Below are 57,671 nucleotides of genomic sequence, written 5' to 3'. Positions count from 1 at the left end.
GCGCTGTAGCGGTTGAAGCCGGTCGATACCGTCTGCGGGCCGGCGATGCAGGCGATGTCGCGATGACCGAGCGAAACCAGATGCGTGAGCAGCCGGCCAATGCCGTCGTCTTCGTCGTGCACGACCGAGGAAAAGCGCGGATCGTCGGTGCGGCGGCTGACGGTCACGACCGGAAGACCGTCCGCCAAGCGCGACACCAGCTTGTCGCTCCGCAGCACGCTCGCAAGGATTAGCCCGTCGACACCGCGCGCGCGCATGGTCTCGAGCACTTTGACCTGACGCCGCATATCGCTGTCGGTATTGGCAAGCATTGCGACATATCCGGACTGGGCGAGCCCGTCCTCGATCCCGCGAATGATCGGCGGGAACACCGCGTCGGTGATGTCGGGCACCACCACACCGATGGTGCGCGAGCGGTTGGTCTTCAGCGAATAGGCGGCGAGGTTCTGGCGGTATCCGAGCCGCTTGCTGGCCTTGCGGATCTTCTCGATCAATGTTGGTGCGACCGGATGTCCGCTGTCCGGATTGAGGGCGCGCGAGACGGTTGAGACATGAACTCCGACTTCGCGCGCCAGATCTTTCAGCCCGACGCGCGCTTTCTTTTGGGTTTTCAACGGAGACCTCCGATCGCGCGCGCCCCGCTCTGTGCGGTATCGTGCCGCCGGGTTGGTCCTGCCGACAAGGGATCTGCCGACAAGGGATAAGCCGCCCTCATCGCTACTTCGACGCATCCGTGAAGGGGAAGATCAGGTCGCCCGACTTGAATTCCGGCGGATAGACCACCACCTGCCGGGACCAGTCGGTGAACTGGCTCATGTCGTTGCCGGAGATGCCCTTGAACTGGATGCAGATGATCCGCGGCTCCTTCCATTCGCCATCGGGGCCGAAAGAGATGGGACCGATCACCGTGTCGAAGGTATTGGCGGCGATATATTTCGCGAGAACGTCGTCGTTCAGGGATTTCGTTTCTGTGACGGCCCTGGCGAGGATCTGGCCCGCGGCATAGGCATAGGGCGGATAGGTATAGCCAAGCGGATCAAGGCCGAGATCCTTGGCCTGTTTCTGATACTCGGCCATCATTTCCTTGGTCCCGGCGAATTGCAGGCTTGGCGCCGGAATGTAGAATTCGTTGCTGATATATCCATTGATCATGGGGCCGAGCTGCTGCTTGATCCCGGTCACAAGCAGTCCGAGCATCGCGCCACCGATGACCTTCGGCCTGAACTGGATCTCGTTCGCCGTGCGGATGATGCCCGCGGTGTCGATCGGCAGCGTGGCGCCGAACACGATATCCGGATTGGTAGCTGCCATGGCGCGCACGATCGAGGTGAACTCCGTGGTGGACGGCGGATAGGTGCGGTCGAACACGATTTCCATGCCGTGTTTCTTGGCGTTTGCGCGGGCGCCGTCGAGCGCGTTGCGCGAATACTCGACATCGGCGCCGATCAGCGCAACCCGCGTCGGCTTGGGCTTTTGCTGAGCGGCGAGGTCGAACACGCATTTGGAATAATTTCCGGTGTCGGGGCCTTGCGAATTCATCGAGAAATAGCGCGGATACTTGAATTCCTTGTTCGCGCCGAGACCAAAAATTCCGATGGTGGTGCGGTTGGCCTGGATGATCGCGGGCATCGCCGCGGCGATCACGTTGGTGCTATAGGGCCCGATGAGGAGATCGACCTTGTCGACGCTCATGAGCTTTGCGTAGATGCCGGGCGCGTTGGCCGGACTGCCCTGATCGTCGTAATAGACGAATTCGACCGGACGGCCGAGCAAGCCGCCTTTGGCGTTTACGTCCTTGCGCCAAATTTCAAGCCCCGCGAGAACTTGTTTGCCGGCGGGAGACGTCGGGCCGGTGACGCTGATGCTGAAGCCGATACGCAATGGATCGGCTGCATGGGCCGCCTGGAGGCCGAAGCCGAGCGCGATTGCGGTTGAAAGGCTCGCCGCCAGGGCCCTAAAGCCGCGGCAAAATCCGTAATTCATGATTTCCTCCCGATTGGCCTGGTCCGCTGCTTCTTGTCGTGCCGTGTATCCGGCCTTGCAGTCACCCTATCGCGCATGGCAAAAATTGGCAATCGTTTGCCGCAATGCTAGCAAATGCAAAAATTGGCGGTGCCGGAATGTGCGCTGTGCCCGCGCGCAACCACGGCGGTCAGGGAGAAGATGATATGTTCAAGGCCTCGGCCGGCGTCATGCTGCCCACATCCATCATCGGATCCCTGCCGCGGCCGACTTGGTATACGGCCACGCTCGGTTCGACGCCGTTCCTCGAAGCCATGGTGAATTCGCGCTATCGCGAGCAATATGAGGACGCCGTGTCCTGCCACTTGCGCGCGCAGGAGACTGCCGGGCTCGACATCGTCACCGATGGCGATGCCCATTACGACGAGCAGGTCGGCGGAATGAGCTGGCAGAGCTATCCGCTCACACACATGTCGGGCTTTTCGAAGGAAGCGATACCGTCCGTCTACAAGGTCGGTGCAGTCGCCTATCCGCGCGGACATATCCTGCACGACTTTCTCGAAGCGCGTGTATTTCCGAAGATCGTCGGACCGGTCGGCCGCGGCAACCTGCAATATGCGCCGATGTGGAAGGTGGCGCAGCGCATGACCACCCGTCCGGTCAAGTTCGGCACCATCCTGCCGGAACTGCTCGCAGCTTCCTGCGAGGACGACCACTACAAAGACCCGATCGAACGCACCTGGGCGCTCAGCGAAGCGATCAACGAGGAACTCCACGACCTTGCCGATGCCGGTTGTCCGGTCGTGCAGATGGAGGAGCCGCAAATCCACATGGTTCCGGTGCGCGGCAAGGCGTTCGGCAAGCTCGACGTTGGCGATCTCGTCAAGATCTTCAACAATACGGTCAAGGGGCTCCGCGACAAGACCGAAGTCTGGTGCCACACCTGCTGGGGCAACCCGTCGCAGCAGCGCATCTTCAAGGAGCCGCAAAGTTACCAGCCGACGCTGGAGGCGCTGAACCAAATCGAAGCCGATGCGCTGACCTTCGAGACATGCTCGTCCGGCCCCGGCGATCTGAAAGCGATCGGCGAGATCATCAAGGACAAGAAGGTGGTGATCGGCGTCATCGACCATCACACTTTGCAGATCGAGCGGCCCGACGAGGTCGCAGCCCTGATCCGCGAGGCGCTGAAGCACATCCCCGCAGAACGGCTGATCATCTCGTCGGACTGCGGCATGGGCCGCGAGGGTATGGGCCGCCGGCACGCCGCCTACAAAATGGTTTCGATGGTGCTCGGTACCAACATCGTACGCCGGGAACTCGGGTTGCCGGAAGCGGAGTGCCTCGCCGCCGAAGGGCGCTATTCGCTGACGATGGCGGAGCGCTGAAGGGATCCGCGTAAGGGTTTTGTCCTTTTAAGGAATTTCCTTTGGCTGTTGTCGCCTTGGCGCAGCTAACCAAGGATCAGGCATAGCTGTCTGACCGGGTTTTTCCAGAAATTGGCCGCGTTCACACAAATCCACCTCTAAGCCATCGGTTCGGAGGTGCGAACGCAACCCGGTCACGAGACATAAAAGTTCGCCGACAGTTTGGTCCCGAAGACATGGCCGCCCGGCCGCACGACCGCAGCCGCGCCTTGGTGCTGCGTAAACCGGTGCAACAGCATCCGGCCGGTATCGGTTCCCTGGACAACGCCGTCGATCGATATCGTTTCGGCGTGACGGCATTCGACCAGAGCGGCGTCAACCTAGAGGCGCTGTCCGGCCGTCAGGATAGCAGTTGACTCATTAAATCGACTTAGTAAACTTAGTTTACTAACGCATAAGAGATTGAGATGGCTCCGATGGCAGATGCGCCGCCGCCCGCCGCAGGGACGCCTGATGCGTCGCTGCGCGAATATCTCTCCACCAATTCCGACATCGTCACACGTATTACCAAACCTGTGCGCATTGACGATGTCGGCGCCCTGTCCGCGCAGAGCGACCAGCCGATTGTGTTCGAGAACATCGTTGAGAAGCCCGGTTTTCGCCTCTGCGACATTCTGGTGAAGAACCGCCGTTCACAGGCGCGCGCGCTCGGCGTCAGCGAGGACGATTACTTGCGGACTCTGGCCTTCAGGCTGCGGCAGCCGCCGCGGGGTTTTCGCAATGTGCGGAGCGGGCCGGTCAAGGAGGTGATCCGTACCGGCAGCGACGTGGACTGGCGGGTGCTTCCCATCCCGCGTCATAAGGATGCGGATCAGGCGCCCTACGTGACCGCAATGAATATCATTCGCGATCCCGAAACCGGCTTCTACAATTCCTGTCACGCCGGCACCTATGCGGTGGATGCGCGTCGCGGACTGATCAGTTTCGTCACACCGCATTCGCACATCATCATGAACAAGTATCGCGCGATGGGTAAGGACAAGATGCCCATCGCTTTCGTGTTCGGCATCCCGCCCGCATACGAGATCATGGCGAACTTCTCCGGCCTGCACATGGATATGTGGGGCGAGATGGAAATGGTTGGCACGATCATGAATCGCGACGTCGACATGGTCCCATGCGAAACCATCGATCTCACGGTCCCGGCTCAGGCGGAAATCGTGGTCGAGGGTTATGTCAATCTTGGGCAGAAATTCGAGGTTGGCGAGGTCACGTCGCCCTCGATGTATCATCTGCCGCATCGGGAATTCGTGCCGGACGTCGAGATCACGGCGATGACGATGCGCGGCGACCGGCCGATCTATCGCAACCATCAGACCTGTCCGGATACCGATCACCAGCCGCTGCCGCGGCTGTGTCATGAGGCGGTACTTTATAATCGGCTGACCGAGATCGGTTGCCAGGTAAAGGACATACGCTTTCCCACCTGGGGTGGCGCCTTGTCCTGCATTCTGCAATTCGATTATCCGCGCGAAGGCTTTGTCAACGACGCCCTCATGACGGCGATGGGCGCGCCCTGGCTCAACACCAAAATGGTCGTCGCAATATCGCCGGACACCGACATCAATAATGCTGCCGACGTTTATCACGCGATGGCAAGCCGGGTCGATCCGTCCCGCGACGTGTTCATCGTGCCGCATACGCGCGGTTCACCCTACGATCCCGCCGCCAAGCCGATTGCCGGGCTGGAGCCGTTTCGCACCGTCGGAAAGATCGGAATCGACGCAACGCGCAAGGCGCGTCACGACCTTCATGACTTCGACCGCGCCTGGCCGATCAATTGGGGGAAGGTGCGTTTGGAAGATTTCCTGTAACGAGGAGAGTTGGGATGAACGAACATCTGACGCCGCCGAAGCCGCGCGTGCTCGTGGAGGCCGAGCCCTTTATTCCGTACATGAAGGAGGAGGAGTTTGCCTCCAATCTGCTGCCGGTGCTCGAACCCTACAAGAAGCGCATGGGGTTCCTGCCGAATGCACTCAAACTGTATGCCTATCGGCCGGAGATTGCCGAGACATTATGGCAGCTCAACAGCAAGGTGATGCGTGATCCAAGTTCAACGCTGGATCAATTTCTCAAACGCAAGCTTGCCGCCGTTGCCTGCGCCACCAATGGTTGCGCCTATTGCACGGCACACAGTTGCTCCATGCTCAAGAAATCCCGCGACTCGGATTTCGAAGGCTGGGGTGTCAGCGAGGAGGAATTGCAGGCGCTGCTGTCCGGGGCCTATGAGCCCAAGGACGAGTTCGAGCGGGTTTGCATCGACTATGTGCGCACCGCGTCGGCCGATCCCACGGCGGTGCCCGACGAATTGCTGCAGCGGCTGAAGGCAAATCTGACGCCGCCGCAGATCATCGAACTCGCTTGCGTTGTTGGGTTCTGGAAGTTCTACAACACCGTGCATGACAGTCTTCATATCCCGGTCGAAAGCGAGCTGCTTCAGGATACGGGATATGTCGATGTCTGATCGGCCGGGCCGGCGCAAAATCGGATCTCGCCGGAAGGTTTCGTCAGCACGGCGCGGACGGCCGGGCGTCCGCGCCGGCGGTTTTCTCACGGTAAGCCGGCCAGCCCTGCTGGAACGAGGCTCCGACCAGCGCTTCCGGGCTCTTGTCTACGATCTTCTCACCATTGCATCCCGGATGGATGCAGTGCGCGAACATATCGCGCGCCGCATGATGCTGACCGGCCCGCAATACAGCCTTCTGATGTCCATTGCACAGCAGCGAGCAAAGGGCGGCGTCGGCGTCGGGGCACTTGCACGGCTGCTGCATGTTTCAAGCGCCTTCGTCGCAACCGAAACCCGGCGTCTGGCGCAGGCGGGACTTGTCGAAAAGCGGCCGAACCCGGAAGACGGGCGCGGCGTCATCCTGAACGTGACGCCGGCCGGCATGGCAGCGCTGGAGGAGAACGCGGCGGAGATCTGCGCGATCAACGATGCGTTCTTCGGCGAGCTGGATCGGGCCTCGTTCGAGGCCGTGTCTGCGGCCGTCACAGCGATTGTGGCTGGTTCGCGCAAGGCCATGCAGCGCGTCCGGATGAATGAACTGAAGGCAGATACCGCCTTCCAGGAGGCAGCGGAGTAGCCGGCCGCTCAGCGAGGCTTGAAAAGTCTAAGCTGGGCGGCAATTCGCGCGCATCTTGGCGGACCGGCCAATTGCGACAAAATAAAGCTTGTGAAATATCACAGGTAAGTCACCCTTGGCGCGTCTTTTTGGATGTTGCTGATGGTGTCCTACTTCGTTCGATATCGAGGCGAAGCGTCCGATCCGGCTGAATTTGCCGCGTATTATGCGCAGCATCACGCCAAGATATTGCGTCGTTTTCCCGAAATTGCGTCGCTGACACTGCATCTGCCGGTTGCCTCGAGCGATCCGTTTCCGGTCACGCCGGGCGGTTCGTTCATGCTCGCGCAAATGACCTTCGCCGACGCCGCCAGCCTTGATCGGGCCCTGCGATCCGACGCGCGCCGCGAGGCGCGCGAGGACTTCGCACGCTTTCCACGCTTCGAGGGCGAGGTGACCCACGAAGCGATGCGTCGGCAGGTGATCTTCTGATGAATATGGAGAATGCGCGCCGGGTGCTGCAGCGGGATCCAAACCCGTATCTCTTCCGTCCGCATTCGTTCCGCAGCGTCACCACCCGCAATCGCATCATGCTGTCGCCGATGTGCCAGTATTCTGCGCGCGACGGGCTCGCGAACGACTGGCATTTCGCGCATCTCGCGGCGCGCGCCACGGGCGGCGCGGGTATCGTCTGCGTCGAGGCCACGCATGTCGAGCCGCGCGGCCGTATTACCAGGCATTGCCTTGGCCTCTGGAACGATGAGCAACGCGACCAGCTGGCCGGCATCGCCTCGTTTATCGAGTCGCAGGGCGCCGTCCCGGCCATTCAGATTGGTCATGCTGGCCGCAAAGCGTCGGTGTCGCGTCCGTGGGAGGGAACGCAGCAACTGACGGCGGAGCAGGGCGGTTGGCCGACCATTGCGCCTTCGGCCATTCCTTATGCGGATGGCTTCGCCATTCCCGAAGCCATGTCCGCTGACACGATCTCGGCGGTGGCTGAGATGTTCGCTGCCTCCGCGCGCCGCGCCCGCGAGGCGGGCTTCCGTGTCCTCGAATTGCATGCCGGGCACGGTTACCTGTTCCACCAGTTTTTTTCTGCGGCCAGCAATCACCGCACGGACCGCTATGGTGGATCGCTCGAAAACCGCGTGCGCTTCCTGATCGAAACCATCGATGCCGTCCGGCGCGAATGGCCAGACGATTTGCCGCTGTTCGTGCGTGTGTCCCTGACGGACTGGGTCGACGGCGGCTGGAACCTGGAGGAAAGTCTCGCATTGTGCCGGCTGCTGAAGGCGCGCGGCGACGTCGATCTGGTCGATTGCACCAGCGGCGGCAACGATCGCCAGCAGAACATCTCCATTCATCCGGGCTATCAGGTGCCACTTGCGGAGCGGGTGAAGCACGAGGTGGGTATTGCGACAGGGGCGGTTGGCCTCATTTCCTCACCGGAAATGGCCGAGGAGATCATCGCCAACCAGCGTGCCGACCTTGTGATCCTTGGTCGCGCCCTCCTGTTCAACCCCCACTGGCCGCTGCATGCAGCCAACATACTGAAGGCGCGCAGTGTGGCCTGGCCGGTCCAATACGAACGCGCGAATATCTTCTGACGGCGGAGACGGACTTGTTCGAACAGCAAATCATCAACGGAATTATGCTTGGTTCGATCTACGCCATGGTGGCGGTAGCGCTGACGCTGAGCATTGGTGTTCTGAATTTCCTGAATTTCAGCATTCCCGGTCTTTTCATGATTGGTGGCATGTCGGTTTGGGCACTCACCAATGCCGGATTGCCCTGGCCGGTGGCCGCGGGCGCCGGTCTCGTCATCGTTGCCGCCGCGTCGCTTGTTGTCGAGCGCTTCACATGGCGGTGGATGCGCGGCGCGGAGCACTCCATCCCTCTGGTCAGTTCGATGGCATTCCTGTTGCTGTTCGAGCATCTGGCCGTAGCCTATTACGGCTCGGACATGCGGGTCGTGAATGTCGGTTTTGCCCAGGCCGATATCCGTGTGGCCGGGCTGGTGATCGGCGTGCCGCAACTGATCGGCCTGATCTGCTCGATCATGCTGATCTGGGGACTGTCGCTGCTGCTGAAGAAAACCAAGATCGGCCGCGGCCTGCGCACAATCGCCGAAGACTCCCATACCGCAGTCATTCTCGGTGTCGATATCAACCGCATCGTGCCGATCGTGTTTGTCGTGGCCGGCCTGTTTGCGGCTCTGGCCGGCATTATCTTCGCCCTCAATTATCGACAGGTGCATCCGTTTATGGGTGAAGTGGTCGGCCTGAAGGGCATCTCCGCCATGATTGTCGGCGGCATGGGGAATATCTGGGGTTCGATTGCGGGCGGTTTGATCATCGGCGTCGCCGAGGTGATGGCGATCCGCTATCTGGGATCGGACTTCGTGGACATCGCCGTATACGGACTTCTCCTGCTGATCCTGTTTGTGCGGCCAACCGGCCTGTTCAGTGCAGCGCCGGTGGGACGGAGCGGCATATGAGCGGCTATCTTGAAGGCATTCTGGTCCTGCTCGCCGTCAACGTGGTGTTTGCATATGGCGCCTATCTGCCGCTGTCGGCGGGGCAGCTGAATCTTGGAATGGCCGGCTTTGCGGCGCTGGGGGCCTATTCATCGGCCTATATGAGCAATGTGCTGATGTTCGATCCGCTGCTGGCCATCCCGGTTGGCGGCATCCTGGCCGGGCTGGTGGCGCTGATCGTCGCGGTGCCGATCTTGCGGACCCGCGGCATTTATCTGGCGCTTGCCACCTTCGCGCTTGGGCAGGTGGTGCAGGCCACCATCCTCAATCTCGAAGTCATTGGTGGCGCGGCAGGTTATCCGGTCACGGCCTTTGTGCGCTTGCCGGTGGTGATCATCTTCTCACTCGTTGTCGTGATTTTTGTCTGGCTGCTGTTTGCGACCCGCTTCGGCCTCGCGGTGCGGGCAGTGCATGACGACGAGCGGGTTGCCGATCTCATGGGCATCGAGGTGCGGGGGTTTCAGATCGCCGCTTTTGTTATCGGCTCATGCATTGCTGGGATCGGCGGCGGGCTTTATGCGCACCATTTCAGCTTCATCGAAGCGCAATACTTCAATATCGCGCTGAGCATCACGATCGTCCTGTATGTGCTCCTCGGCGGCACCCAGACTGTTCTTGGGCCACTTGTGGGCGCGGCCGTCTTCACCCTGCTGCCGGAAGTGCTGCGAGCCAGCCAGCATTGGCGCTATGTCATCTTCGCCGCCGGCATCATCGTCCTGATGGCATTGCGCCCGCAGGGAATGATCACCGGCGCGCAAATCCGGCGACTGTTCGACTGGCGAAGTCCGGGGCAAAGAAATCTTGTTGAAAATCGCGAAGGTGGCGCATGAGCGATACCATCCTCACGATCGACAACATCAGTAAGAGTTTCGGCGGGCTTGCCGTCATCCGCAATCTGTCCTTTGGTGTGCGCCGCGGTTCCAAGACAGCGCTCATCGGTCCGAACGGTGCGGGAAAGACCACGGTCTTCAACCTGATCACCGGAGCCTATCCGGTCGATAGCGGTCGCATCGTGATGGATGGGCACGACATCACCCATGTCCTGTCGCGTCGGCGCGTGCATTACGGTTTGGCGCGAAACTTTCAGAATGTGCGTTTGATGCCGCATTTGACGACACTTGAGAATGTGATGGTGGGCCAGCATGCCCGATACGGCGGATGGCGCGGTTCACTGCAGCCGGTCAGCCTATGGCCGGGGAATCGCTGGCGCAAAGAGGCGCGTGATGCGCTGGCGCATGCCGGGCTCGATGCCTATGAGCGCGCATCGGTCGGAAGCCTGCCCTACGGCGTGCAGAAGCGGATTGAGCTTGTGCGTGCGCTGATGGCCGGTCCGCGCCTTCTCTTGCTCGATGAGCCGGCGGCTGGCTTGAACGAGGCGGAAACCGCCGCTTTGAAGACGCATCTCGACGATATTTGCAGGCATACGCAGATCACGTTACTCGTCGTTGAGCACGATATGCAATTTATCGGCGCGCTCTGCGAGGAGGTTGTCGTGATCAGCTTCGGCGAAAAGATAGCCGAAGGCACACCCGAATCCATCCGGCACAACCGCGAGGTTCAGCGCGTCTATCTGGGCGAGCCTGTCAGCACCGCAGCGTCGGCCGCGGAAAGGAGGCGCAGGCATGCTTCTTGAAGTCAAGGATCTGCACGTCCGCTATGGTCGGGTCCATGCCGTGCGCGGCGCCAATCTCGCGCTCGAGCCGGGCATGATCGTTGCCGTGGTCGGCGCGAACGGCGCCGGGAAATCCTCATTGCTGCGTGCGATTCTGGGTGTGGAGCGGGTCGCCGGGGGACGGGTGCGGTTCGACGGCGCCGACATCACGGCATGGCCGACCTGCGAAAGAGTAAAGAACGGCCTCGTTCTTGTGCCGGAGGGACGCCGTATCATCACCACCCTGACTGTGCACGAGAACCTGCTGATGGGCGCGTTCAATCGCCGACTCACAGCGGGCGTGCATCGCGAGATCGACGATATATTCGACCGCTTTCCGAACCTGAAGGCCAGGCGAGACCACCCCGCTTCGGTTCTGTCCGGGGGCGAGCAACAGATGCTGGCGATCGGCCGGGCGCTGCTTGCGGGTCCGAAACTCATGATGCTGGACGAACCCTCACTCGGCTTGAGCCCGCTGCTGTCCAGCGAAGTGTTCGAACATATCGCGTCTCTGAGCGACGATCGGGAGATTGCGATCCTGCTCATCGAGCAGAATACGCAGCGCGCGCTCGAACTCGCCGACCATGCCTATGTCATGGAACTTGGGCGCATCGTCAGTGAAGGCGCGCCCGACAAGCTGTTGTCCGATCACACCCTGATTGATGCCTATCTCGGACCAGGCGTGACACCGGGTGGCTCGGGCAAGGGCGACCAGACAGTGCCGTGTCTGGACACTGCGACCGAAGTGTTTGAGGTGAACCAGCAAAGGAACAGTGCATCATGACCAGAAAGATGATGATGGCGACAGTCGCCGCCGCTTGGCTATCCGCGACGACATTCGGAGCGGCATCACAAGAGCTTCTCCTTGGCTATCTTCCCGCGTCGGGCGGTCCGTTCGCGACCTTCTCACGCACGAATTTTGTCGCGGCCGAAATGGCCGTCGACGAGATCAACGCGGCAGGCGGTATCAACGGCAAGAAACTCCGTATCGTCTCCTTCGACACGGCCGGAAAGCCGGATCAGGCCGTTGTCGGCGTGCGCAAGCTCGCCGATGACGACAAGGTCATGGCGATCATCGGACCGTTCAGTTCAAGCGAGGCACGGGTCGTTTTTCCCGCTGCCGAACGGGCCGGAATCGTGTCTATGTCGATGGCTTCCTCAGCGCCCAACCTCGCAGAGCCATATTCCTATGGGTTCCGCAACACGACGGACGAGGGCTACCTGTTCGCGCGCGTCCTGCGGGCGCTGAAGGAGAAAAACTACCCGATGGCGACCGGTGCCATCGCTTACGCAACCGATGATGTCATCTCGAAGACAATGGGCGAAAAGGTTCTGCCGGCGTTGATGAAGAATGCCGGGGTCGACGTTAAAGGCAGCGTAACCTTTCAAACGCAGGCCTTCGACATGGCGCCGCAAGCGTCGCAACTTGCCGCCCAGAAGACCGACTTGATTGGCATCGGATCGGGACCGGAGCCGGCTGCACGTCTGGCGAAGGAATTGCGCCGGCAGGGTCACAAGGGGCGCCTGGTTGCCGGTTCGACGATTGCCGATCCCGAGCTGCCGAAGCTGATGGGTGAAGCCGGCAACGGGACGGTCATCCCGACCGCCTATTATGCCGATCTGAACGATCGTACCAGGAAGTTCGAGGCCGAATTCCTGCGGCGCGCGAAAGCCGCCGGGATCGACCGTTCGGCCGCGGCCCAGTTCGATGCGGCGACCTACGACATCGTCCTGATGTATGCGGAAGCGATGAAGCGGGCCGGCGTGACCGGGGAGCCCGCCAAGATCGCTGCCGAACGCACCGCAATCCGCGACGAGCTCGCGAAGATGAAGAATTTCCCCGCTTTGGAAGGCCCGATTTCATTCGGAAAGAACGGGGACGCGATCAAGGACGTCTACATCATCGAGATGCAGGATGGAAAATGGAACCTGCTCGCGACCTTCAAGTCCGAGCAGTCATAAGGTAATAGCAGGCCGCCGTCCGGGTGACGGCGGCCTGCTCCGACGGGAGAAAATGAGTGCCGGACGTAGAAAGACTGAATCTCGGGCGCATTCGGCAATTGGTCATTGCCGGATGGACCGGGCGAAATACCGAGGCGGTGGAACAGCATATCCGTGAGCTCGAATCGATCGGTGTCAAGCGGCCGAAGACAACGCCGATCTTTTATCGTGCGGCCGCGGCGCTGCTGACCACGTCGGATGAGATCGAGGTGCTCGGCACGCATTCGAGCGGTGAGGTTGAGTGCGTCCTCTACAATATTGATGGCGAAGTATTTGTCGGTCTCGGCTCCGACCACACGGACCGCAAAGCCGAGGCAATCGGCGTATCGCTGTCCAAGCAGATGTGCGCCAAACCGGTCAGCGCGGATGTCTGGCGCTTCAGCGATGTCGCGCCGCATTGGGACAGCCTGCTGTTGCGTTCCTATGTCAGGGACGGGGGCAAGCGGCGCTTGTATCAGGAGGGCAGCGTAGCGGCGATGCGAACGCCGCAGGAATTGTGCAGAATGTGGTGTGGCGAGAGCGATCTTCCGGACGCAACTGCGATGTTCTGCGGGACGCTCACGGTGCATGGCGATATCGCGAGTGCCGGGACCTTCGAAATGGAGCTCGAGGATCCCGTTCTCGGTCGGAAATTGACGCATGCCTATGCGATCCGGTCCCTGCCGGATGAAGGGTGAGGAGATGACCATGGGTTTTAACAAGGGCCACCAGGAGTTCCACAAGCTTGATTTGTCGGAAGGTTGGCACACGCCGCCGGGATACCCTGCCGGAATCCAGCAAAAGATCATCGCAGGCGAACTCGATGAGGTGCGCAAGCAGGGCAACCGCACCCGTCTGCTGCGCTTCCAGCCCGGTACCTATACGACGGCGCCGTTCGTCCACGAATATTGGGAAGAAGTCTTCCTGCTGTCGGGCGACCTGATCGTCGGGAATGACGCGAATGGGCAGGGCGGCGAGAAGTTCGAGGGCTATACCTATGCGGTGCGGCCTCCCGGAGTTTATCATGGGCCGTTCAAATCCGACACCGGCTGCATTCTGCTCGAAACCCATTTCTACAACGACGACGCGTAAGCGACATGGCGGGGCGCGCGGTTCTACCGAAGGCAGGCGAGAGGCCGGACGGCCTGTCGCTGCGCGACCGCGCCTATCTTGAGATCAAACGTCGGATCAATTGCCTCGAATTTCGTCCGGGCGACTATCTCAACGAAGCGCGGATCAGCCGCGTGCTGCGCATCGGGCGCACGCCCGTGCATCAGGCGCTGGATCGCTTGATGCTCGAAGGCCTGGTTCAGGTCATCCCCCGCAAGGGCGTCGTGGTGCAGCCGATTTCGCTTGAGCAGGTGCTGCATATCCTGGAAATGCGCCTGGTCAATGAGCCGTATTGCGTCGGTCTCGCCACCGAACGCGCCACGCCACAAGATATCGAGCGCATGCGCGCGACCCTGAATGCGTCCGCACAGTCGATCAGAACCCGCAATCGCGAGGAACTGATGAATCTGGACCGCGCCTTTCATCACCAGATCTCGCTGTCGGCACGCAATCCGGTGCTCAGCGATCTGATCACGATGCTGCACGAGCGTTCGCTACGATTCTGGTTCATTTCGCTGAACGACGACCTTCAGCTACGCCGGATCCATCAGGAACATCGCGACGTGATGGATGCGATCGAGCGGCGCGACAGCAGCGGCGCCGTTGCGGCGATGCGGGTACATATCGAATCGTCCCGGCAACACATCATGCGAACGATCTGAGGGCAGGAGCGGCAACGAGCCTGCAATCATGTCCGCACAGCCTTGGATGCGGTGAACGGATTGGGCAATGGAAAGTCGGCAGTGCCGGCATCGTGCCGGGCAAGCGCAGTCAACATGGTCTATGCGTAACCGTGTGCACTGCGTACTCCCATGCCGAGCTTGTCTGACAGCTTAAGGCATTCCTCGAAAACGCGCGTAGCGCCGCAGACACGCGGCGAGAAGCGCCAGAACGGATTGACAAGTTCGGATGGCATTTTCGCGTGGCATTATCTTTGGTCTTGTCCCGGCCCGGGCGGCTTGCCGCTCCAGCGCCGGACCGTGCCAAGGTCGATATCGAAAAGATCGAGCACGCGGCCGAGCGTGTGATCGACCATGTCCTCAATCGATTGCGGACGCGCGTAAAAGGCAGGCACCGGCGGATACACGATCGCGCCCGCCTCGGTCACCGCGGCCATGCTCCTGATATGACCCAGATGCAGCGGGGTCTCGCGCAACATCAGCACCAGGCGTCGCCGTTCCTTGAGACACACATCGGCGGCTCGAGACACGAGATTGCTGGTTGTGCCGGTCGCGATTTCTCCCATTGTCTTGATCGAGCATGGGGCGACGATCATGCCCAGGGTTTTGAACGACCCGCTCGAACAGGCGGCGCTCAGGTCCTGTTCCGGATAGGTGACGGTGGCGAGAGCCTCCAGGTCGGCGACCGACTTGTCGGTCTCGTAGGCAATGGTCATCCGCGCGACTCGTGAAACGATGAGATGTGTCTCGATGCCGGAACCTTTCAGAAGTTCAAGCAGGCGGATGCCATAGATCGCTCCGGATGCCCCGCTGATGCCAACGATCAACCGCTTTCTGCCGCTCATGCTCTCAACCTGTGGCGCACCGTGTGTCGAGCGGCGAACAGCCCTCGACGTTGACTGATGATTTTCGATCAATGCTCCAGTAGCAGCGATCCGAAGCCTTCCTTTTTGTCGTCGATGCCGTTTTCCCGCAAGGCCCACCAATAAGTCGCCGTATTGATGGCGATGACCGGCTTGTCGAGCCAGAACTCGGCGATCCCGGCGAGCCGTGCCATGGCCAGATTGGTGCCGACCTGCAGCACCGCATCGACATCGGGACCGTTGACCTCGTTGATCGCGTCGCGAAGCTCTCGTGGCGTGACATGAGCGATGGCAACGGGGCTCGCGCATTTCAGCCCCTTCAACCGCACCACCTCGAAACCGCAATCTGTCAGGAAGCGTCGCACCTGGCTGTCGCCGACTGGCATATAGGGCGTGATCACGCCGAGCCGCTTCACGCCGGGATATTGCCTGAGCGCCGCCTGGGAAGCGTCCGAACCCATCGCGCATTTGACACCCGCATGGCTTTCGATCCGCTCCTTCAGCTTCATCGCACCGTCAAGGCCGTCCCAGAAGGTCTCCGACGACATGCCCATCACCAGATAATCCGGCTCGCAGGTCATGCAGCGATCGATCGCGCGCAGGAGTTCGCTGCGGATATTGCGGATCAGCTGGTTGAAGTCGTCGTCATTTTGGATCGGGTCGTTCGGGATATGGACCCGGCCGAAATGGTTGGTGACGCCGCGCGGCGCCATCGCATCGAATTCCGGCTGTACGCTGGTGTTGGTGGAGGGCGCTACGACCGCGAATTTCTTCCGGAAACCAAGGGAATCGACCATTTCACCTTACCTTTGCATGCGGCATGGACTGAAGTCTCGCTGCGACCTCGTCGCCGGTCATCAGGTCCGCATATTTCTGTCCCATGTCGAACAGATTGGCGTTGTGCGGTGCGATGGCGCGATCGCCCACGCAGTCGGTAACGACGATCGTCCTGAAATTGTGGCTCATCGAATCGATCGCGCTCGCCCGCACGCAGCCGCTTGTGGTGCAGCCGGTGAGGAGAACCGTATCGACGCGTTTCTGGGTCAGCCAGCCGACCAGTCCCGTGCCGAAAAAGGCGGAAGGCTGGGTCTTGCGAATGATATACTCGCCCGCCAAGGGCGCGAGCGCGTCCACGATCTGTGCGGCTGGGGCGGTCTCGGTCAGGGCAAGCAGCCCTGGCATCTTGCGTGTGAAAACCGAAGCGTCGCTGCCGTCATCGGCATAGACGATGCGCGTGAATACCACCGGAATGCCCGCCTGTCTCGCAGCAGCGAGCAGCGCCTTTGTCCTCTCGATCGCCTGCGCGATATTGCCGCCTCCGAAAAGAGCGGGATCATTGAAGCCGTTCACGAAATCGACGATCAGCAAAGCCGGGGCGCTGCCAAAGCCGGAGGGGTTGCCGATATTCTGCCGCTTGTAGACTGCAATCGTGTCCTGCGAGACGCCCTGTGAAATTTCACTGTCTTGATTGATCATTCAGAAACCCCGAAAACACAGTCATTGACAGGTAAGTGACTTAGGTATCATAATTATTATGATGATGAACATCAATGTTGCAACCCCGTTTCGCCGGGGCGCGAGAGCCAAATCGGCGGAGTCGTTTCCGCTCAGCGTGTCGCTGCCGGCCGTGCTGATCGAAGGCAGCGACTACGAATTCCGTCGCCTGATCCACCGCATGATCCTGAATGAGGGGCGGCTCGTCGAAATTCGCAAGTCGTTTGCAAGTAAAGTCGGCGTCACCGGTGCGCAATATACGATGATGATGGCTTTGCTGCGTTTGCAGGGCGATACCGGAATCGCGATCGGCGCGCTGGCCGATTTCCTGGAGGTCACCGGCCCGCACGTAACCGGTGAGGTGCGCAAGCTCGCGGCTAAAGGCTATGTGCGAAAGTGCGCCAATCCGAAAGATAAGCGAGGAGTGCTGATTTCGTTGACGCGGCAAGGCAAGAGCCGGTTGCTGTCGGCCTTCGCCTTCATCCGCAGTGTCAACGACATCCTGTTTCAGGGCGTGACGGCCGAGGAATTCCGCACGATCGTGCGATTCAATCAGAAATTCATGAGGAACACCGCGCTTGCCCTCGACTGGATCGAGCGCGAGGAGCGGCCCGGCGGGCGCCGGCCTGTGCGTTGAAGCGGAGGTAGACATGCTGAGGACCGGAAAAGAGCATCTGGAATCCCTGCGCGACGGCCGCGTCGTCTATATCGGCTCCGAAAAGGTCGACGACGTGACGCGCCATCCTGCCTTCCGCAATGCCGCGCAGACCGTCGCGGCACTTTACGACATGAAGGCAGACCCGGCGAACCGGGGAGAGATGACCTACGAGGAGGATGGCGGGCGCCATTCGATCTATTATTTGCGCGCAAAGTCGCGCGAGGATTTGCAGCGCCGCATGGTGGCGCACAAGCGCATCGCCGACTTCACCTATGGAATGTTCGGCCGTTCGCCCGATCATGTGGCGTCGTTCGTGACCGGCATGGCGATGAAACCTGACGAACTGATCGAGCCGTTTGCGAACGCCAACAATCTCCTGAACTATTATCGATACGCCCGGGACAACGATCTCTATACCGTCTACGCCGTTTTGCCGCCGCAGGCCGCGCGCAACCCGGAATTCTACGAGAAGCAGAATCTTCCAATTCCGACCTTGCAGGTCGTGCGTGAGGAAGACGACGGCGTCGTGATATCCGGCATGAAGATGCTTGCCACGGGTGCCGTATTTGCCAACGATATCTGGATCGGCAACGTGCTTCCGCTGGCGCCGGACCAGAAAAAGCAGGCGATCACCTGCTCGATCCCGTGCAATGCGCCCGGCCTGCAACTCTGGTCGCGGCAGCCGATGGAAATGAATTGCACGTCGCAGTTCGATTCGCCGCTCTCCTACAAGTACGACGAATCCGATTCGATGTTGCTTTGCGACGAGGTGAAGGTGCCGTGGGAGCGCGTGTTCATCCACGACGATGCGTTGCTCTCGCGCAACATCTATTTCAAGACACCAAGTCACGCGTTCGGAAATCATCAGTCGAATGTGCGCTATTGGTCGAAGATGCAGTTGCTGGTCGGGCTGTGCAACAAGATTGCCGGCGCGACCGGCGCCGATCAGGTGCCGGCGGTGCGCGAGACGCTCGGCATGCTGTCCGCGAACGAGGCGATGATCGCAGGCATGGTGAATGGCCAGCTGAATGCCTTCGAGGACTGGCCCGGTAACGGATATGTCTGCTTTAACCGTCGCATGATGTATGCTGCGCTGGAATGGTGCACGCAGAATTATTCGCGCTTCATCGATGAGTTGCGGACGCTCTGCGGCGGCGGCGTATTTCAGATGCCGGCGAATATTTCGGTGATGAAGGACGCGGGTCTCGCGCGGCAGTTCCAGACCTATTGGCAGACGCCACAGACCGACGCCATCACCCGCATGAAGCTGTTCAAGCTGGCATGGGACATGGTGGGTTCGGAATTTGCGGGCCGGCATCAGCAATACGAGAAATTCTATGCGGGCGCGTCCTTCATCGTGCGCAACCATTCCTTCCGCGAAACCGATTGGGCGGGATTTAACAGAATCGTGGATAACCTGATGGCGGGCTATGATCACGACGATGTCACGCGGGTCGCGGCCGAGTGACGTGCTGGATCGGAGGAATATGATGAGCGAGATCGTCCTGTATGACGCTGCCGGCGTACCGTCGCCGCGCCGGGTGCGTATTTGCCTTCTCGAGAAGGGGCTGCCCTTCACCGTGAAGTGGCTCAATCTCGGGCTGATGGATCAGAAGAGGCCGGATTTCCTGAAGATCAATCCGACCGGCCTGGTTCCGGCGCTGGTGCATGACGGCAGGACGCTCTACGAGTCGAACGTGATCAATGAATATATCGATGCGGTGTTTCCGAACCCGCCGCTGGTGCCGAAGGATGCGTACGGGCAGGCGCGCATGCGCATGTGGTTCGCCTTCGAAAACGATTTTGCGAAGCCGTTCCGCGACTGTGCCTATGAGACGCTCGGAAAGGAGCGGCTGCAGAGCACCGGCATCACGCCGGAAAAGCTGCGCGAAGAGATCAGCAAGCGGACCAAGAACGAGGCCTATATCCGCTTCGCCACGAGGGTGCTGCTCACGCCGCGTGACGACGAATTGCTTGCCGAGCGCCACCTGCTGTTGCTGGAGAAAATGGAATCCATGGAGCAGCAGCTTGCCGACGGCCGGCCTTGGCTGTGCGGTGAGCACTTCACACTCGCCGATATCGCGCTGGCGCCACGCGTCGACATGTTCCCGATTATCGGCATCGCGGACATCTACCAGCGCTTCCCGCATATCGGAAAGTTCATGGAGCGGGTGAAGGCGCGCCCGAGCTGGGAGGCCTCGGGCTTTCGCCCCGAGCCCGGCGAAAGCGAGCGCAGGATCGAGCCGCTGGCGGCGTGATCAGAACAGCTGTTCCACGGCCTTCGCAATCTGGAGCAGCCGTGCATCGCCGCCGCGCTTGCCGATCAGCATCAGGCCGACCGGTGCGTCGCCGGGGCGGTGAACGGGCAGTGAGATCGCGCAGAGGTCGAGGAAGTTCGCGACCGTCGGGTTGCGCAGCGACAGGATATTGAGCTTCGCGTAGGCTTCGTCGCTCTCTAACTCTGCGATCGTGGGTGCGACGATCGGGGCCGTCGGCATCACCATCGCATCGTGGTCGCGAAGGGTTGCGGTGACGCGCGCGATCAGATCGGCGCGGCCCTTCATCAGATCGATGTAGTCGGCCGCACTCTGCTCGGTGCCACGCAGAATGCGGACGCTGACGCGCGGATCGTATTCGTCACGTCGGGCTTCCAGATATTGCCGATGCCAGGCATAGGCCTCGGCCGCGGGAAATCCGCCCTTGCTGCTCAGCGTTCCGATCTCGTTCAGTTCGGGGAGCGGAATGGTGTCGATCGCGACCCCCGCATGCACGAGCCTGCCCAATGCGCGATCATGGGTTTCGCCGACGATCCCGTCGATGCCGTCGAGCACCAGGGTCTGTGGCGCCGCAAGCCGAAGGCCCGGCAGGCGCGCAGGAGGAACCGGCTCGCGCAGGTCCTCGCCGGCGACCACCGCATCGATGACCGCGCAGTCGTCGACCGAGGCCGCGAGATTTCCCACCGAGTCGAGCGAGAAGGAGAGGGGCAAGACGCCGTCCAGCGGCACGCGCGAGGCTGTCGGTTTCCAGCCGGTGATGCCGCAATAGGCCGCCGGAATCCGGCACGAGCCGCCGGTATCCGAGCCGAGCCCCGCATAGGCCATGCCGTCGGTGACAGAAATTGCGGCGCCCGAGGACGAGCCCCCCGGAATGCGGCCGGTGGCGCGGTCGTAGGGGTTACGCGGCGTGCCGTAATGCGGATTGAGACCCAGGCCGGAATAGGCAAACTCGGTCATGTTGGTCCGCCCGACGATCACAAAGCCGGCCGCGCGCAGACGCGCGACGACCGGGGAATCGGCGACAGCGGGCGGCGCGTCGTTGAGCAAGGTGGAACCGCCACGGGTCACGTCGCCGGCGATGTCGAACAGATCCTTCACCGAAACCGGGATGCCCGCAAAATGCGGCAGCGTGGCCCCGGCCTTGCGTTGCCGGTCGATCGCGGCGGCCGTCGCGCGCGCTCCGTCGGCATGTACTTTCAGGAACGTCCGTCCGCCTTCGCCTGCCGGATCGGTTATTTTCCCGAGACAATCCTCAATCAGCGCCTGCGCGGTTGTGCGTTCGGCGATCAGATCGTCGGCGAGTTTCCAGAGTTGTGCAGGTGCGGTCATGCGCGCCTTATACGCGCTGCGTTCGGCTTGCGGTGAAATTTCAGTCCATGCCGGAGCGAGCTCGGGCCATGCGGCTTTTTCGCTGGAGCGCGGTCGCGGTTTCGCTAGAATCGCATTCAATCCAGAGGAGTGAAGTCCGCCCATGTTGATGACCGGAAAGGAATATCTCGAAAGTATCCAGGACGGCCGCGTCATCTATATCGGCAGCGAGCGAGTGGAAAACCAAGTCAGTCATCCGGCCTTCCGCAGCGGCGCACGCACCTATGCCGCGCTATACGACATGAAATGCGCCAACTCGGAGATCATGTCGTACGAGGAAAACGGCGAGCGCTACCCGATCTATTATCTGCAACCTCGCAGTCAGGAGGATCTGCGCCGGCGGAGCCGCGCACATCGCAAGATCGCCAATTTCTGCTTTGGCCTGCTCGGGCGAACGCCGGATGCGATCGGCGGCAACATCACCGGGCTGACCATGAAGCCGGAAGTGTTCGACAGCGAACCTGGCGGCAACAAGACGAACCTTCTCGGCATCTACGATCATATGCGGCGCGATGACATTTTCGCGACCTATGCAATCGTGCCGCCCCAATCGGCCCGGAACAAGGAATATTACGCCTCGCAGGGCCTGGCGCAGCCGGCCCTTCGGGTCACCGGCGAGGACGACAAGGGCGTCACGCTGAACGGCATGAAGATGCTGGCGAGCGGCTCCGCCTATGCTCATGAAGTGCTGATCGGCAATGTCATGCCACTTGCGCCCGACCAGAAAAAGGAAGCGATCACGTGCGTGATCCCGCTTAATCTCCCGGGCCTGTCTCTGTGGTCGCGCAAGCCTTTCAACCGTGAGGGTGACAGGGTGTTCGACGCGCCGTTGACAGCGCGTTTCGACGAATCCGACTGCATGCTGGTGTTCCAGGATGTGAAGGTTCCCTGGGAGAAGGTGATTGTTCACGACAACGCCGTATTGTCGCGCAATATCTATGTTCAGACGCCGTCGCATGTGATGGCGAACCACCAATGCAATGTCCGCTTCGGATCGAAGCTGCGGTTCGTCCTCGGTGTGGCGAGCCTCGTCACCAGGGCGACGGGCGCGCGGGACATCCCGGCGGTGCGCGAGACGCTGGCGCGGCTGTCGGCGATGGAGGCGGGCTTCAATGCCATGATCGACGGACAGATCGAGGCCTTTCTTCAGGTCGACCACGGCTATGCGCTCTACAACCGCCGTTACATGTATGCGGCGATTCACTGGGCGATGGAGAACCATTCGCCGGTCATGGATATCGTGCGCGAACTGATGGGTGGCGGGCAGTTCCAGTTTCCGGCTTCGATCGATGTGATCGACGATCCCGAATTGAAGGATACGTTCGAGACCTTATGGACCGCGGGCCCGTTCGAAGCCGCCGACCGGATGAAATTGTTCAAGCTTGCCTGGGATCTGGTCGGTTCGGACCATGCCAGCCGCGCGATGTCCTATGAGAAGCTGTTCGTCGGCCCGGCCTTCGCTGTCCGCAACTATAACTTCCTGAACACGCCGTGGGATGAGTTCCATTCCATAGCCGAAGACTTCATGGCGACCTACGGCACCCAGGAGGCGAATTGCCAGAGCTCCGCCGAGGCGCCGCCGCCGCGGCTCGATCTCGCAGGCTGACATGCCGACCGTCGACGTGTCAGGAGGCCGCATCGCCTACGACGTGGCGGGGCAGGGTGAGCCGGTTCTCTTCATATCCGGACTTGGTGGCATGGCGGCGTTCTGGGCTGCGCAGGTGGCGGCCTTCAGCCCCTCGTTTCGGGTGTTGAGTTTCGATCATCGCGGGGTCGGACGGAGCGAGGGCGCCCAGCCGTATTCGGTTGCGCAATGGTCGAACGATGTTCTTGCACTTCTCGACCATGCCAATGCGAACCGTGCGCATGTTGTCGGTCATTCGACCGGTGGCATAATCGCCCAGGTCTTCGCGGTGACCCATCCGGAGCGCGTTCGGACACTCACGCTCGGAGGCACCTGGCTCGCGCCGGATCGCCGCTTCCGCGATCAGTTCGCTTTGCGCAAGCAAGTCCTCGCAGAGATCGGAGGCGATGCCTACCGAATGCTGGGCGATCTCTTGGCGAGCCCCTTGCCGCAGACCGCCACCCACGCAGCGCAGGAAATGAAAGCCTGGGAGCGCGACGTGATCGCAGCGCGGATCGACGCATTGCTCGCCTATGACGGGGCCGCGATTGCTCCGCGGATCGCGGCGCGCACGCTCGTCCTTGCCGCGGACGACGATTACATTGTCCCGCTCCATCATTCGAAAGCCGTGGCTGCGGCGATCCCCGGCGCCAGACTCAAACGATACCATGGCGGCGGTCATTTCTTTCCGAAAACGCGCGCAGGCGACTACAACAAGACCCTTTCTGAGTTTTGGGCGGAGACCGACCGATGAGCGATTTCGAGCAAGGCATCACACTCGTGCTGGGTCCGGAGGACGGAGAATCGATCTGGCAGCCGAAGCCGTCGACCGGCTTCATCGTCAACAAGATCAATCCCTACAATTCGCCGTTCGACAATTTCTCCACCGGCCTTCAGATTCTCGAGCCCGGCGCACATATCCGCCGCCACGCGCATGAGCGCCAGCACGAAATCCTGTTTTGCTACCGCGGCGAGGGCTATGCCGAAATCGGGGAGGATCGGCATGAGCTCGCCGAGGAAAGTATGATGCTGATCGGGCGGGGCGTGCAGCACAAGGTGGTCAATACCGGCACGGGCCAGATGCGGCTGCTCTGGATCATCAGCCCTCCCGGCCTGGAGGACTGGTTCCGCGCATTGGGCCGGCTCAAGCAGCCCGGCGACGGCGAGGCCCCGGTCTTCGAGCGGCCGGCCAATATCGCGGAAATCGAAAAGCAGCAGCGGTTCGTCCGCGGAATTGATTGACGCCAAGGTCGCTCTCAGAAAGCCGATGTCTGCAGTCCAGAGTCTGCATCAGAAGCGATCCTGCCTGTCGTGCCCGCCCGGCGCGCGGACAAGGCGCGCGCAGAAATAATGAAGGTGGCAGCACCTGTTCCGCTGAGCGTTGCGCCCGGGGCGCGCCGCCCCGCTAACGAAGCGCGGCGATATACGATCGCACCGACAGCATGATCGATTTGGCCCGGCGCGGGCACAATGCTGCTTGGTCTTCGTCTTTGACAAGCTGTTCGGATGCGCAGCCGCCCGGCGGCGTTGCCATGGCCTGATGGTCTTCCGGCACGTAGAGGTGGCCCAGCGGATCGGGCTGGCCAAGAAATGTCGGTCGTTCTGTCATGAACCCCTCCATCATCTCTCTGCCAAACATGCGCGCGTTCGCGCAATTTCAAAAGAGCCGCAGGCAACCCGGTGAACTCACTTCGCTGTGACAGGAGCCCGGCCGCGACCGTGCTGCGGGCCGTGTGTCCCCCTTGTTACGCCATTTGGCGGATACTCTTTTGATATCAGGGGTGTATGCGGACGAACCGGAGGAACTTCGACTAGAATTCCGGCACCCAGACACGGAGCATGAATGCCTCGGGGAGCATGTGATGTTGATCGACGTGATCGATAACCTTGCATCGTTCGAGCGGGCGCGCCCTGAATGGGACGAGGTTTATGGTGCCGATCCGGACGCCCAGTTTTTTCTGTCGTGGATATGGATGGCGCAGTGGATCCCGCTGCTCTCGGGCCCGTGGGCGATTCTCGCGGCAAGACCCCATGCCAACGCAAAATATGTGGCATTCTTTCCGTTGCGGTGGCGGCTCAAGGAGGAAAGGAGCGGGTTTCACAACGAGTTGTCCATGATGGGAAATTCTGCCGCCGACTATACCGGCTTCATCTGCAAGCCCGACTATGACACCCGGGCAATTGCCGCAATTGCGAGATACATCAAGCGGCTGAACTGGCGCAGGATCAATCTGGAGAATGTGCGAACGACAGAGGCCAGACTAAAGGCCCTGCTATCCAATTTCTCCGATAAGCGGTTCGATACGCGGCAACTCACCCGCGTCAACAAAAGTGACAATATCGACAATTGCATCTGCCCGGCGGTGTCGCTGCCCGGCGATTGGGACAGCTATCTCGCGGCTCGTACAAGCGCCAACATGCGGCAAAAAGTGCGGCGATTCCTGCGGCAGGTCGAAAGCGACCCCGCGCTTCGGATCACGCATTCGCACGGCGAGGACGTGGAACGTGATCTCAAAACGTTGCTGGATTTCTGGGCCGTGAAATGGGGGGCCCGCAAGGGCGGACGGCTCTCGACCATCATAAACTCGAATTACAACCTGTTGCGAAAATGCGCGCAGGCGGGCCATCTGCTGATGCCGGTCCTGTGGCGCGGCGACAAGCCGGTCGGCGCACTTGCAAGCTTCCTCGACCCGCAAAAGAGGAGCGTCCTGTTCTACATGGCCGGCCGCGACGCATCGTTCAACGATCCGCCGCCGGGCCTTGTTCTGCACGCTCACAGCATCCGCTACGCGATCGAATCCGGCTTTACGACCTACGATTTTCTGCGCGGCAACGAGCCGTATAAATATTCATTCGGCGCAACCGAGCGCCGCATTCAGTGCCTGGTGGTCAATACGCGCAGCGAGCGCAATCTCGGCGACAAGCTCACCGCGCAAAGCCTTCCGGCGGTGTTCTCGCGCTGTACCGAATTGCACAAAGCGGGAAAGCTTGCGCAGGCGGCGCGCGGTTATCGCCAGATTCTCGACACCGATCCCACGCATGCCGTCGCCCTGTACTGTTTCGGGCAGTTGATGACGACGGAAGGAAAATACGGCGCGGCGAAGCGGCTCTTTACGGAGCTGACCAAATTACAGCCCAAGTCGGAAAAGGCGTGGACGTGGCTGGCGAAAACGCTTGAGGCGCGGGAGCACTTTGCCGAGGCGGCGAAGGCCTACCGGTCGGTCATCGGCATCAATCCGAAATCGACGGCGGCGTACACCAAGCTTGGCGCGGTGCTGGTCAAGCAACGCCAGTTCGATGAGGCGGTCGCCGCATTCGACAGGGCGATACAGCTGGACCCGGACAATCTGGAGGCGCAGGTCAGTCGTGGCAACACGCTTTTCATGTGCGGGCGCCTGCCGGAGCATCTTCTGGAATATTATTCGGCCAGGAATGCCGAACTCGGCGACAAGGCCAGCGCATCGGGCGAAACGAAGTTCGCCCTGCAATGCTATCGGCAGGCACTCGCCATGAAGAGCGATCTGGCTCAGGCGCATTACGGCCTTGCGCGCATCCTCGAGGCGACCGGGGACGCCGGAGATGCTCTCCTCAGCTATCGCCGCGCTGCGGAGATCGATCCGAAATTCCGCGATGTCGGCGAACGCCTGGCTGCGATGCGCACGCCGCCCCTTGCAGCGATCCCGACCGTCTACACCGCGCAGGCATAATCAAGACATGGCGCCTGTCGGTTGCGTGGCGTGCTTGTGCGGCGCCCGTGCGCCGTTCGGTGTCGAGGGCCGATACGTCCTGGCCTACCTCCAAAGCGTATGCACCTACTCCAAAGCGTAAGCTCCTACTCCAATGTGCATCTAGGCTGCGGCGCAAGGCTCGTCCAACCTTTCCGCGCATTCGGCAGGTCCAGCGCCAGGCGCGTTGCGCCGGCCGGAGCGCAACAGACCAAAGCGAGAGGGAGGCGCCGCACCGGAGATACCTCAATCCAGATTCATTCCGGCCAGACCGGTTCCGGATGTCTTGCGAAGCGGACATGCGAGAAGGTCGTGGCCAAGACTTAACGCAACATCTCATCCACTGCATCGTGGCATCGCACAAGGTTTGTCATCGCAGACGCAGAAGATCAGCGATTGCAGACTGCAACGATGCTCCTGATGCCAACAGGAGCTGAAGTCATGTCATCGTACTCGAAGAAGGCCCCTCCGAAATCTCCTCCGAAGCCGTACGATCCGAAGGACGACCAGGACCAGAAGCAGGATCAGGACCAGAAGCAGGACCAGCTGCAAGCCCAGCTTCAGGCCCAAGGCCAGCACCAGGGTCAGGCGCAATCCCAGGGTCAGTTCCAGTTCGCCGTTCAATCGGTCGAGACCAAGGTCGAGAACGATAACGAGAACAAGAACGAAAACGATAACGATAACGAAAACAAGAACGAAAACTACAACGAGAACAAGAACGAGGTGAAGAACGAAATCGACAACAAAGTCGATAACGACGTCGACAATACGGTCGCCAACCGGGTCTACAACTCGGTCGAGAACAAGGTCGACGTGGATGTCGACATCGACATCGATCTCGGGCTCGACGGCTGGGATCCCCAGGACAATGACATCATCGACATCGAACAGATCCACAATATCCATGGCAGCGTCGTGATGCCGGATGCGGTATCTCAGACCCTCAATGGCGGTGGCAATCAGTTCAATATCGATCAGGTCAACAATCTGGTCGACAACGACCATCTCAGCAATCCGAAAGTGTCGGCCGACGATGGCGAGTTCAAGTGGGAAGCCGACGCCAAGGGCGGCTGGGTCGATCTTGACAGCGCCAATGTCGAGATGAAGGGCGACCGCTCGTCGTTCGGCGACGCGCTGAGCTCCAGTGCCGATGCGATCACCTCGCAGGAGGCGTTCACCCAGAACATCGTGATGGGCGCCAATATCCAGTTCAACAGTATCGAAGTGCAGAATATCGTCGAGCTCGACGACGCGTACTGACCACAAGGACCGGCCCGCGCGGTTCGCCGCACGGGCCTCTTTTCCGCTTCATGCGAAGACAGAAACTCCGTCCGGCTGGATGATGTCCGGCACCCTGGTAACGGGAGGCGTCAATGGTTCCCGGCGGCGTTACCGAAACCATCTGGCACTTCGTAGGCTATTTTCAGCACATCGACGACGTGATGAAGAACCGCCTCACCTATGAGCATGGCGGCATCAATCTGCGTCCGCAGGCCTATACGCTGGAGCTCAAAGACTTCTTGTCCAGCCACGATCTTGACGAACTCGATACCAAGAAAATTCCTTTCGATCTTCCTGCGCCGATCGATGCGATCAAGGATCCGGCGATCCCGCGTGATCCTGCGGCGGCGCTGCCTGAATTCGAGGACATTGAGTTTTACGGCGCTCGGTCGGGGCGTTTGCTGCCGCCGAAGCTGGATCTCCCGATCCTCCTGACGCCGGGTACGGTCGGCGCCGATCTGCCCAACATCAAGCTGACCTATTCGGCGGCCGGCGCTCAGCAGCAGCTCAACGTCCATCAGGTGAACAGCATGATGGATGACGACCGGGTTGTCATCACGGAGGGAACCGGCGTTGAACATCTGCATGACCTGGACATCGAGGCGGCAATACAGCGTCTCGTGACGGACGCCCGGGCCGAGGTGCCTGCGGACCTGACGCCGGCCGATCTTGGAACAAATGCGCTGGCGAGCTTCGTCGTTGCCCGGGATGCCGCAATGGCCGAGGACAGCGGGGCCGGACCGCATTCGGTGACGCCAGGCTATTACGTCAACGGCGAGCTTGCCGAGCGGCCTGCGGACGATTCGGCGGAGCCTGTGGCTGAGCCCGAGCCCGAAGCCAAGCGCGACACGGCGTCAAAGGGCCAGTGGGCCACGCTCGGCGAAAATCAGGCGGCCAATGCTGCGGTGATTGTCGATCTGAAGGAGGGATCGGTCGCCACGTTGGTGTTCGGCGATTTCTACAAGACCAATGTCATCGTTCAGACCAACGCCTTCATCGACAACGATTCGATCGAAGTCTCGGCGCCTGGTCTGGACACGGTCGCCGGCGGCGGAACGACATCCGACAACATCGCCGATTTCAACCAACTCGGCGGACCGTATGCCGGGATCCCGGCGCTATTTGCCGGCTATCTCTGGAATGTCGAGATCGTCGATGGCGACTTCTATGATGTCAATGTCATCGTGCAGGAGAACGTCTTGCGCGACAACGATGTTGCGGTCCAGACGACGAATATCACCCATTACCAGCTGCAAACCGGCGCAAACCAGCAGGCGAACCTGACGAAGGTCATCGACACGGACATCAAATACGATCTCATCATCATCGGCGGCGACTATCATGGCGACAACTGGATTTTCCAGCACAACATCATTCTCGATTCCGACATTCTGAAGATCGGCGCCGCGGGCGATGCCGCATCGGTGACAAGCCAGGCCGTCGAGGCCGGAGCGAACGAGCTGCTCAACAGCGCAAACATCATCAGCTACGGCGACAACACTTTTGCCGAGCCGACCGAGGATATGCTGCGCGTTGTCGATGCGCTGGACGCTAGGGAAACCGTTCTCGACCCGTCCTATGGATGGTTCGTTCCCGGAAACGGCTCCGGGCTGCTCAATGTGCTCTACGTCACCGGCAGCTATTACGACATCAATGCGATCTGGCAGATCAACGTCATCTCCGACGTCGACACCCTGGTGCAGTATCTCGGCAAGACGCCGCCGAAATCGCTCAATCCCGATGGAACCTTGACGCAATCCGCGTCCACCGGCGGCAACACGGCGATCAACGAGGCGGTCATTGTCGATGTCGGATCGACCTTCACCTTTCTCGGCGGCACCGCCTATCAGGACACAATTCTGATCCAGGCAAATCTCATTGGCGAAAACAACGACAAGATCGTTGTCGGCGATCCCTCGACGCTGGTGCCCGAGATCGTGGCCTTTACCGGTGAAACGGTTCCGGCCGAGGACGTTACCGAAATCAAGGCGCCGGTCGTCCCTGACGACATGATCGGCAGCATTCTGACCTGAGGCTGGAGGAGGGCGTCCCGAGCCGGCGAAAACAGCAATCAGCACGCGCCGCCACGGGTCAACAGGGAAGGCCACGATGGGAGATCAGGACGACCGGCGTCATCCATACGCGGGCGATGCTTGGCCCGCCGGCTCGACGTCGTCATCGGGGCGGGCCGGTGAGCGCCCGTCCGCAGGCGCACCTGCCGGGCCCGGCACAGACGCATCGGCGGGCCGCACCGACGCAGACAAGGTGATTTCCCTGCGCAGCCGGCTCGATATGCTGGCACGCGAGGGCGGCCAATCGGCAGAGCGCGCAGCGGCTGACCGCTTCATCAACCCTCAGCTGCGCGGTCGCAGCGACGAGCAAAAGCCGGAAGTCGCCGATGGGGCGGGGGCTGCGACCGGTGCGCCCGCGGTTCAGACGCCGCATGCAGCAGCGCCGCTCCAAGGCCCGGACAAGCCTGAGCTGAAGGCGGATACGGCTCCCGCCGAAATGCCGGTTCATGGCAAAACCAATGGCGCCACGCCGGCCAACGGCCGCGGCGCGTCCTCCTCGCCTCAGGCAAGCACGGCGGCGCCGGCTTCCAACGGTAACGGCGGTTCGGTGAATGGCGCCGGCGGGGGAGGCGGCGGCGGCAACGGCTCCGGTCCGCTCGAGCAGCGCTCGGAGGACAAGGATTTCCGCGAGGTTTTGCGCAAGGGCCTTTCGGTCTGCCGCCGCAATATGGTGATCGTCGGCATCTTTTCGATCGCCGTCAATCTGCTGCTGCTGGCGATCCCGATCTATCTCTTCAACGTATCGGATCGCGTCCTCACCAGCCGCAGCACCGATACGCTGATCATGCTGACGCTGGTCGTGTTCGGCGCCATCGGCGCGCATGTCCTTCTCGACATGATGCGCCGCTTTATTCTGATGCGGGTTGCGGTGGAAACCGAAGCCAAGCTCGGCGCTCCGGTGTTGAGTGCGGCGGCAAAGTCGGCGCAAGCGGGCTCCATTCGCGAATTTCAGACCGTCGCGGACCTGCAGCAATTGCGCGCCTTTGTCACCGGTCCCGTGATTCTGACGATGTTTGATTCGCCAGTGACGCCGGTTTACCTGCTGGTGGTGTTCCTCATCCATCCGCAGCTTGGCTTTATCGTGACCACCGCCGGACTGGCGTTGATCGTTGTTGCACTGATCAACCAGAAGATTACGGCGGTCGCCTTCTCCAGGGCCAATGCGTTTTCCACCCGCGCCAATCTCCAGGCGGAATCCATGGCGCGCAACGCCCAGGTCATCAACGCCATGGGCATGATTCCGGAGGGCGTGCTGCATTGGGGTCGGGAAACAGCGGAGTCCCTCAAAGCGCAGGTCGAAGGGCACGACCGCAACATCATCATGACCGGCGTGTCGAAATTTCTGCGGCTCGCAACACAGATCATGATCCTTGCCTGGGGCGCCGTGCTCGCCCTCGACAATCAGCTCACCGCGGGCATGATTATTGCCGCCTCGATCGTCGCAAGCCGCGCGCTCGCACCGCTGGAGGGCACGATCGAGGGTTGGCGCAGCTTTGTCCAAGCCCGCACGGCATATGCCCGCGTCAAGTCGCTGTTGCAGAATTCCCCGCTCAATCTGGCGCGGCTGCGGCTGCCGCGGCCGGAAGGGCGGCTAAATGTCGAGCGCATCCTGTATGTGCCGCCGCCGAACAAGAAAGTGATTCTCAACGGCGTCAGCTTCCAGCTGGATCCCGGAGAGTCGCTTGCAATCATCGGGGCATCGGGCACCGGCAAGTCGACGCTGGCACGAATGCTGGTCGGTTCGATTTCGCCGACTGCCGGAAATGTCCGGCTCGACATGATGGATCTGCGCAACTGGGATCCGCGGCAATTCGGCGAAAGCGTCGGATATCTGCCTCAAGACGTGCAGCTATTCCCGGCCTCCATCAAGCAGAATATCGCCCGCATGCGCGACGACGCCACGGATGCCGCCATCTTCGACGCTGCGGAAATGGCCGACGTTCACGAGATGATTTCCGAATTCGCGCAAGGCTACGAAACCCAGATCGCGATCGACGGCAGTCCGCTGTCCGGCGGGCAGAAGCAGCGCATCGGCCTGGCCCGGGCGTTCTACGGAAATCCGCGCCTGATCGTGCTCGACGAGCCGAATTCCAATCTCGATGCTCGCGGCGAGCGCGCGCTGGCCGATGCGCTTTTGCGCGCCAAGCGCAGAAGCCTCACCGTTGTCACGATTACGCAGCGGCCGGCGCTCCTGCAGAGCGTCGACAAGATCATGATTCTCAGCAACGGAACGGTTCAGGCTTTCGGCAAGCGCGACGAGCTGCTGCCGCTGATCGCCAGCGGCAAGGCCCTGAACGGCAGCAAGGAGCCTCCGCCCGGCGACGGACCGGTGATGGACGCCTGAGGACAACGAGGCGAAGCCATGTCGAACGCGTCGACTGATGAAAAGATGTGGTATGCGGGCGTTCCAAGGTCTGCCCGCATCTATACCCTGTTCGGCACGATCGTTCTTGCCGGTACCGTGCTGGGTTTCGGCGTTTGGGGCGGAACCGCGCCCATTGCCGGCGCGGTGGTTGCATCCGGGGTCTTTGTCGTCACCGGGCAGAACAAGATCGTCCAGCACCTTGAGGGCGGCGTTATCCGCGAGATTGCGGTGCAGGAGGGCGACCGGGTTCAGGCGCAGCAGGTTCTCATAACACTGGACGACACCGCGCCAAAGGCGGAGCTGCGGCGTCTGGAACTGCGCCTGACGCGGCTTCAGGCGATGGCGGCCCGTCTGCTGGCGGAGATGAAAGAGGAAACCAATCTTGAATTTCCCGAGAGCATTCTTCGGGCGGCACAGGATCCTGACATTCAGCCGATCCTTGAAAGCCAGAAGCTGACATTCGAGGCGCGGCGCCAGTCCCTGAACAGCGAGATTGCGACGATCGAGGAGGGCATCAACGCGCTGCAGGAGCGCGTCGAAGGCGCAAAATTGCAGATGGCCGGCGTACGGGAGCAATTGCGGCTGCTCGCAGAAGAGATCGAGGCGAAAGCGCATCTTGTGAAGAGCGGCTTTATTCGCAAGCCGGAATTGCTGGCTTTGCAGCGCGCCGAGGCCAACCTGCAGGGCGAACTCGGCCGCCTGCAGGGCGAGTTGGGCGATGCCCGCGAACGCATCTCGCGCGGCCGCGAGCAGATCGCCGCTGCACGGAAGGCGGCCGTCAAGACCGCGGTCGAGCAGCTTCACGATGTCCGCGCCGAGCTGAGCGATGTGCGCGAACGGATCCGCACGGCGCAGGGGGTTCTCGACCGAATCCAGATCGTCGCTCCGGTCAAGGGTATCGTTGTCAAGCTTCGCTACCACACGCCGGGCGGGGTTATCGAAGCTGGCAAGAACATCATGGAAATCCTGCCGCTTCAGACCGAAGTGATCATCGAGGTGCGGATCCGTCCGCAGGACATCGATCACGTCAAGCCGGGGCAGCACGCGATGGTCCGTCTCACCGCGCTTAATCAGCGCCTGACGCCGATGATCGGCGGGCGTGTGGTCTATGTGTCGGCCGATGCGGTGCCTGACGAGAAGAAAGGCGTGCAGCAGGCGCAAAGCGACATCTATCTCGCCCGTATCGCGCTTAATCCTCAGGATGCCGCGCTGATTCCCGATTTCACGCCGACTCCCGGCATGCCTGCCGAAGTCTACATCACCACCAGCGAACGGACATTCTTCGAGTATCTCACGCGACCGATCCGGGACAGCATGGCGCGGGCGTTCCGGGAGAACTGATGCGCACGAGAGATTGAGAACGATAGCGGAATTGATCCCGGCTTATTCCCCAGCCCCCAACCTCATAAGCACGGGATCAAGCGACTGGCCCCTCACTCCCCCTCCCCCCAAGGGGCCAGTCGCACCTTTTGTCGCATCAAGCTGAGGGAAGGTCGCAAGGCATCGCCAAGGGGATTACCAGGGATCAGCACGCGGACCACCAAGGGATTACATCACCAAGTTATCACCGGAGGATCACGATGAGGGATCCGGGATCGCGATATCGCAAATGCCGCAACGCGAAGAACTGCAACAGACCTATGCCCGGGACTGCGAAAGTCTGCCGGCCGGCTTGAATCAACTGGGCGCGATCTCCGGGCCGTCGAGCAGATCGTTGGCCATAATCGCAACTTCGGTTCGGTTTCTTGCACGCAGCTTCTTCATGATGTGGCGCACATGCACTTTCACCGTTCCCTCGCGCATATTCAGTTCATACGCGATCTGCTTGTTCGCTTTGCCGCGGCGAAGCGCGACCAGAACGGCAAGCTGACGGGCGGTAAACAGAACCTTCCTGTCGATGTCGCCGCGTGGTGGCGCACGTTCGGCTGGCGGCAGCGCGTCAAGCAGGGCGCTGGCCGGAGCGAAGGTGCCACCGGCTTCGATCAGCCGCATGGCCTCCAGCGCGACATTGAGGGTGACGCTGGTCGGGATGTAGCCGCGGGCACCGCATTTCAGCGCCGAGACCACGCGGCTTGTATCCTCGGAATCGGAAACGACCACAACTGGAACATTGGGGGCGCTCGCGTTCAGGAGCGCGAGATTTTGATGAAGTTCCGTGTTCTCGGCTTCCTTGGTCCCAAGGCTGTAGAGTATGAGCAGGGGTGCATAGGGCGTCGTGGCGTCTCGCCACTCAGAAATGCTGGCGAAGGCCAGAACCGGACCGATGCCGATCTCTTTCAGGCATTTGACCAGGCAATCGCGGATCAGAATCCGCTGCTCGATCACAACGATCGCAGTTGCCGGCGGTTCGGAAAAATGTGCGGCGCCATTCCCCAGCGATGTGCTGGGCACTTCCGCAACAGACGCGCCGTTCGCCTCAATGTGTGTTTGCGAAGCCCGTCCGGACATCGACCCAGAACGCGGTCCCATACCTAGTCTCCTCAGCTGCCGAGGTTTTGCCGGGCGGTCTGCCGACTTTCATCTGAAGGGTCGCCATTTCGTTCTCCCTCGAATTTCAATGCTTGTCGTTGTGGACGGTAAACCTTGCGCCAGCCGCTCGACGGCGAGCCGCGCATGCTTTTTGGATGAGCCGATTCGATAGGAACTGTGGCAGTCGTACGATTGCCGCGGAGGAGGGCGTCGGGGACGCTGTCGAACGGTCAGCGGCTGAAGATGTGAGACTGGTGCGTGAAGCCGAATGCGCAAGGCAGCGAACAAATGTCCGGATCGCAAAAACCCGCCGCAGCGGCGATCTTGCTAACGCTCGCATACACAACATCGACGCAACACGTTCCAAAGGCAGTCCTCCCGGCTGGGACCGACATGGAAACAAAGACCGACACGGGCACAAATTTTGCGGTTGTCCGTACTCCGATGCCCTTCTCGCTAAACCCCACCTGTCGCTGTGGACGACCGTCGCAAAACATTGATTTATCAGCGTTTCTGACCATGAATTATCCACATAATTTTTAGGCAATTCAATGGCAAATATGTCCCAAACCCGACTTTGTGGCGACGCGCTGCCTCACTTCTTCGGCATCAGGTCCGACGCCAGGTCACTGCGGCGGCAATGCCGGTACGGCGCAATCGTCAATCCGAAGATCGGTTATTTTGCGCGATCGTTTTTTCTGACGCGCTTGTCGTCGCGCGCAGGCGATGCGGCAGACGCGCGGTCTTCGCGTCGTCTGCCGTTGCTGAGATGCTGATCGAGTTTTGGCATGAAAGTCCAGATGTCACGATTGAGCATTTTCAGCCCCTGAACCGCCATCACCATTTCTTTGATACGCGCCTCATCCATCGGCTTCACCTCGCCGAGCTGGAGCCGCTTGCGGGTTTCGACGATGCGGATCGAGTGCGTATGCGTGATGTTGCCGCGACTATCGACGTTGTACATGCAGTGATTGAACTCGTTGCGAATGCGCGTGTAGTCGTTGAAGCGCTCGATCAGGTCGTCCAGCGTCCTGATGATGGTGCGGTCAGTGACCCGTGTCCTTGCAAGGCGCTGGATCAGATCCAGCCGCGCGCGTGTGGTGTTGAGTGTCGCAAAAACGATGGCGGCCGAGGTCTGGTCGGTCCTCAGCAGGATCATCAGAAGGTAGATGAAAAGGCTTTCGTTGTTCGACCAGCTGAAAACCAGGTTCCCGATCAATGCCAGCACCGTGGTGCGCCGGTCGGCCGATTTGGGCGCGACGGCGTCGATGCTCTCGAAATCGGGCCTCGGCGGCAATGGTGCGGGCATGGGGGCCTCCGCGGACATCCGGCCGTCTGGCGACGGAGCAGCGTTCAGCACGCCGTCAGTAAAATCATATATGATGATGCTCTAGCAGAACCGCCCGGAAAACAAGGCCTTCAAGGGAAGGTCTGCCGGCGACGTGGCAGACGGGGTGACCCGGGCGCAGACGACGATCGAGGCGAAATGCCGGGGCCCGGACGATGTGGCCGACGCTACGAGCGCTGTGGAACGCCCGCCGTGGACGAAGAGCCGCGGTCGCGGCCATTGCGCCGCTTGTGGCCCGGAGCCGGCAACGGCTTGACGGCATTCCGGAACAGGCCTGGTTCGATCCCTATATCGTCGGTTTCATGGTCATGCTGATCACGCTTGCTGCGCGGCGGGCCGTCAACATTGCGGACAGTCAGACGCTTGGCGCCGTGCAAACCGAAGCATGGAGTCAGATCACAAGTCTGCGCGGCGATGCAATCGGCGAGGAGACGTTGCATCTCAGCGCATCCGGCCATCAGGCCTTCGAAGCCGGCTGCCGCAATGCGATTGCCTTCGATCTCGCGCTTTACGGCACGTCGTCGGCCGGAGTAGCGGACGGGGTCTCCGACAACATTGACGAACTGGAATTGTACCCCACCGGATCGCCCCATTCTCCGGGCCACCGCGAACGCATCCTCGCCTTGTGGCAACTCTATTTCGAAAGCCATCTTCACCGCTGAAGCCGATAGCCCGTAACGCCGGGTCGCTTTCCGATGTGGCCGCGCGGCCAATGCTATGCATGCAATATGAAATTATCGCTTGTCAGGTTGACCCTGCCGGCGAGTACGATTTCGATCTCCGCCGCGCCGGTGTCGCCGTCTGTGTCGGCCACGATATAGGTGTTGTCAGACTTGCGGTCATAATACCAGGTCACGCTGTGTTCGAGCACGGTGCGCGAATCCGTCTGTCCGGCGAAGAGAAATGACCGGTCGGCGGCGCCGCCGTCGATGGCGGACAGATCAATCTTGTCATATATCGCGTCGAAATCGGTAACGAAGTCCCGCGCGCAGGGCAGGGAATCGATGTCCGACAGGAATACAAAGGTGTCGCAGCCCTTGCCGCCGGACAGGATGTCGGCGCCGTAGCCGCCGGAGATGATGTCGTCGCCGTTTCCGCCGCTGATCCTGTCGTTGCCCAAGCCGCCGAAGATCGTGTCGTTGCCGCTATTGCCGTAGATTTTGTCGTTGCCGGAGCCGCCGTAAATGACATCGTCCCGGCCGGTGCCCTTGACATCGTCGTCGCCGGCGCCGGCAAAGATTGTGCGGCCCGGCTCATGTTTGTCGCTTTTGAACCAGATGAAGTCGTCGGCCCGGGTGCCGAAAACGGTGCCGTCGCAATCATATGCAATGCGTTTTCCAGCGGCTTTTTCGTCGAAGTCGTTCGGGTCCGAGGTGATAAGTCGGATGGTGAAGCTGTCCGAGAGCGGACTGTGATTGCCGGCAGAGTCTGTCGCGGTCGCGGTGAAGCTGTGACGGCCATCGGTCAGTGCGGACGAGGTAAACGCAAACAGGCCCGGCGTCTTGGTTTCTGCAGCCAGCCCCGCAAACGCGCCGTCGCGATAAACCGTGACGGTTGATCCGGCCTCCGCGGCGATAACGAGGGTTGGCGTGGTGTCGCCGGTCAGGTTGAGGCCGGCGCAGCAGGACGCGTCGGCCAGTTCGACAAAGACCGGCGCCGATGGGGGAGTGGTGTCGATCTGGACCGTGACGTCGCATGAGGCGGCGCTGGTATTGCCGGCCAGATCGGTCGCGGTTGCGGTGAAACGATAGCCGCCGTCGGCGAGGACGCCCGGTGCGAATGTGAAGATGCCGGGCGTGCCGGTTTCGGTCGCCGTGCCGACAAGCGTACCGTTCTGATAGATCTGCACGGTGGAGCCGGCTTCCGCGTCGATGACGAGGATCGGCGCATTGTCGCCGGTTGGCTTGCCCTGCGGAACGTCCGACAGCACCGAAACGACCGGCGGATCCGGCGGTTGCGTGTCGATCACGACGACGAAAGCGCGCGAGTTCGGGCTGACGATCTGAGTCGCTGCAACCGCAAGCGCGGAGAGGGTCGAGAAAGCCGAGAGGCTGGAGCGGGCGGCGGCATTGTCGCTCGATGTGGCGATCGCGGCAACGAAAGCGTGTTCGCCGTCTGACAGGGGGCCGGTAGTGAATCGCCAGACGCCGTTTGCGTCGGCGGTTGCGGAACCGAGCAGAATCCCGGCATCGTAGATCGCGACATTCGTTCCGGGACTTGCGGTGCCGAACAGCACGAGATTGTTGTTGTTGGTGATCCGGTCGCCGTCGACGCCACTGTCGAATGTGAAGGCCGTGATGGCCGGAAGAATGACTTTCGGCGGCGGGGGCGGCGGCGTCTCGACCGGCCTGAACTCGACGGGGTTCAGCAAAAAGCCCTGGACGCGCTCGGGCACCGGATCGAGCGGGAGCAGGTTGATCGGGATGACCAGCGGCTGGAACTCCTCCGGCAGGATTGTGTCCGGCGCCGAGCCGGATCCCGGACCCCCGGCAAAACCGAGGGAGAACGTGCCCATCACGGCTTGCTGCGCGGCCTGAAGCTCTTCCATGCGGGCCGAACTATTGACGCGCCGTTCGACCGAACCGTCGTCGTCGACGATATAGGTGAGGCCCGGATCGTCGGCGATCACCACCGTTCCCGATTTCGTCACGATCTCGAAGGTGCCGTAGGGAGAATCCCTCGTGGTGATCGTGTCGTCGTCGGTCGTCAGCGCCCGCGCCTGTTCCAGATCGCGCAGGATCGCGTAGGCAAAAACCGCAAGCGACAGCATGCGAAGACCGAGATTGCGCACGACGCCTGCAATTTGCGGGGATGCGCGGCTCAGTCGCGCGGCGCGGTGGCTGCGCCAGCCGGCAGCGCGTTCGTTCAACGTCACGCAGGCATTCGGCGCCAGCGTTATCCGCGCGCCATTGGCAAGCGTTATGGTGGCCGTGCTGCTCGCGCCGGTGGCGATCATGTCGCCGGCGGAAACAATATCGCCGGGATAATTCTGATCAGAATATCGTCCGGACCGTCCGACGGCGATCGACCCAATCGCCGAAAAAACGGTCCCGATGGCATTGCGAGAGCTGCTCGCACGCGGGGTACTCGAGTAACGCATGGCCGGACACTCGAGCAACGCAAACAAAACGAATAACGAATTGATAGCACATGAGAAGGGCGGTGACACCACGCGATCGCCGAGACCGCGCGTTGCAAGCGCATCAAAATGGTTGGTTCAGCTATCCCTTTCTACCTCGAAAGGTCATACGTCTTTTGATGTGCGCCCGCCCTTCAATCTGCTCTGCTTGGCGACAGGGTCATCCGCATTGATGCGGCAGTCGCATCGTGATAATTGTGACGCGCCTTGTTGAAGGCTACGCGCTTGGAGGCTCAGATGCGAGCGCAAGCAATCGCCTTCTGCGCAAGCCTGGTCTTGCCGGCTGTCGTTGCCCTGACAAGTCCGGCGCTGGCGCAGTCCGGTTCGGAAGCAAATCCGATCGGGCGCTTGGTTGCTGTGACCGGCTCCGTTACAATTGAACATACCGCGGCCGTCGCACGACTCGCCAAGCTATCGCCATCGCCGGGCCGGGCGGTGGCCGGCGAAAGCGTTTACGTGGGTGACGTGATCCAGACCGGAGCCGACGGGAAGGCCGGAATCGCCTTTTCCGACGGCACCGCATTCAACATGTCCAGCAATGCGCGCATGGTTCTGGATGCGTTTGTCTACGACCCGGACGGAAAATCGAATGCGAGCGTTCTTAGTCTGACCAAAGGAACGTTCACCCTGGTGGCCGGACAGGTGGCGAAAACCGGAACCATGAAAGTCGAAACGCCGGTCGCGACCATGGGGATCAGAGGCACGACGCCGCATGTCGAGATTGCCGACGACGGCACGGTATCGTTTGCGACCCTGATCGAAGAGGGCAGGGCCGCGGTTCAGCAAAAGCAGGACAAGGGCAAGCCTGCGCGGCAGCGCCGCGCCGGCAATGAGGCCGAGCGGCTGAAAGGCAATGAGCGGCTGAAAGACATCGACAGGAATATCAGCATCAGGCTCAAGATCTGTCAGGGATGCTAGCACCGCCATTCAGGAGTGATCGCAGGTCCGCGCCGCGCACGCGATGGGTCGTGGTTGCGGCGATGGTTTCGTTGCTGCCGGCGGGGGCTGCGGCGCAAACGCACCGGATGAAGAATGTCGCGCTTTGCAATGGGGCCGACCGGACGTCGAGCGAGCCTCAGATCAGGGGATGTACCGCGCTCATCGGTTCGAAGGGCGAGACCCCGCGCGTTCTCGCCATCGCCTACAACAATCGCGGCAATGCCTATGTCGCGCAGGGCGACTATGACCGCGCGATCGAGGACTTCGATAAGGCCCTGACCATCGATCCCACCTACGCCAAGGCCCTCAATAACCGCGCCGTTGCCTTTGGCAAGAAGGGGCAGCACGAGCAGGCCGTCCGCGACCTCGATGCCGCGATCGCACATCATCCCGGATACGCGCTGGCCTTCGCGAACCGCGGCGATATTCATCTGAGGTCGGGACACTTCCAGCGTGCCGCCGGGGATTACAGCGAAGCGATCCGCCTGCAGCCAACATCCGCGGCGTTGAGCGGCCGCTGCCGCGCGCGGGCCGGGCTGGACGATGTGCACGGCGCGCTTGCCGATTGCAACGAGGCGGTGAAAGCGGGACCGGACGCGGCCGCGCTGGAATCGCGCGGCCTCGCATATCTGAAGCTTGGCCAATGGGATCTGGCGGTCGCCGATTATGACGCGGCCTTGACGATGGATCCGCAGCGTGCGGCCGCGCGCTATGGGCGCAGCCTGGCATATTCAAGAATGGCAGCGCCGGACCGCGCCGCGGCCGATGTCGCCGGTGCACTTTCAGCCGCGCCGGATATCGCCGATGAATTCGCGCGCTTTGGACTGAAGTGAGGTCCGCAGCCGTAACCCGGATCGCGCAATTCCGCAGAACGGCCGACGCGAAAGCCCCGCATGCCGGAGAAGTTCCGCCCGGACGGCGGGCCACTCGAGAATAGGTCCAAAGAGAGCAAAAAAGGGTTGCCGAACCCGCCGTGTCCGCTAGTGAAATCGGACCGCCCATCATCTTCGCACCATAGACGCCAGCAAGCCAGTCCAAGCCAGCCAGGCGCGTCAACCTCGCAGGAGGCCTGGCTTTGGCGATCACCATCACCGCTGGCAACAATGGCATCAATGTCGCGGCCTATCTCGCCGATTTCGACACGACTTTCACGCGCTCCGGTTTTGGGTGGTTCGACAGCAACCCGGCGGCGATGTCGGGCTCACAATACGCCGTCACCGAGTCTCCGAATCTGCTCGGCGATCCGTCAAAGCAGGCGGTTTTCTTCGACTCGGCGGGCGGCTTCTCCTATTCGATGGCGACCCATCAGGTCAGCGGTTCCGTCAGCGCGATCACGTTCGGCTATGGCCTGACCCACAGCGCCGGCTCGTTCCAGCTGTCGCAGATGGATATGCGAATTTCCGGGATCACCTCCGGCAATGCCGCTCAGGATCTGCTTTGGGAGGCGATGAATGGAGACATCACGACTCTCCTCAATATCCTGAATAGCAACCAAATTCACTTCGTTGGCGGCAACGGCGGCGATGTGTTCCTTGGTTACGGCCAGAATGACATCGTCGAAGGCGGCGACGGCAACGACATTCTGGGCGGAGGAGCCGGCGACGACACCCTGACCGGGGGCGCCGGCAGCGACATCTTCGTCTATGACGGCCAGGGCGCGGATATCATTACCGATTTCGAGGCCGGTAGCGACACGATCCGCATCACGGCGACCTATTCGAATTTCGCCGAACTGCAGAACCACATCTCCCTGGTCAATGGCGGTGCCGACACCAGGATCGATTTCGGCGGTGGCCATTCGCTGACGCTGACCGGCTTCAATGCGGCTTTGAGCGAAGATTATTTTCTGTTTGGACCGCTCGTGCCGACAGACCCGACGGGGCCGCAAGCCTCGGTCTCGGGAAACGGCATCGATATCGCCGATGGCGACAGCAGCCCGGATGCTGCGGATGGCACCGCGTTTGGCGCGGTTCTGGTAGGAGAAACCGCAATCCAGACCTTCACCGTGACCAATAACGGCGACGAGGTGTTGACAACATCGAAGCTGAAGCTGCCGAAAGGCTTTTCGCTGGTCGGATCGACCTTGCCCTCGACCATAGCACCGGGACAGTCCGTGTCCTTCCAGGTGCAGCTCGATACCAAGAAGGTCGGCGCCTATAGCGGCGTGATCACATTCTCCACCAACGGCGTCAGCGACAAGGTTTACGATTTCGCGATCTCCGGTTCGGTGGTCGAGCCCAAGATCGACGTGCTCGGCAACGGCGTCAGCATCAAGGACAATTCGAAGAAGGCCTCGATCGCCAATCACACCCAATTCGATGCCGGGATCGGGTTTGAGGATACGCCGCCGGTCCGTACCTTCACCATCAGCAACGCTGCGGGTGCGGCGCCGTTGACCATTTCCAGCGCGACGCTGGAGGGCGTGGGCTTCACCCTCCTCACCGACCTGACCGGCGTGGTTCTGCAGGGCGGGGAATCGATCACCTTTGACGTCGAGATGGACACCACCATCGCGGGAACGCGCTCCGCGCGGATCGTGATCAACAACAACGCCGGCAAGCTGTCGGAATATGACTTCGTTGTCACCGGAACGGTCGGGCCGCGCAATGTGGTCGGCAGCGACGGCGTCGATGATGTCTTCATCGCGACCGACAATGCCGAGAATTTCGACGGGAAAGGCGGCATCGACACGGTGAGCTATGCGAACGCCACGGCCGGTGTGGTCGCAAGTCTTGCCAGTCCCAACAAGAATGCCGGTTTCGCGGCCGGCGACACCTATACCTCGATCGAGAAGCTCATCGGATCGGCCTTCAACGACACGCTGACGGGAGGAGCCGACAACACCATTCTCGAAGGCGGCGAGGGCGCCGACCGGCTCGACGGCGGCAAGGGCGTCAATACCGCAAGCTATGCCAATGCGGCAACAGGCGTCACCGCCGATTTGTTGAGCGCCGGCAACAATACCGGCGAGGCCGCGGGCGATACCTACAAGAACATTCACAATCTCCTCGGCTCCGCGTTCGACGATACGCTGGTGGGCGACAAGAAGGACAATGCGCTCGACGGCGGCGACGGCAACGACGTCCTGATCGGCAATGGCGGGTCCGATACGCTGACCGGCGGGCTCGGCGCCGACACCTTCGTTTTCCTCACCGAGAAGGACGGCGGCAAGACCGGCGACGTCATCACCGATTTCGTTCCGGGCGAGGATCTGATCGGAATTTCCAAGAGCGGGTTCAAGCTGCTCGCCGGCCTCGACCTCAGCGGCTTTCAGGCCGATTACTTCGTCAGCAATGAAAGCGGCGTGGCTGCAACGGCGACCAACCACGGCCAGTTCGTGTTCGACGAGTCGACGAGTCAGCTCTGGTGGGATCCGGACGGCGCGGGCAAGAAAGCGGCCGTGCTGCTCGCCACTTTCTCCAACGGCGCGCAACTCACGGCGTTGGACTTCGATCTGCTGGCATAGGCCGCTGCTGCGGGAAAGGTGCCCGGGGTGGCAAGCATCGGCTTAACGAGAAGCCTGCATGCGGTGAGCGCGTGTGACACGGTCGTGAGGGCGCCGGCGCAACGGCGCCGCCCCGGCCTGTTGCAAAGGCTGGCGCTGGCCGCACTCGGCGCCACAGCGGTTTCGGTCCATGAGACGCCGTCCTTTGCGCAGGTCACGCTTGATCCGATCGACGTTGCTGCCGGGACCAACCGCAAGCCGCGCCGGGCGCAACCCGCCCCCGCCGCCGCGCCCGCCGGCGGCGAACAGGACGCAGGCGCGCAGAGCGCACAAAGCGAAGCCCCCGGCAGCAGCGAGCCCAAGGGTTTTCAAGGTACGCCCGACTGGGTTTACAGCACTCCGGCATCCGTCAGCGTCATCAGCCGCGAGACCATCGAGCAGCGCGCGCCGCGCAACACCAGCGATCTGTTCCAGGACATGTCGGGCGTTTTCACGCCCACCGACCGGCAAAATCCGGGGATGACGGTGAATATCCGCGGCCTCCAGGAGCAGGGCCGCGTCAATGTGACCATCGACGGGGCGCGGCAGAATTTCCAGCAGGCCGGCCACAATGCCGTCAGCTCCGTCTATGCCGATCCGGAATTGATCGGCGGCGTCGTGGTCGAGAAGGGGCCGATCTCGACGGTCGGCGGCGCGGGCGTGATCGGCGGGGTGGTGACACTGCGGACGCTCGAAGCCGACGACATTCTGTTGCCGGGCAAGACCCATGGCTTCCGCTCGCGCGCGATCACCGGCACCAACCAGTTCCGCTACACGACAAGCCATGCGGCTGCGGCGAAGAGCGAGAATGTCGAATTCGTCACCGCCGTCTCGCGCAAGGAAACCGGACAATACGAGCCCGGACAGAATGGCGAACTCGAATTCGTCGGTCCCGGCCAGCCGGTGAAATTCACCAACCAGAATAACTGGTCGGGCCTGGCCAAGCTCACGCTCCGGCCGGCCGACGACCAGACCTTGAAGCTCGGCTATGTTGCGCTCAAGAATGCGTTCTCGACCGGTGACGGGATCTATATCGATAATAACCAGCTGACCACGCAGACGGCGACCGCCGACTATTCGTGGAAACCGAACCCGCTCATCGATCTGAATGCCAAGCTGTGGTGGTCGTCGACCGACAATCACCAATACCGGCCGCCGCGCATCTCCTATGGCTATTTCGACCTGCAATACGGGCTGACGTCTTTCGGCGGCAGCGTGACCAACACCGCGCGCTTCGACATTCCGCTGTTCAATGTCAGCTGGATCAGCGGCGTCGAATATTTCAAGGACCAGACCAAAACCGGGGTCATGACCGATCAGACCAATCCGTCTGATGCCGAATGGTTCTCCGGTCCGACGCCCGCGGGCGCCCGCGATGTCGCCAGCGCCTTCAGCCAGATCACGCTGAAGCAGGGCGAGTGGCTCGAATTGATCGCGGGCGGGCGATACGACCTTTATTCGCTGAAGGGCTCCGGCAACTTCATCAATGCCTGCGGTCCGTTCGCAGTCGAGTGCACCCAACCGTTCTCGGTCGACAATTCGGAAGGGCGGTTCTCGCCGACCTTCACCGTGGCGGTGACGCCGTTCAAGGGCCTGCAGCTCTACGGCAAATATGCCGAAGGATTCCGGCCGCCGCAGATCATGGAGACGCTGCAATACGGCCGGCATATCGGCAACGGCGTGCTGTTCGGGCCCAATCCGAACCTGTTGCCCGAGACCTCGAAGACCTTCGAGGCCGGCGCCAATATCAAATACGACAATGTGTTTTTTCAGGGCGATGGATTTCGCGCCAAAGCCGCGATTTTCGAGACCAAGGTCGACAACTTTATCACCAACGGCGTCGGGCGCTTTCCGCAGGCCGGGACGTTCGGCAATGCGGTGCAGACCGCGTTCGTCTTCGTAAATCTGCTCGGTCCGACCACCACCATGAAGGGGTTCGAGGTCGAAGCCTCCTACGATGCGGGCAAGGCCTATATCGGCGGCAGCTATACCAGCCTGAAGGCGACCTATGACGGCGTGTTCGATCCGTTCTTCGCCGGTCCGCCCGACGGTGACGCCTATCTGCCGCTGCTGCCGGAATGGGAACGCCAGTATTTCTTCATCTTCGTGCCGCCGAAGGAGAAATACTCGCTGGACGGCGGCTTACGCTTCTTCGACCGCAAGCTGACGGTCGGCGGCCGCATGACCTATGTCGCGCCGACCATCCCGCTGACCAGCGAGGAGATGATCGAGACCTATAAGCAAAAGAGCTATCATCTCTACGGCCTCTATCTCTCGTTCGATCTCAACGAGAATCTGACTGCGCGCATCAACGTCGATAACCTCATGGACAAGGCCTATGTCGACGCCATGGGCGTGCCGACCTATCCGGCGCCCGGGCGCACCATCACTTTCTCGATGCAGGGCAAATTCTGAGCGAATTCCAGGCGGTGCTGTCGTGCCGGATGATCTGCACGTGCGCTTGCGCGATTGCGCAACTGCGTTCTCGACCATGCGCGCTTCATCCGCTCTTGGGTGGCGCAAGTTTGTTTTGGTTCTAAAGAACAGGGTAAATTCTGTTGCTTTTCTAAACTTCAAATTCACTTTCTGTGCTGACAGCGGCGATGTTGTGATGCAGTAGTGACCGTATCCGGCGCCAGCAAGCCTCTCAGCCAGCCACGCTTTTACATCGTGATCGGGAGACTTGCCGTGGCTTTCACAATGTTTGCAAACAACGTGGCATGTAACTGCTGATGTCTGACGCAGCAGGATCGATGCCGTAGCCGGCCTTGCGCATCCATGCGCGACTGCGCCGACGCTGACCTGCCGGCGTTCCGGCGTCCGCCGCAACCAGGCATCCGCACCAATCCCGACGCGACCGGCAAACGCGCGCGGCTCGCGCATCTCTCGACTTAAGGAAGTAGTCCATGAGCACCATGATCACCATCGACGCCTCGACCGCCGCATCCGGAATGAATTTCGAGGCATTCATCCGCGGCGGATTCATCTCCGATGCCACCGGTGGCGGCTTTCCGGTCTTCGACAACTCGACGCAGTTTTCCGGCAGCGAGATGATGATCAGCTACGGCTCTGACCCGGCCTCCAAATACGTCCTTGCGCATGGGTCTCTTGAATATTTCTTCGGCACGCACACGGTCTGGGGCGAGATCGGAACCATCGAGTTCGGCTATCGTGGATCGGGCAGTTACGATGGGAGCGGCTTCTATATCGGCGGCGATGTCGAACTGCGGATTACCGGTCTCGTCGATTTCTCCAACGCGGTGTCTCCGGAGGCGGAAGTCGAGGCGACCGGCGCGGTACACAACTTTGCCATCGCCTATATGTACGGAGCCTCAGCCGACCCGGCGCGGCTGAACCTGTTCGGCGACCAGCTTGACCAATATGCCCAGCACTTCATCGGTTCGGCCTATGGCGACGTCTTTACCGGCGCGGCATTCGACGACCTGATCGAGGGCGGCGACGGAGACGACACGCTGTCGGGCGGCAGCGGCAACGACACCATCGATGGCGGCGCGGGCAGGGACACTGTCGTCTACGGCGGCAACCGGGCCGACTATGAAATCGTCGACAACGGCGACGGCACCTGGACGGTGACCGACACCCGGACCGGTGAGAGTAACGAGGGCCAGGATACGCTCACCTCCGTCGAGATTCTGCAGTTTGCCGATACGTCGGTGTATCTCCTGACGCAGAACGACGACGTGTTCTCCGGGGATTCGCTCGGTCTGCGTTTTTCAGGGCTGGAGGTGCATGGCAGCGCCGGCCACGATTACATCGTCACCAGCAACAGCGCTGCGCATCCGGACACGATCTATGGCGGCGACGGCAACGACCTGATCTTCACCGGCGGCGGCAACGACTATGCCGATGGCGGCGCAGGGGATGATGTGATCCATGCGCGCGGCGGCAACAATACGGTGATCGGCGGCGAGGGCGACGACACCTTCGTGATCCGCTTCACCGATACCGGAACCACCACCATCATCGATGACGACGGTGCGCTCTGGCACGGCACGTTCCGGCCCGCGACCTATCCGGGCTCGTGGAGTCCGGCGCCGGGCGCGACCAGCGGCTACGGCATCGGCGGCTCGGCGACGCTGGTAAGTCCCGGCGTCTGGAACCTTGCGGTGCTCGACCAGAACAGCGTGGTGCAAAATCTCACGCTGAGCTGGACCGGCGGCGATCTCACCATCGTTCGCGAGGGCAGCCCGCAGACCGTGGTCATCAAGGATTATGTCAACGGCACCTTCGGCATCACGCTGGAAAACACGGCGCCAATCGCCTCCGATGACAGCGCCTCGACGGTAAAGGATCTCCAGAAAGTCATCGACGTTCTCGCCAACGACACCGACCTCGTGGGAACGCTGGACCCGACCACCGTGACCATTGTCGATCAGCCCGCCAACGGAACGGTCACTGTCAATCCCATCACCGGCGCCATCACCTACCAGCCGAATATCGGCTATGTGGGACCGGACAGCTTCACCTACACGGTGCAGGACAGCGACGGTGCGCTCTCAAATGTGGCCACTGTGAACCTCACCGTGACGGCGGCGCATATCCTGACCGATGGCGACGATGTGTTCTCCGGCGACTCGCTCGGCCTGCGTTATTCGGGGATCGAAGTTCATGGCGGCGCCGGCGACGACTATATCGTCACCAGCAATCAGGGCGGGCATGCCGATACGGTCTATGGCGGCGACGGCAACGACCTGATCTTCACCGGTGGCGGCAACGACTATGCCGATGGCGGCGCAGGGGATGATGTGATCCATGCGCGCGGCGGCAACAATACCGTGATCGGCGGCGCGGGCGACGACACCTTCGTGATCCGCTTCACCGATGCCGGAACCACCACCATCATCGATGACGACGGTGCGCTCTGGCACGGCACGTTCCGGCCAGCGACCTATCCCGGCTCGTGGAGTCCGGCGCCGGGCGCCACCAGCGGCTACGGCATCGGCGGGTTGGCCACGCTGGTCAGCCCGGGGGTCTGGAATCTCGCGGTGCTCGACCAGAACAGCGCGGTGCAAAATCTCACGCTGAGCTGGACCGGCGGCGATCTCACCATCGTGCGCGAGGGCAGCCCGCAGACCGTGGTCATCAAGGATTATGTCAACGGCACCTTCGGCATCACGCTGGAGACGCCGGTCCAGGGGCCGCAGGCCACCGTGCGCGGCAACGGCATCGTCATCGCCGACAACGACACGACGCCTGACGCAGCGGACGGCACCGCGTTCGGCACGCATGCGGTCGGTGGACATTTCGAACAGACCTTCACGATCGGCAATACCGGCACGGAGCCGATGAATCTCTCCGGACTGAAGCTGCCGAAGGGCTTCTCGCTCGCCAAGGGCGAGAAGCTGCCGTCCACTCTTGCTGCGGGCGAGTCGGTCACCTTCACCGTGGTGCTCAACACCAAGAAGGCGGGTGACTATACCGGTGTTCTCAGTTTCAAGACCAACGGCATCGACGATGCATTGTTCAACTTCGTTATTTCCGCAACGGTCGATGTGATCGCTCCCGAGGAGCAGCTCGGCGATTCCGGAGACAATGTTTTCGTTGCGCAGACGCATCCGCAGGCATTTTTCGGCGGCGATGGCGTCGACACGGTCAGCTACGAAAGCAGCACCAGCGGCGTTGTCGTCAACCTCGCCAAACCCAGCAAGAATGCCGGGTTTGCGTCCGGCGATACCTATGACTCGGTCGAAAATCTCGTCGGATCGGACTTTAACGACACCCTGACCGGGGACGACGGCGATAACGTTCTCGAAGGCGGCAAGGGTGCCGACAAGCTCGACGGCGGGAAGGGCATCAATACGGCCAGCTATGCCAATGCCGAGACCGGCGTGACCGCCGATCTGTCGCAATCGAAGAACAATACCGGTGAAGCGGCGGGCGATACCTACAAGAACATCCAGAACCTTCTGGGCTCGGCCTTCGACGACATTCTGGTCGGCGACAAGAAGGACAATGCGATCGACGGCGGCGACGGCAATGACGTGGTAATCGGAAATGGCGGCGCCGACCGGCTGACCGGCGGGCTCGGGTCCGACACGTTCGTGTTCAACACGGCCAAGGACGGCGGCAAGACCGGCGACGTGATCACCGATTTCGTGTCAGGCGAAGATCTGATCGGGATTTCCAAGAGCGGGTTCAAGCTGCTCGCCGGTCTCGACCTCAGCGTCTTTCAGGCCGATTACTTCGTCAGCAATGAAAACGGCGTCGCAGCAACTGCGACCAATCACGGCCAGTTCGTGTTCGACGAGTCGACGAGTCAGCTCTGGTGGGATCCGGACGGCGCGGGCAAGAAAGCGGCCGTGCTGCTCGCCACCTTCGACAATGGCGCACAGCTCACCGCCTCGGACTTCCTGCTGGTGTGAGATTGCGCGACGCGCGTGCCGCCACGCGCGCAAGTGAAGCAAGCGCGGCGCACAATTGAATGAAGTGCATGGCTGGTTTGCCAGACCGGCCATGCATTCATTTTCTGTCTTGCGGTCGCTTCAGGGCAGCGGTAAATCAATCTAAGTTATTGATTTTACAGATTAAAATGGTTCAAAACTGAGGCTTTGTTTGGAGCCGGTCCAAACTGACCGGAATGCGAGCGGGACTGAAAAGGCGCGTGATGCAAATGGGGGATCCTGACAATGCCGACACCACAAGGCCGCGCCCGGCGGCGTCTGCCGCGCGCGTTTTGACCTTCGCCGGCAACCAGCTCGACAGCCGCGACCTGTTCGCGTCCGCGCGGGAAATTGTCATTGCGCATGGTGACGACCGCTATCGCCTCAGGCTGACGGCCCAGAACAAGCTCATTCTGACCAAATGACCGGTATGGCTTCGCCTCTTTGCCGCCTGGCGGTTCTTCTCCTGTGTGCCGCGGCGCTGTTGCCTTTGCGTGCAACCGCCGGCGATAGCGCGGCCGGGGATGCCGAGGGCCGTCCGGCCGATGCGATCGACGCCAGCCGTACGGTTTCGATCGGCGGTTCGATCACCGAGATTCTCTATGAACTGGGTGCCGCGCAAAATATCGTCGCGGTCGACTCGACCAGTCTGTATCCGCGGCAGGCGTTGCAGGAAAAGAAGAATGTCGGCTACATGCGCGCGCTGTCGCCGGAAGGCGTGCTCGGCGTCGCGCCCTCGCTCATCCTGGCGCTGCAGGGTGCAGGTCCGCCGCAGGCGATGTCCGTTCTGAAAGCGGCCGGCGTGCCGATCATCATGGTCGGTGACGACTATTCGGCCGAGGGAATCCTGCGCAAGATTGAACGGGTGGCGAAGGCGGTGCAGCGCGAAGAGCGCGGCCGATGCGTGGCCGAGCGCGTCAGACGCGATCTCGACACCCTGGCGCAGTGGCGGGCCGGCATTGGCAAGCCGGTGCGCGTCGTCTTCGTGATGTCGTTCGTCAACGGCCGCGCCATGGTGGCCGGACGCAACACCGCGGCCGACGGCATCATCCGGATGGCGGGCGCCGTCAACGCTATCGACCAGTTCGAGGGCTACAAGCAGCTGGAAGACGAATCCGTGGTGGCGGCACAGCCGGATGCGGTGCTGGCGATGCTGCGCGATGCAGAACCGGTGAGCGCGAAGCAGGTCTTCGCTCACAAAGGCTTCGCGCTGACGCCGGCGGCGGCGCGCAATGCGTTCGTGGCCATGGACGGGCTTTATCTCCTGGGCTTTGGACCGCGCACGGCGTCGGCCGCGCGCGAACTGGCGCAGAAGCTCTATCCCGATCTGAAGGCGCCGCAGACCACGGGCGCGGCACAGGCCCCGCCAAGCCTGTCCTGCGACCGATGAGCGCCGCAGGGTTCGCCCCTCGCGGCATCGCATATGTGCGGCATTCGCCGGGCGCCCGGAAGGCGTTGGTCCTCGCGCTTGCAGTGATGCTGCTTGCGGTGGCGGCACTGGCCGTCACCATCGGCGCCGCCGGCATTCCGCTGTCGCGCCTGGCGGGCGCGTTCGGTCTGGCGGCCGGGGAGGGCGACGCCGCGCTGGTCGCGCGCGACCGTCTGGTGCTGTGGTCGATCCGGCTGCCGCGGATTGCAATGGCGGCGATCGTCGGCGCGTTACTCGCCGCAGCCGGCGCCATCATGCAGGGTCTGTTCCGCAATCCGCTTGCCGATCCGGCGCTGGTCGGCGTATCCGGCGGCGGCGCGCTGGCTGCCGCCTGTGTCATCGTTCTCGGCGACCGGCTGCTGGCCGGCAGCGGGATCGCAGCGTCATTCTGGCTGCTGCCGCTTGCCGCTTTCGGCGGATCACTGGCGGCGACGATGCTGCTTTACCGCCTCGCCACGCGCGAGAACCGGACCTCGATTGCCGTGTTCCTGCTTGGCGGTCTTGCCATCGCCGCGTTGTCCAATGCCGCCATCGGCATGCTGGTCTTCACCGCCGACGACCGCCAGCTGCGCGACATGACCTTCTGGATGCTCGGCTCGGTGAGCGGTGCGACCTGGCAGACGGTGATGATCCTCAGTCCGTTTCTGATCGCGATGCTGTTGATGGTGCCGGGCATCGGACGCGGTCTCGATTACCTGGTGCTGGGCGAGAGCGAAGCCTTCCATATGGGCATCGAGGTCGAACGCCTGAAGCGCCGCGCCATCGTGCTGATCTCGGCGATGACCGGGGCCGCGGTCGCGTTCGCCGGAATCATCGGCTTTGTCGGCATCATCGTGCCGCATCTCCTCCGTCTCGTGATCGGACCGGGCCACCGGCTGTTGCTGCCGGCATCCGCGATGCTTGGCGCGAGCCTCTTGCTCGGCGCCGACACGCTGGCCCGCACCATGGCGGCGCCCGCCGAAATCCCCATCGGCATTCTCACCGCCATCGTCGGCGCGCCGGTCTTCCTGTCAATCCTCTTGCGCCAGCGGGGCTTGACCGGCCTATGACCGCGCTCGTCGAAATCTCGGGCGTCGGCGTGCGGCTGCAGGGCAGGCCGATTGTCCAGGACATCTCGCTGCAGATCGCACAGGGCTCGGCGGTCGCCTTGATCGGCCCGAACGGCGCCGGCAAATCGACCCTGCTGCGGGTGGTGTCGGGCGATCGGGTGCCGAGTTCGGGCAGCGTCACGCTGATGGGGCGCAGCCTTGCGGATTACTACTCCGGCGAATTGGCGCTGCGCCGTGCGGTGCTGGCGCAATCGGTCAGCGTCGCCTTTCCGTTTTCGGTCGCGGAGATCGTGCGCATGGGGGCGGGCGAGCGCAGCGGGCCTGCTATCGAGGCCATGGTCGACGCCGCGCTTGCCGACGTCGACCTCACGGATATGCGTGACCGGATCGTCAACACGCTGTCCGGCGGCGAACAGCAGCGCGCGCATTTCGCCCGCACCATGGTGCAGCTGGCTTGCGGCGAGGCGCGCTATGGGCCGGGCCTGTTGCTGCTCGACGAGCCGACATCGAGCCTCGATCTGCGCCACCAGCTCGACCTGCTGGCCGCGGCGCGGCGCTGCGTTGCGCGCGGCGTCACCGTGGTGGCGGTGCTGCACGACCTTAACCTGGCAGCGATGTTCGCCGACCGCATTGTCGTCATGAAAGCCGGCCGTGTGGTGCGCGACGGGCCGCCGCTGCAGACCATCACCGAGGGCAATGTATCGGCGGTGTTCGGCGTCACCTCCGCCATCGGGGTGGTTCCGCCGCCCTCCGTGCCGTTTTCGCTGCCCCACGCCGCCCGGCCGTCGTCGCCGTGATCCGAGGTTGACGCTATCGCATCTTTTGTTCCCTATCACCCTGTTGCCGAACAAGAACCCCGATCACAGGAGAAAGCATTGAGCAAGCCGATGGACGCGCAAGCGTTGCATACCCATCCCGGCGCGGAATTGTCCGGCCGGGCCAAGCGCCTGAAGGAGGCGACCCACCAGACCCATGACCGGCTGGACAAGTCGATCATGGCGCATAATCCGTTCGCGAGCCGCGAACGCTATGGCCTGTTCGTCAAGGTGCAGCATCAGTTCCACCGCGACATCGATGCGCTCTACGCCAATCCGGCGCTCGATGCGCTGCTGCCCGACCTGCGCGGGCGGCGGCGTTACGACCTGATCGGGCAGGATCTCGCGGATCTCGGTATCGAGGCGTTGAGCCCGTCGGCAGCGCCTGCCTTCCAAAGCAGCGACGACGCCGACCTGCCGACGGCCCTTGGCTGGCTTTACGTGGCGGAAGGCTCCAATCTCGGCGCAGCCTTTCTGCTGAAGGAAGCCAGGAAGCTCGGTCTCTCGGAGACCCTCGGTGCGCGCCACCTTGCGGCGTCGCCGGAAGGCCGCGGCCTGCACTGGAAGACGTTTACCGCGGCGCTCGATGCGGTCGAACTGAGCGACGCCGAAGAACAACGCGTCATGGCTGGCGCCCATGCCGCCTTCGCACGCGTGCAGGGGCTGGTCGACGAGGTTTTCGCCGGCTGATCTGGCGCGATGCGCCGCGGTCCGGTCATCTGCAAGCCACCGGGATGGCAGCCAGCGGATGATCCCCCCTCGAGGACCGGTTTTTCCATAACAGCAATGCTGAAGGCGCCTGGCGCAGGCCCGGACGACGGAAAGCGTCCGCAAGAGCCTTGCTTTGCATCTGCGCATGACGCGGGGTCTGGCGGAGCCGGCTGAATAGACTCGTACGCATCGGCCGTGGAAATGTAGCGGCCTGCCGGACGCCGCAGTCCGCTCGGAAGGAGGCCGGGATGGTTCCAGTCGAAATCCTGTCGATGGTGGTGGAGGGCGAGAAGCCGTCGCTGTCGATGACCGCAACCGTGCGCGCGGAAGACACGGTGGGTGCGATGGTCGAGAACATGCCGATGGTCGCGGCGACGCCCTATCTTGTGACGCTCGCCGAGATCGCCTGTTTCCGCCTGATCGCCGGTCTGCTCGATGCCGGGCAGATCAGCGTCGGACGGCACGTGGCCATCGATCATCTCGGGCCGAGCCGGGTCGGCGCCACGCTGAAAGTCGATGCGACCCTGATCGAGCGCGGCCGCACCAAGTTCATCTGCGATGCCGCGATCCACGACGGCGACCGGCTGGTCGCAACCGTCCGTCATGTCCGCATCGCGATCCCGCGCGAGGCAGCAAAGGCGGGCTGAGCACCGCAAGTCGAGCCTCCCGCGCGCCTGACAGCGGGCAGACCATTCGCGCATTCTCACTCCCCGCGCCGTTTCGGGATGATGCAAATTCGTGGCGCCGGTTGACCCGCATCGCGGGACTCCGCTGCGCGATTTCGTCGCCGATCGCGGCGGCGATAGACCATGCAGCCGTCTTCGCTTACGGTGCATCAACAATGCGCCGCGCCGAATTGCGGCCACAACAACAGGAGGAATGCATGCTGGTTCGTATTGCCACGATACTTGTTGCGCTGCTGGTCGGGCTTGCGACCGCGCAGGCGCAGTCCGCTGCGCAGAACTGGCCGGACAAGCCGATCCGCTTCATCGTGACGCAAGCCGCGGGGGGAACGCCCGACATTATCGCGCGTCTCATCGCCGAACGTTTCGGCAAGGCGCTCGGCCAGCAGGTGGTCGTGGAGAACCGGCCCGGTGCCGGCAACACCATCGGTGCGGCGGCCGCGGCGCGTGCCGCGCCGGACGGTTACACCTTCCTGTTCGCGACGGCAGCGCCGCTGGTCAGCAATCCGCACACCTTCAAGTCGCTGCCTTACGATGCGGAAAAGGATTTCACCCCGGTCGGCTTCATCGCGCGCGTGCCGTTCTTCGTCATGGTGCATCCGAGCGTGGAGGCCAGGACGCTGCCCGAACTGATCGCGCTGGAAAAGAAAAAGCCCGGCTCGCTCTCGGTCGCCACCGACGGGTACCGCAATTTCTCCGGCATCATGACGTCGTGGCTCGGCAAGCTCGGCGGCGTGAACCTGACGCAGGTGCCGTATACCGCGATGCCGCAAGGCGTGCAGGATGCGGTTGCCGGCCGCCTGCAGGTGGTGATGCTGGCGGTGCCATCGGCTGCGCCGATGATGGAGCGCGGGCAGTTGCGCGCGATCGCGACGAGTTCGGCGGGGAAAGTTCCGGGCTTCGAGCAGGTGACGCCGGTCGCAGAAACCTTCCCCGGCTTCGATTTCATCGGCTGGTTTGCGCTGGTGGCGCCGGCCGGCACGCCCGCCGGCATCATCGAGAAAGCCAACCGCGCGCTGGACGGCGTGCTGAAAGACCCGGAAGTCCGCGAGCGGATGCAGAAGGTCGGCTTCTATTCGGATGGGGCGGGTACGCCGCAGTCCACCGCGCAATATATTCGCGATCAGTACAATGCGTGGGGCAAGGTGGTGAAGGAGATCGGACTGGAGAAAGAATAGGAGTTGTTGGTCCGGTTGCCCGCTTATCCCTTCTCCCGCGTGCGGGAGAGGGTGGATGCTACCGCGAAAGAAGCCGCTCCGCATTCGCGGATAGCACCAGCTGCCGCTGCGCCTCATCAAGCGCGGTGCAATCGCGCACAAATTCCGCGGGCTTCATCTCGCCGACCGGGTAGTCCGATCCCATGACAATGCGCTCCGCGCCCACGATCCGCACCAGATCGGCGAGCGTATCCGGATCGTAGACGCAGGTGTCGTAATGCAGCATGCGCACATAATCGCGCGGCGGCTTCGACATATTCGCGCGCGTCGCGGGTTTCTCGACATAGTTGCGCGCGATGCGGCCGAGATAGAACGGCATATAGCCGCCGCCATGCGAGACCACGATTTTGAGGCGCGGATAGGCGTCGAGGATTCCTTCGTAGAACAATGACGCGATCGCCATCGCCTCCTCGAATGACTGGCCGATGGAATTCCAGAGCTGCCATTTGCGAAAGCGCGGGTCGGGGTTGCCGGCGGGATGAATGAAGACCACGGCGCCGAGCGCTTCCGCCGCTTCCCAGAACGGCCGCAGACCGGCATCGCCGATTTCCAGATCGCGCACCCGTGTGGAGATGGTGACGCCGGATAGGCCCAGCTCGCGCATGCAACGGGTCAGTTCGCGCACGGCCAGTTCCTGTGCCTGCAACGGCACGCTGCCCAGTCCGCGAAATCGATCCGGATGCGCGGCAACGGCCCGCGCGACGGTCTCGTTCATTGCCGCATCGAGACGCAGTGCGGTGTCCGGCGCGGCGTCGTAAGTACATTGATGCACGAGGCTCGACGACAAGACTTGCGTGCCTGTGCCCATCGCGTCCATGGCCGCGATGCGCTCGCCAATGTCGGCCATGCGGGCGAGGACCGAGGCGGCACGCGCGGCGTCGGTGGTTTGCGCGAAGACGCTCCGGGCTTGCGTTTCCCGATAGACCGCAGGATCGATCAGATGCGCGTGGAAATCGACCGGCCCGCGCATCGGCTCAGCGTTGCTTGCCGTCTCTGGCCCGGTCCTGCTCCCGTGCCGCCTTGAGATGCTGCGTCACCTTCGCGCGCAGCTCCTGCTGCTGTTCCGGCGTCCATGTGCGGAAGCCTTCGCCCGACTTGAAGCCGAGCCGGCCCTCGGCGACCAGCTTTTCCAGATAGGGCGAAGCATGGGGGCGGGAGTCGATTTCCGGCAGCACGGTCTTATGGATCGCCAGCGTCAGGTCGGTGCCGACCAGATCGGCATTCTCCAGCGGTCCGAGCACCCCGAGCCTGCGGCCGAACGCGGCCTTGATCACGGTATCGACTGTCTCCGCATCGCAGATGCCATGCTCGACCAGCGCGATCGCCTCGCGCCACAAGGCATGTTGCAGGCGGTTGCCGACAAAGCCCGCGACGTCCTTCTTCACATGCACCGGGGTTTTGCCGATCGCCTTGTGCAGCGCCATCGTGGTCTCGATCACCTGCGGCGCTGTCCACTGCGTGCCGATGACTTCGACCAGCGGCACCAGATAGGGCGGGTTCCACCAATGGGTGCCGAGCGCGCGCTCGCGGTGCGTCAGGCCTTCCATGATTTTTGTGATCGGGATCACGGATGTGTTGCTGGCAAGGATCGTGTCGGGCCGCACATGCCGCTCGATGTCCGCAAACAGCTTCTGCTTCAGCGGCAGATCTTCCAGCACTGCCTCGACCACGTAATCGGCGTCGCGCACGGTTGCCGCGAGGTCGGCAACCGGCGTGACGCGGTTCACCGCGTCCGCATCGTCACCGAGATCGGCAAGATTCGCGCTGATCCGCTGCTTCACCGTGTCGAGATTGGCGGCGAACGAATCCGTGATCGTCACGTCATGGCCGCCGAGCGCAAACACCTGCGCCAG

51 protein-coding genes (1 of these 51 running past the window's edge) are annotated in these 57,671 nt (G+C 61.9%); 39 read left to right on the top strand and 12 right to left on the bottom strand.

All coding sequences use genetic code 11. The annotated features are described in order from the left end of the window. Together ACK41X_RS03770 and ACK41X_RS03765 are read right to left on the bottom strand one after the other, a co-directional pair. A protein-coding gene (locus tag ACK41X_RS03770) for a LacI family DNA-binding transcriptional regulator (RefSeq protein WP_409719417.1) crosses the window boundary here: on the bottom strand, positions 1–614 show its 5' portion. 460 nt of this gene lie to the left of the window's left edge; the window shows 614 of its 1,074 coding nt (coding positions 1–614); it begins with the start codon at positions 612–614; its stop codon lies off the left edge, out of view. A 103-nt stretch (positions 615–717) separates the two neighbouring features. Next, on the bottom strand, positions 718–1,983 hold the full coding sequence (locus tag ACK41X_RS03765) for an amino acid ABC transporter substrate-binding protein (protein WP_409719415.1): 1,266 nt from the start codon (positions 1,981–1,983) through the stop codon (positions 718–720). A 185-nt stretch (positions 1,984–2,168) separates the two neighbouring features. Between ACK41X_RS03765 and ACK41X_RS03760 the strand changes: the two genes are divergently transcribed. The 15 genes from ACK41X_RS03760 to ACK41X_RS03690 all read left to right on the top strand — a co-directional run bounded on the left by ACK41X_RS03760 (position 2,169) and on the right by ACK41X_RS03690 (position 14,390). Beyond that, positions 2,169–3,350, top strand: coding sequence for a hypothetical protein (locus ACK41X_RS03760; RefSeq protein WP_409719413.1), 1,182 nt, complete (start codon positions 2,169–2,171; stop codon positions 3,348–3,350). Positions 3,351–3,565: 215 nt separating this feature from the next. Further along, positions 3,566–3,745, top strand: coding sequence for a hypothetical protein (locus ACK41X_RS03755; protein ID WP_409719411.1), 180 nt, complete (start codon positions 3,566–3,568; stop codon positions 3,743–3,745). A gap of 51 nt (positions 3,746–3,796) precedes the next feature. After that, positions 3,797–5,203, top strand: a complete 1,407-nt coding sequence (locus ACK41X_RS03750; protein WP_409719409.1) for a UbiD family decarboxylase domain-containing protein — start codon at positions 3,797–3,799, stop codon at positions 5,201–5,203. Positions 5,204–5,217: 14 nt separating this feature from the next. After that, positions 5,218–5,853, top strand: a complete 636-nt coding sequence (locus tag ACK41X_RS03745; RefSeq protein WP_409719407.1) for a carboxymuconolactone decarboxylase family protein — start codon at positions 5,218–5,220, stop codon at positions 5,851–5,853. Positions 5,854–6,064: 211 nt separating this feature from the next. Continuing rightward, entirely contained in the window at positions 6,065–6,472 is a 408-nt protein-coding gene (locus ACK41X_RS03740; RefSeq protein ID WP_409719405.1) for a MarR family winged helix-turn-helix transcriptional regulator, read from the top strand. A 141-nt stretch (positions 6,473–6,613) separates the two neighbouring features. Next, the gene (locus ACK41X_RS03735) at positions 6,614–6,943 is read left to right on the top strand and encodes an EthD family reductase (RefSeq protein ID WP_409719404.1); all 330 of its coding nucleotides are present in this window, start codon (positions 6,614–6,616) and stop codon (positions 6,941–6,943) included. Next, a complete protein-coding gene (locus ACK41X_RS03730; RefSeq protein ID WP_409719402.1) occupies positions 6,943–8,058 on the top strand; it encodes an NADH:flavin oxidoreductase/NADH oxidase in 1,116 nt (371 codons plus the stop codon). The genes ACK41X_RS03735 and ACK41X_RS03730 overlap by 1 nt, the downstream gene beginning before the upstream one ends. Positions 8,059–8,072: 14 nt before the next feature. Continuing rightward, positions 8,073–8,948 carry a branched-chain amino acid ABC transporter permease gene (locus ACK41X_RS03725; RefSeq protein ID WP_409719400.1) on the top strand — a complete coding sequence of 292 codons (876 nt, stop codon included), beginning with the start codon at positions 8,073–8,075 and terminating at the stop codon, positions 8,946–8,948. Then, entirely contained in the window at positions 8,945–9,817 is an 873-nt protein-coding gene (locus ACK41X_RS03720) for a branched-chain amino acid ABC transporter permease (RefSeq protein WP_409719398.1), read from the top strand. The genes ACK41X_RS03725 and ACK41X_RS03720 overlap by 4 nt, the downstream gene beginning before the upstream one ends. Beyond that, a complete protein-coding gene (locus ACK41X_RS03715) occupies positions 9,814–10,620 on the top strand; it encodes an ABC transporter ATP-binding protein (protein ID WP_409719396.1) in 807 nt (268 codons plus the stop codon). Before ACK41X_RS03720 ends, ACK41X_RS03715 begins: the two co-directional genes overlap by 4 nt. Beyond that, the gene (locus ACK41X_RS03710; RefSeq protein WP_409719394.1) at positions 10,610–11,422 is read left to right on the top strand and encodes an ABC transporter ATP-binding protein; all 813 of its coding nucleotides are present in this window, start codon (positions 10,610–10,612) and stop codon (positions 11,420–11,422) included. Before ACK41X_RS03715 ends, ACK41X_RS03710 begins: the two co-directional genes overlap by 11 nt. Next, positions 11,419–12,600, top strand: coding sequence for an ABC transporter substrate-binding protein (locus ACK41X_RS03705; RefSeq protein WP_409719392.1), 1,182 nt, complete (start codon positions 11,419–11,421; stop codon positions 12,598–12,600). Before ACK41X_RS03710 ends, ACK41X_RS03705 begins: the two co-directional genes overlap by 4 nt. Positions 12,601–12,656: 56 nt before the next feature. After that, entirely contained in the window at positions 12,657–13,316 is a 660-nt protein-coding gene (locus tag ACK41X_RS03700; RefSeq protein WP_409719391.1) for a DUF2848 domain-containing protein, read from the top strand. Then, positions 13,306–13,710, top strand: coding sequence for a cupin domain-containing protein (locus ACK41X_RS03695; RefSeq protein ID WP_409719389.1), 405 nt, complete (start codon positions 13,306–13,308; stop codon positions 13,708–13,710). The genes ACK41X_RS03700 and ACK41X_RS03695 overlap by 11 nt, the downstream gene beginning before the upstream one ends. 5 nt (positions 13,711–13,715) lie before the next feature. Continuing rightward, positions 13,716–14,390, top strand: coding sequence for a GntR family transcriptional regulator (locus ACK41X_RS03690; RefSeq protein WP_409719387.1), 675 nt, complete (start codon positions 13,716–13,718; stop codon positions 14,388–14,390). 266 nt (positions 14,391–14,656) lie between these two features. Here the strand turns inward: ACK41X_RS03690 and ACK41X_RS03685 are convergent, their stop codons facing one another. The 3 genes from ACK41X_RS03685 to ACK41X_RS03675 form a co-directional block, all read right to left on the bottom strand. Continuing rightward, on the bottom strand, positions 14,657–15,253 hold the full coding sequence (locus tag ACK41X_RS03685) for a UbiX family flavin prenyltransferase (protein WP_409719385.1): 597 nt from the start codon (positions 15,251–15,253) through the stop codon (positions 14,657–14,659). 68 nt (positions 15,254–15,321) lie between these two features. After that, on the bottom strand, positions 15,322–16,068 hold the full coding sequence (locus ACK41X_RS03680; protein ID WP_409719383.1) for an Asp/Glu racemase: 747 nt from the start codon (positions 16,066–16,068) through the stop codon (positions 15,322–15,324). A gap of 1 nt (position 16,069) precedes the next feature. Further along, positions 16,070–16,747: an isochorismatase family protein gene (locus ACK41X_RS03675; RefSeq protein ID WP_409719381.1), complete on the bottom strand. Its 678-nt coding sequence runs from the start codon at positions 16,745–16,747 to the stop codon at positions 16,070–16,072. Positions 16,748–16,808: 61 nt separating this feature from the next. On the opposite strand from ACK41X_RS03675, the gene ACK41X_RS03670 reads away from it, so the two are divergent. The 3 genes from ACK41X_RS03670 to ACK41X_RS03660 are packed head-to-tail and all read left to right on the top strand — an operon-like array spanning position 16,809 to position 19,681. Further along, entirely contained in the window at positions 16,809–17,402 is a 594-nt protein-coding gene (locus ACK41X_RS03670; protein WP_409719379.1) for a MarR family winged helix-turn-helix transcriptional regulator, read from the top strand. Between the two features lie 13 nt (positions 17,403–17,415). Beyond that, positions 17,416–18,891, top strand: coding sequence for a 4-hydroxyphenylacetate 3-hydroxylase family protein (locus ACK41X_RS03665; RefSeq protein ID WP_409719377.1), 1,476 nt, complete (start codon positions 17,416–17,418; stop codon positions 18,889–18,891). A gap of 22 nt (positions 18,892–18,913) precedes the next feature. After that, complete coding sequence (locus ACK41X_RS03660) at positions 18,914–19,681, top strand: glutathione S-transferase family protein (RefSeq protein ID WP_409719375.1); 768 nt, start codon at positions 18,914–18,916, stop codon at positions 19,679–19,681. Here the strand turns inward: ACK41X_RS03660 and ACK41X_RS03655 are convergent, their stop codons facing one another. Continuing rightward, positions 19,682–21,028: an amidase gene (locus ACK41X_RS03655; RefSeq protein WP_409719373.1), complete on the bottom strand. Its 1,347-nt coding sequence runs from the start codon at positions 21,026–21,028 to the stop codon at positions 19,682–19,684. It abuts the gene before it with no gap. Between the two features lie 142 nt (positions 21,029–21,170). On the opposite strand from ACK41X_RS03655, the gene ACK41X_RS03650 reads away from it, so the two are divergent. The 3 genes from ACK41X_RS03650 to ACK41X_RS03640 are packed head-to-tail and all read left to right on the top strand — an operon-like array spanning position 21,171 to position 23,933. Beyond that, the gene (locus ACK41X_RS03650) at positions 21,171–22,673 is read left to right on the top strand and encodes a 4-hydroxyphenylacetate 3-hydroxylase family protein (protein ID WP_409719371.1); all 1,503 of its coding nucleotides are present in this window, start codon (positions 21,171–21,173) and stop codon (positions 22,671–22,673) included. Between the two features lies 1 nt (position 22,674). Next, positions 22,675–23,445: an alpha/beta fold hydrolase gene (locus tag ACK41X_RS03645; protein ID WP_409719369.1), complete on the top strand. Its 771-nt coding sequence runs from the start codon at positions 22,675–22,677 to the stop codon at positions 23,443–23,445. Beyond that, on the top strand, positions 23,442–23,933 hold the full coding sequence (locus ACK41X_RS03640; RefSeq protein WP_409719367.1) for a cupin domain-containing protein: 492 nt from the start codon (positions 23,442–23,444) through the stop codon (positions 23,931–23,933). The genes ACK41X_RS03645 and ACK41X_RS03640 overlap by 4 nt, the downstream gene beginning before the upstream one ends. Before the next feature lie 163 nt (positions 23,934–24,096). Here the strand turns inward: ACK41X_RS03640 and ACK41X_RS03635 are convergent, their stop codons facing one another. Then, entirely contained in the window at positions 24,097–24,300 is a 204-nt protein-coding gene (locus ACK41X_RS03635) for a hypothetical protein (RefSeq protein WP_409719365.1), read from the bottom strand. A gap of 253 nt (positions 24,301–24,553) precedes the next feature. On the opposite strand from ACK41X_RS03635, the gene ACK41X_RS03630 reads away from it, so the two are divergent. The 5 genes from ACK41X_RS03630 (at position 24,554) to ACK41X_RS03610 (ending at position 33,475) form a co-directional block, all read left to right on the top strand. Then, entirely contained in the window at positions 24,554–26,398 is a 1,845-nt protein-coding gene (locus ACK41X_RS03630; protein WP_409719363.1) for a GNAT family N-acetyltransferase, read from the top strand. A 459-nt stretch (positions 26,399–26,857) separates the two neighbouring features. Next, positions 26,858–27,676, top strand: coding sequence for a hypothetical protein (locus tag ACK41X_RS03625; RefSeq protein ID WP_409719361.1), 819 nt, complete (start codon positions 26,858–26,860; stop codon positions 27,674–27,676). 113 nt (positions 27,677–27,789) lie between these two features. Continuing rightward, the gene (locus ACK41X_RS03620; RefSeq protein ID WP_409719359.1) at positions 27,790–29,730 is read left to right on the top strand and encodes a hypothetical protein; all 1,941 of its coding nucleotides are present in this window, start codon (positions 27,790–27,792) and stop codon (positions 29,728–29,730) included. Positions 29,731–29,806: 76 nt separating this feature from the next. Then, on the top strand, positions 29,807–32,113 hold the full coding sequence (locus ACK41X_RS03615) for a type I secretion system permease/ATPase (protein WP_409719358.1): 2,307 nt from the start codon (positions 29,807–29,809) through the stop codon (positions 32,111–32,113). Between the two features lie 18 nt (positions 32,114–32,131). Further along, positions 32,132–33,475 (top strand): HlyD family type I secretion periplasmic adaptor subunit, encoded by a 1,344-nt coding sequence (locus ACK41X_RS03610; protein WP_409719356.1) that lies wholly within the window; start codon positions 32,132–32,134, stop codon positions 33,473–33,475. Positions 33,476–33,811: 336 nt separating this feature from the next. Here the strand turns inward: ACK41X_RS03610 and ACK41X_RS03605 are convergent, their stop codons facing one another. Further along, a complete protein-coding gene (locus tag ACK41X_RS03605; RefSeq protein ID WP_409719354.1) occupies positions 33,812–34,525 on the bottom strand; it encodes a LuxR C-terminal-related transcriptional regulator in 714 nt (237 codons plus the stop codon). Between the two features lie 754 nt (positions 34,526–35,279). Beyond that, a complete protein-coding gene (locus ACK41X_RS03600) occupies positions 35,280–35,912 on the bottom strand; it encodes a hypothetical protein (protein ID WP_409719352.1) in 633 nt (210 codons plus the stop codon). 269 nt (positions 35,913–36,181) lie between these two features. On the opposite strand from ACK41X_RS03600, the gene ACK41X_RS03595 reads away from it, so the two are divergent. After that, entirely contained in the window at positions 36,182–36,613 is a 432-nt protein-coding gene (locus ACK41X_RS03595; protein WP_409719350.1) for a hypothetical protein, read from the top strand. Between the two features lie 53 nt (positions 36,614–36,666). On the opposite strand, the gene ACK41X_RS03590 is transcribed toward ACK41X_RS03595, so the two are convergent. Next, complete coding sequence (locus ACK41X_RS03590) at positions 36,667–38,907, bottom strand: Ig-like domain-containing protein (RefSeq protein WP_409719348.1); 2,241 nt, start codon at positions 38,905–38,907, stop codon at positions 36,667–36,669. Between the two features lie 420 nt (positions 38,908–39,327). Here ACK41X_RS03590 and ACK41X_RS03585 point away from each other — a divergent pair, with 420 nt between their 5' ends. The 12 genes from ACK41X_RS03585 to ACK41X_RS03530 all read left to right on the top strand — a co-directional run bounded on the left by ACK41X_RS03585 (position 39,328) and on the right by ACK41X_RS03530 (position 55,779). Then, positions 39,328–40,008 (top strand): FecR domain-containing protein, encoded by a 681-nt coding sequence (locus ACK41X_RS03585; RefSeq protein ID WP_409719346.1) that lies wholly within the window; start codon positions 39,328–39,330, stop codon positions 40,006–40,008. A gap of 62 nt (positions 40,009–40,070) precedes the next feature. Beyond that, a complete protein-coding gene (locus tag ACK41X_RS03580) occupies positions 40,071–40,862 on the top strand; it encodes a tetratricopeptide repeat protein (RefSeq protein ID WP_409719345.1) in 792 nt (263 codons plus the stop codon). Positions 40,863–41,104: 242 nt separating this feature from the next. Further along, on the top strand, positions 41,105–43,495 hold the full coding sequence (locus ACK41X_RS03575; RefSeq protein WP_409719342.1) for a choice-of-anchor D domain-containing protein: 2,391 nt from the start codon (positions 41,105–41,107) through the stop codon (positions 43,493–43,495). 84 nt (positions 43,496–43,579) lie between these two features. Beyond that, positions 43,580–45,928 carry a TonB-dependent hemoglobin/transferrin/lactoferrin family receptor gene (locus ACK41X_RS03570; protein ID WP_409719340.1) on the top strand — a complete coding sequence of 783 codons (2,349 nt, stop codon included), beginning with the start codon at positions 43,580–43,582 and terminating at the stop codon, positions 45,926–45,928. 491 nt (positions 45,929–46,419) lie between these two features. Then, on the top strand, positions 46,420–49,896 hold the full coding sequence (locus ACK41X_RS03565) for a choice-of-anchor D domain-containing protein (RefSeq protein WP_409719338.1): 3,477 nt from the start codon (positions 46,420–46,422) through the stop codon (positions 49,894–49,896). 248 nt (positions 49,897–50,144) lie between these two features. Continuing rightward, entirely contained in the window at positions 50,145–50,339 is a 195-nt protein-coding gene (hemP, locus tag ACK41X_RS03560) for a hemin uptake protein HemP (protein WP_409719336.1), read from the top strand. 65 nt (positions 50,340–50,404) lie between these two features. Then, a complete protein-coding gene (locus ACK41X_RS03555; protein WP_409719334.1) occupies positions 50,405–51,304 on the top strand; it encodes a hemin ABC transporter substrate-binding protein in 900 nt (299 codons plus the stop codon). After that, positions 51,301–52,392, top strand: a complete 1,092-nt coding sequence (locus tag ACK41X_RS03550; RefSeq protein WP_409719332.1) for a FecCD family ABC transporter permease — start codon at positions 51,301–51,303, stop codon at positions 52,390–52,392. The genes ACK41X_RS03555 and ACK41X_RS03550 overlap by 4 nt, the downstream gene beginning before the upstream one ends. Beyond that, complete coding sequence (locus tag ACK41X_RS03545) at positions 52,389–53,189, top strand: heme ABC transporter ATP-binding protein (protein ID WP_409719330.1); 801 nt, start codon at positions 52,389–52,391, stop codon at positions 53,187–53,189. Before ACK41X_RS03550 ends, ACK41X_RS03545 begins: the two co-directional genes overlap by 4 nt. A 90-nt stretch (positions 53,190–53,279) precedes the next feature. Then, the gene (locus ACK41X_RS03540; RefSeq protein WP_409719442.1) at positions 53,280–53,897 is read left to right on the top strand and encodes a biliverdin-producing heme oxygenase; all 618 of its coding nucleotides are present in this window, start codon (positions 53,280–53,282) and stop codon (positions 53,895–53,897) included. 269 nt (positions 53,898–54,166) lie between these two features. Continuing rightward, on the top strand, positions 54,167–54,565 hold the full coding sequence (locus tag ACK41X_RS03535; protein WP_409719327.1) for a thioesterase family protein: 399 nt from the start codon (positions 54,167–54,169) through the stop codon (positions 54,563–54,565). A 236-nt stretch (positions 54,566–54,801) separates the two neighbouring features. Beyond that, positions 54,802–55,779 (top strand): Bug family tripartite tricarboxylate transporter substrate binding protein, encoded by a 978-nt coding sequence (locus ACK41X_RS03530; protein ID WP_409719325.1) that lies wholly within the window; start codon positions 54,802–54,804, stop codon positions 55,777–55,779. A 58-nt stretch (positions 55,780–55,837) separates the two neighbouring features. On the opposite strand, the gene ACK41X_RS03525 is transcribed toward ACK41X_RS03530, so the two are convergent. Together ACK41X_RS03525 and ACK41X_RS03520 are read right to left on the bottom strand one after the other, a co-directional pair. Next, positions 55,838–56,788 (bottom strand): amidohydrolase family protein, encoded by a 951-nt coding sequence (locus ACK41X_RS03525; RefSeq protein ID WP_409719323.1) that lies wholly within the window; start codon positions 56,786–56,788, stop codon positions 55,838–55,840. Between the two features lie 4 nt (positions 56,789–56,792). Continuing rightward, positions 56,793–57,671, bottom strand: an 879-nt coding sequence (locus ACK41X_RS03520; RefSeq protein ID WP_409719321.1) for a 3-hydroxyacyl-CoA dehydrogenase family protein, incomplete at its 5' end; no start/stop codon positions are given.

Source organism: Pseudorhodoplanes sp., assembly GCF_046289595.1.
In the GTDB taxonomy this organism is placed as follows: domain Bacteria; phylum Pseudomonadota; class Alphaproteobacteria; order Rhizobiales; family Xanthobacteraceae; genus Pseudorhodoplanes.
The sequence above is the reverse complement of the archived record's forward strand: the minus strand, read 5'-3'. Positions and strand labels throughout refer to the sequence as shown.

What these genes read in the sequence shown, in the direction of transcription:
- ACK41X_RS03635 (WP_409719365.1), bottom strand. Translation starts at nt 24,300, where the DNA reads ATGACAGAACGACCGACATTTCTTGGCCAGCCCGATCCGCTGGGCCAC.
- ACK41X_RS03730 (WP_409719402.1), top strand. Translation starts at nt 6,943, where the DNA reads ATGAATATGGAGAATGCGCGCCGGGTGCTGCAGCGGGATCCAAACCCG.
- ACK41X_RS03600 (WP_409719352.1), bottom strand. Translation starts at nt 35,912, where the DNA reads ATGCCCGCACCATTGCCGCCGAGGCCCGATTTCGAGAGCATCGACGCC.
- ACK41X_RS03545 (WP_409719330.1), top strand. Translation starts at nt 52,389, where the DNA reads ATGACCGCGCTCGTCGAAATCTCGGGCGTCGGCGTGCGGCTGCAGGGC.
- ACK41X_RS03680 (WP_409719383.1), bottom strand. Translation starts at nt 16,068, where the DNA reads ATGGTCGATTCCCTTGGTTTCCGGAAGAAATTCGCGGTCGTAGCGCCC.
- ACK41X_RS03590 (WP_409719348.1), bottom strand. Translation starts at nt 38,907, where the DNA reads ATGATCGCCACCGGCGCGAGCAGCACGGCCACCATAACGCTTGCCAAT.
- ACK41X_RS03650 (WP_409719371.1), top strand. Translation starts at nt 21,171, where the DNA reads ATGTTGATGACCGGAAAGGAATATCTCGAAAGTATCCAGGACGGCCGC.
- ACK41X_RS03640 (WP_409719367.1), top strand. Translation starts at nt 23,442, where the DNA reads ATGAGCGATTTCGAGCAAGGCATCACACTCGTGCTGGGTCCGGAGGAC.
- ACK41X_RS03525 (WP_409719323.1), bottom strand. Translation starts at nt 56,788, where the DNA reads ATGCGCGGGCCGGTCGATTTCCACGCGCATCTGATCGATCCTGCGGTC.
- ACK41X_RS03580 (WP_409719345.1), top strand. Translation starts at nt 40,071, where the DNA reads ATGGTTTCGTTGCTGCCGGCGGGGGCTGCGGCGCAAACGCACCGGATG.
- ACK41X_RS03615 (WP_409719358.1), top strand. Translation starts at nt 29,807, where the DNA reads ATGGGAGATCAGGACGACCGGCGTCATCCATACGCGGGCGATGCTTGG.
- ACK41X_RS03735 (WP_409719404.1), top strand. Translation starts at nt 6,614, where the DNA reads ATGGTGTCCTACTTCGTTCGATATCGAGGCGAAGCGTCCGATCCGGCT.
- ACK41X_RS03585 (WP_409719346.1), top strand. Translation starts at nt 39,328, where the DNA reads ATGCGAGCGCAAGCAATCGCCTTCTGCGCAAGCCTGGTCTTGCCGGCT.
- ACK41X_RS03530 (WP_409719325.1), top strand. Translation starts at nt 54,802, where the DNA reads ATGCTGGTTCGTATTGCCACGATACTTGTTGCGCTGCTGGTCGGGCTT.
- ACK41X_RS03610 (WP_409719356.1), top strand. Translation starts at nt 32,132, where the DNA reads ATGTCGAACGCGTCGACTGATGAAAAGATGTGGTATGCGGGCGTTCCA.
- ACK41X_RS03745 (WP_409719407.1), top strand. Translation starts at nt 5,218, where the DNA reads ATGAACGAACATCTGACGCCGCCGAAGCCGCGCGTGCTCGTGGAGGCC.
- ACK41X_RS03760 (WP_409719413.1), top strand. Translation starts at nt 2,169, where the DNA reads ATGTTCAAGGCCTCGGCCGGCGTCATGCTGCCCACATCCATCATCGGA.
- ACK41X_RS03690 (WP_409719387.1), top strand. Translation starts at nt 13,716, where the DNA reads ATGGCGGGGCGCGCGGTTCTACCGAAGGCAGGCGAGAGGCCGGACGGC.
- ACK41X_RS03565 (WP_409719338.1), top strand. Translation starts at nt 46,420, where the DNA reads ATGAGCACCATGATCACCATCGACGCCTCGACCGCCGCATCCGGAATG.
- ACK41X_RS03740 (WP_409719405.1), top strand. Translation starts at nt 6,065, where the DNA reads ATGCTGACCGGCCCGCAATACAGCCTTCTGATGTCCATTGCACAGCAG.
- ACK41X_RS03625 (WP_409719361.1), top strand. Translation starts at nt 26,858, where the DNA reads ATGTCATCGTACTCGAAGAAGGCCCCTCCGAAATCTCCTCCGAAGCCG.
- ACK41X_RS03710 (WP_409719394.1), top strand. Translation starts at nt 10,610, where the DNA reads ATGCTTCTTGAAGTCAAGGATCTGCACGTCCGCTATGGTCGGGTCCAT.
- ACK41X_RS03660 (WP_409719375.1), top strand. Translation starts at nt 18,914, where the DNA reads ATGAGCGAGATCGTCCTGTATGACGCTGCCGGCGTACCGTCGCCGCGC.
- ACK41X_RS03705 (WP_409719392.1), top strand. Translation starts at nt 11,419, where the DNA reads ATGACCAGAAAGATGATGATGGCGACAGTCGCCGCCGCTTGGCTATCC.
- ACK41X_RS03755 (WP_409719411.1), top strand. Translation starts at nt 3,566, where the DNA reads ATGGCCGCCCGGCCGCACGACCGCAGCCGCGCCTTGGTGCTGCGTAAA.
- ACK41X_RS03715 (WP_409719396.1), top strand. Translation starts at nt 9,814, where the DNA reads ATGAGCGATACCATCCTCACGATCGACAACATCAGTAAGAGTTTCGGC.
- ACK41X_RS03655 (WP_409719373.1), bottom strand. Translation starts at nt 21,028, where the DNA reads ATGACCGCACCTGCACAACTCTGGAAACTCGCCGACGATCTGATCGCC.
- ACK41X_RS03535 (WP_409719327.1), top strand. Translation starts at nt 54,167, where the DNA reads ATGGTTCCAGTCGAAATCCTGTCGATGGTGGTGGAGGGCGAGAAGCCG.
- ACK41X_RS03720 (WP_409719398.1), top strand. Translation starts at nt 8,945, where the DNA reads ATGAGCGGCTATCTTGAAGGCATTCTGGTCCTGCTCGCCGTCAACGTG.
- ACK41X_RS03665 (WP_409719377.1), top strand. Translation starts at nt 17,416, where the DNA reads ATGCTGAGGACCGGAAAAGAGCATCTGGAATCCCTGCGCGACGGCCGC.
- hemP (WP_409719336.1), top strand. Translation starts at nt 50,145, where the DNA reads ATGGGGGATCCTGACAATGCCGACACCACAAGGCCGCGCCCGGCGGCG.
- ACK41X_RS03685 (WP_409719385.1), bottom strand. Translation starts at nt 15,253, where the DNA reads ATGAGCGGCAGAAAGCGGTTGATCGTTGGCATCAGCGGGGCATCCGGA.
- ACK41X_RS03630 (WP_409719363.1), top strand. Translation starts at nt 24,554, where the DNA reads ATGTTGATCGACGTGATCGATAACCTTGCATCGTTCGAGCGGGCGCGC.
- ACK41X_RS03695 (WP_409719389.1), top strand. Translation starts at nt 13,306, where the DNA reads ATGAAGGGTGAGGAGATGACCATGGGTTTTAACAAGGGCCACCAGGAG.
- ACK41X_RS03670 (WP_409719379.1), top strand. Translation starts at nt 16,809, where the DNA reads ATGATGAACATCAATGTTGCAACCCCGTTTCGCCGGGGCGCGAGAGCC.
- ACK41X_RS03550 (WP_409719332.1), top strand. Translation starts at nt 51,301, where the DNA reads ATGAGCGCCGCAGGGTTCGCCCCTCGCGGCATCGCATATGTGCGGCAT.
- ACK41X_RS03645 (WP_409719369.1), top strand. Translation starts at nt 22,675, where the DNA reads ATGCCGACCGTCGACGTGTCAGGAGGCCGCATCGCCTACGACGTGGCG.
- ACK41X_RS03750 (WP_409719409.1), top strand. Translation starts at nt 3,797, where the DNA reads ATGGCTCCGATGGCAGATGCGCCGCCGCCCGCCGCAGGGACGCCTGAT.
- ACK41X_RS03540 (WP_409719442.1), top strand. Translation starts at nt 53,280, where the DNA reads ATGGACGCGCAAGCGTTGCATACCCATCCCGGCGCGGAATTGTCCGGC.
- ACK41X_RS03765 (WP_409719415.1), bottom strand. Translation starts at nt 1,983, where the DNA reads ATGAATTACGGATTTTGCCGCGGCTTTAGGGCCCTGGCGGCGAGCCTT.
- ACK41X_RS03675 (WP_409719381.1), bottom strand. Translation starts at nt 16,747, where the DNA reads ATGATCAATCAAGACAGTGAAATTTCACAGGGCGTCTCGCAGGACACG.
- ACK41X_RS03620 (WP_409719359.1), top strand. Translation starts at nt 27,790, where the DNA reads ATGGTTCCCGGCGGCGTTACCGAAACCATCTGGCACTTCGTAGGCTAT.